Consider the following 57,671-nt stretch of genomic DNA (forward strand, 5'->3'; position numbering starts at 1 on the left):
AGATCATGAATGTGCTCCTCGTTCTGCTGATCGTCGGCGCGGTGATCGCCACGGTCGTCGCGCTGATCCGCGGCATCGTCGCCTTCCTGAAGGAGACGGAGGCCGATCTGAAGAATGGCGGGCCCAGCCCCTCGGGCCTGCGCCAGAACCGGATGATGATGGCGCGCGTGATGTTCCAGGCGATCGCCGTGCTGCTGGTGGCGGTGCTGCTGCTGCTCAACCGCTGACCACCAGCGCAGGTGGTCAAGCTCAACAAGATCTATACGCGTACGGGCGACGGCGGCACGACCGGGCTGGTCGATGGGTCGCGCGTTCCCAAGCATCATCTGCGCATGCAGACGATCGGTGATGTCGACGAAGCCAACAGCGCGATCGGTGTAGCCATTGCGGCGCTGGGCAAGGAGCGTGCGGCCGGCGGCCGGTTGCTGACCATCCAGAACGACCTGTTCGATCTTGGCGCCGATCTCGCCACCCCCGGCGAGGATTTCGCGCCCAGCGAGATGGCCCTGCGCATCGTGCCCGCGCAAGTCGCGCGGCTGGAGGCGGAAATCGACGTGATGAATGATGCGCTGGCACCGTTGCGCAGCTTCATCCTGCCCGGCGGATCGCCCGCGGTCGCCGCGGTCCACCTTGCCCGCGCTGTGGCACGGCGTGCCGAGCGGTCGGCAACCGCCGCCGCCCGGGAAATGCCGCTTAACCCGCAGGCGCTGACCTATCTCAACCGCCTGTCCGACCATCTTTTCGTCACCGCCCGCTGGCTGGCGGCGCAGAATGGCGGCGACATCTTGTGGGTGCCCGGCGCCTCTCGGTGAAGCGGACATACCTATTCCAAAGGAGGGGGTTTCCCTCGCACACTGTTCCCTCTATGTTCGCCGCCGCGGCGCAGGCCGGATGAACTTTGGCAGCACTCGCGCGTTTGTGGACGATTGAGGGGCAGCAGGGATGCCGGACAAGATGATGGCAACACGGCGCGACGCCGCGATCCTGTGCGATTCGCTCGCCCAGCTCTTCTGTCAGGTTCGCTCGCTCAGCACTGCATTGGTGGCCTCCTTGTCGGATGCGGATGCAACCGGGCAGGCGATGGACGATGCCTCTCCCGCCAAATGGCATCTCGCGCATACGACCTGGTTCTTCGAGACCTTCGTGCTGCGCGACCACGTGCCCGGCTATCGCCTGTATAACGAACGCTGGCCCTTCCTGTTCAACAGCTATTATGAGGCCGAGGGAGCGCGCCATGCGCGGCCGCGGCGCGGCATGCTGACCCGGCCGACGCTGGACGAAGTGCTCGACTGGCGGGCGCACGTCGATGCTGCAGTCGAGGCAGCCCTGGCCGGGCTTTCGTCGGAAGCGCGCGCACTGGTCACGCTCGGCTGCCATCATGAACAGCAGCATCAGGAATTGCTGCAGACAGACATCCTCGCCCTGTTCGCGCTCAACCCGCTGGCGCCTGCGGTGTGGGCGGAACCGCGCACGCCCCCTGCCCCCGCGCCCGCACCGATCCGATGGATCGAGGGCGCGCGCGGCATTGTCGAGATCGGCGATGACGGCATGGACGGCTTCGCGTTCGATTGCGAGGGGCCGCGCCATCCGGTGCTGCTTCACCCGCACGCCCTTGCCGACCGTCCGGTCACCAACAGCGAGTGGATCGCATTCATCGACGATGGCGGCTACCGGCGCCCCGAGCATTGGCTGTCCGATGGCTGGGCCTGGGTGAAGGCAGAGGGTATCGAGGCGCCGCTCTACTGGCACCGCGCAGCGGATCGCGATGGCGGCTGGGACGCTTTCGCGCTGGATGGCCTGCACCCGGTTCGCCCTGCCGCACCGGTCACGCATATCAGCTATTATGAGGCCGAGGCCTTCGCTCGCTGGGCGGGCGCGCGGCTGCCGACCGAGGCTGAATGGGAAAGCGCCGCCCAGCGCTTCGATCCCGATGGCGGTAACCAACTCGATCGCGCCGGGCCAGTCAGGCCCTGTGCGGCGCCGGCGGGCGACAGCCTTGGTCAGATGTTCGGCGATGTCTGGGAATGGACCGGCAGCGCCTATCTGCCCTACCCCGGCTTCAGGCCCGCCGCGGGCGCCGTCGGCGAGTATAATGGCAAGTTCATGAGCGGACAGTTCGTGCTGCGCGGTGGCAGTTGCGCCACCCCACGCGGCCATGCCCGCGCCAGCTACCGCAACTTCTTCTATCCCCACCAGCGCTGGCAGTTCACCGGCGTGCGTCTGGCAAAGGATCTGTAATGGCGACGATGCTCAACGTCGATCCGGCCTTCCGCGCCGATGTGCTTGCCGGCTTGTCGCTGCGCCCGCGCGCGATCCCTGCGCGCTGGTTCTATGATCGGCAAGGTTCCGAGCTGTTCGAGGCGATCACCCGGCTGCCCGAATATTATCCGACACGCGTCGAGACCGCGCTGCTGGAGCGGCATGCCGGCGAAATCGCCAAGCTGGTCGGCCCCGGCCGCGCCGTGGTGGAGTTCGGATCGGGATCGTCGACCAAGACTCCGCACATTCTGTCCGCGGTCGAACCGGCGGCCTATGTGCCGATCGACATTTCGGGCGAATTCCTACGCCAGTCGGCGGCGGCGCTCGCCGCCGACTTCCCCAAGCTGCGCATCGAGCCGCTGGAAGCCGATTTCACCCAGCCGATCCTGCCGCCGGACAGCATATCCGGGCTACCGCGGCTCGGCTTCTTCCCTGGCTCGACGATCGGCAATATGGTCGCGCGAACTGCGGTCAACCTCCTGCGCGCGATGGTGGAGACGCTGGGGATTGGCGCCAAATTGCTGATCGGCATGGATCGCCGCAAATCGCCGGACATATTGATCCCGGCTTATGACGATGCCGCCGGCATCACTGCGCGCTTCAACCTCAATCTGCTCGAACGGATCAACCGCGAACTCGACGCCGACGTGCCGGTCGACGCGTTCCGTCATCGCGCGCTGTGGAACGACAGCCATTCGCGGATCGAGATGCATTTGCAGGCGACTCGGGACCTGCGCTTCGAGATCGAGGGCCGCCCGTTCGAGATGAAGGCGGACGAGACGATCCATACCGAGAACAGCCACAAATACGGTCCGCACGACGCCCGGCTGCTGCTGCGCGCCGGCGCTTGGACGCCGATCGCCGAATGGACCGACCCGCAGGACCAGTTTGCGATCATCCTGTGCGAGGCGCAGGCGCCCGGCACGGCGCCCTGACCTTCTCCCCTCCCGCGAGCGGAAGGGGAACTCAAGCAGCAACCTCCTCACGGCCAGCGCGTTTTTCTTCATGCAGCGTGTGCCCACCGGCGCCGCGACAATTCGCGACATAAAAGCCGGCTTCAGACAAATGCGGGCGACACTCCGAGGCCAAATAGGTCTCGTGCAGTACGCACCAGGAGGTTCATATGAAGCGTCTTTCGATCCTCGCGGGTTTCGCCGCCATCGCCACCCTCGTCTCCCCGATCGCCGCGCAGGCGGCGCCGTGGCAGAATATCAACGCACGCCAGCAGCGGCTCGATGCGCGGATCGATCAGGGCGTGCGCAGCGGATCGCTCAACCGTGCCGAGGCCCAGCGTTTGCGCGGTCAGTTCAACGATCTCGTCCGCCTCGAGGCGAATTATCGCCGCAGCGGCGGTGGGCTCTCTGCCCGCGAACGCGCCGATCTCGACCGCCGTTTCGACGGGCTGAGCGCGCGCATCAAGGTTCAGAAGAACGATCGCCAAGGCCGGCGTTGGTGAGCGGATGAAGGGTCCCCGGGGAAGTGTGGGGCTTCCCCGGGGCGCCTTCGAAGCCGAACCCGTGGGGATGGGTCCGGCGACACTGGCCCAGGATCAAACGATCCTGATCCAGACAAGTTACGCCAGCCGATTGCTTTCAAGCAAGAAATTTACAGTCGTGACATTTTGGCACCCGACCTAACTCGCTGGCTCGCTCAATAGCGCAGATAGGCCCGCCGTTCGTCCGCCCATGCCGTCTCGTCCGGCAACGTCAGCGAGTCCAACTCCGCGGGCGCGGCGGCGGCATCGTCCACCCATTCGCGCAGCAGCGGGCTACCGTTGATGACGTCGATCGGCAGCTTGCCGAACGCATATTCATAAGGGAAGTCGCGCCACATCGGATAATCCGGGTGAAGCAGGCGGATCGCCTTGAACGCCAGCGCCTGCAACCGCCACGGCCGGAACGCTTCGTGGTCGTATCCCGGCGCCTCGGCATGGATGTGGACGCCGCTGCACAACTGGCTGACATGCTTGTGGAAGGTCGGCTCGAAGCTGCAGTCGCGCAGGATGCAGCCCTGCAGCCACTGCGGAGCAAGCTCACGCATCGTCGCCATCACCTGGCGCGCGTCGATGTCCGGCGCGCCGAACAGTTCCAGCGGGCGCGTGGTGCCGCGGCCTTCGGACAAGGTCGTCCCTTCCAGCATCACCGTGCCGGCATAGGCGCGTGCCATGAACAGGTTGGGCGCGTTTGGGCTGGGGTTGATCCAGATGCGTTCGCCCAGCGGCCAGCCGAAGCCGGGCGTCGCGTCAGGCGCCCAGCCTTCCATCTCGACGATGCGATAATCGAGATCGAGCTTCTGGCGATCGATGAACCACAGGCCAAGTTCACCCAATGTCATGCCGTGGCGCATCGGCATCGGTCCTGCGCCAACGAAGCTCTCCCACCCCGGCCGCAAGGTCAGCCCTTCGATCGGGCGGCCGGCGGGATTGGGGCGATCGAGCACCCAGACCGCCTTGCCATGCTCCGCCGCGGCTTCGAGGACATAGAGCAGGGTGGTGATGAAGGTGTAGATGCGGCAGCCGACATCCTGCATGTCGACCAGCAGCACATCGAACGTCTGCATCGACTGGCCGGTCGGCCGGCGCACCTCGCCATAGAGGCTGAACACCGGGATGCCATGGACGGGATCGTCGAAGTCCGGTGATTCGACCATATTGTCCTGCTTGTCGCCGCGTAGGCCGTGCTGCGGCCCGAAAGCCGCCGTCACATTCACACCGGCCGCGACCAGCGCGTCAAGCGAATGGGTCAGGTCGGCGGTGACCGAGGCAGGGTGCGCGAGCAGAGCGACGCGGCGCCCCTTGAGCGACTGGAGCAGCGCCGGGTCGGCGAGCAGGCGATCGATACCGAAGTGCATGGGGTCAGTCTGCTGCCGGGAGTTGCGCGACAAAGCAATCGCGATGATGGAAATCGGGCTTGTCGCCGGGATGGGCGAGCGCCCACCAGGATGTGCCGCCGCTGCGATCCTTGATCACCGCAGAAAGTCCGAGCGCAGTGACCTGTGCCAGCACCGGCAGCGGCGCCAGCCGAACCGTCAACAGCAGCCGTTCGGGCGGGGCTTCCAGCCGAATCTCCGGCGCGGGGAATGCCTCTGCCGGGGCCATGCCCATGCGATAATGATCGAAGCGATAGGCTGCCCAATGCTGCGACGGCGCGAAATTGGCCTCGAGATAGGCGGTGCCGCCAAGCGCGAAGAACGCTTCGAAACAGGTGTGCTGCCACAGCCCGTCACGCCGCTGCGGCGCCTCGGGCGCGGGCAGCAGGATGCTCGCGACGGGACCGGTGACTTCATAGGTGATCTCCAGCGCGCCTTCCGCCCAGCGCGTCAGTTTCACCTCGATCGCGAGGTCTGGTGCGACAGCGCCCGGAAACGGATGCAGGCGGAACCTCTCCAAAACTCTCCCCAAAACGCTCGCCCCATGCTAGGCGCGCCGCGCCATGACCGAATATCAGTCCGACCTCCTAAGCCTGCTCGCCTCGCGCGGCTACATCCATCAAGTCACCGATGCCGCGGCACTCGATGCGCTGGCAACCAAGCAGGTGGTGCCCGGCTATATCGGCTTCGATCCCACCGCGCCCTCGCTCCATGTGGGCAGCCTGGTGCAGATCATGATGCTGCGCCGGCTGCAGCAGGCCGGCCACAAGCCGCTGGTGCTGATGGGCGGTGGCACGGGCAAGATCGGCGATCCCAGCTTCAAGGATGAGGCGCGCAAGCTGCTGACCGACGAGACGATCGCGGCCAATGTCGCCTCGATCAAGCGCGTCTTCGCCCGCTTCCTGACCTTTGGCGACGGCCCCACCGACGCGGTGATGCTCGACAATGCCGAATGGCTGGACCGGCTCGAATATATCCCTTTCCTGCGCGAGGTCGGTCAGCATTTCTCGGTCAACCGGATGCTGAGCTTCGACTCGGTTAAGCTGCGGCTCGACCGTGAACAGTCGCTGAGCTTCCTCGAGTTCAACTACATGATCCTCCAGGCCTACGACTTCCGCGAGTTGTCGCAGCGCTATGCCTGCCGCCTTCAGATGGGCGGATCGGACCAGTGGGGCAATATCGTCAACGGCGTCGAACTGGCGCGGCGGATGGATGCCGCCGAGGTCTTCGGCCTCACCACGCCGCTGATCACCACAGCGGATGGCGGCAAGATGGGCAAGACGATGTCGGGGGCCATCTGGCTCAATGCCGACATGTGCAGCCCTTATGATTATTGGCAGTTCTGGCGGAACACGCAGGATGCCGATGTCGGTCGCTTCCTGCGCCTGTTCACCGATCTGCCGCTGGACGAGATCACCCGGTTGGAAGCGCTGGAAGGCGCCGGCATCAACGAAGCCAAGCGCGTGCTGGCGAACGAGGCGACCGCGATGGCGCATGGCGCCGAAGCGGCCGCCGAAGCCGCCGAAACCGCGCGCCGTACCTTCGAAGAGGGTGCCGCGGGGGACGCACTGCCGACCTTGACGGTCGAAGGCGGCACGATCTCGATCATCGACGCGTTGGTCGGCCTCGGCCTCGTCGCCTCCAAGGGAGAGGCGCGCCGCCTCATCAAGGGCGGCGGCGCCCGCGTGGATGGCGAGAAGGTCTCGGACGAAGCGCTGACGATCAGCGTCGGCAGCACGCCGGTGAAGATCTCGGCCGGCAAGAAAGCGCACGGAGTGCTGGCGGGGTAATCCCCCGCCCCAACCCTTCGGCTCTTATCCGTAAGTCTTCACGCAGGCATCGAGCACGCGGATCGGCGGCCCCAGCTTGGTCAGCGTCGCCATCGCCTTGTAGCGTGCCTCCTGCTGCGCCTCAGCGGCGGACTGGCCGCGTGCGCGCAGTTTCACCGCGATGCTGTCGTCGAGCTTGGCGCGCATGTCGTTATAGGCGGTGATCTGCTTGACCGCCGCCTCGTCGGTGGTCTGGATGCCGCGACCGATAAAGTCGGCGACGCCCGCGCAGCCCAGTTCGGCGGTCAGGGGATCCTTGGGAAGATCGATCGGGCCGCTCGCGACGGTCGCCGGGAAGGCCTGGTCGCAAGCTCCCACAGCATCCTTCCACTTGGAACCGGTGACCGGCTTTTCCAGCTCGGGCATGCGCTTGACCACCGCGGCTGCCTTGGAGGGTTCGAAGCGATCGCTCTCCGCGCCGGCGAGCATCGCATAATGGACGATCTTGCCTTGCGCATCGAGCGGCAGCGAACCCTGGATCGTCTTGCTCTTCTCGCGGGCGTTCACTGCGGCGACGACGCCGCAGGTCGCGGCCTTCTCGATGGGATCCGCGGGCAGCTCGAGCGCCCGCTCGCCGCACCCGGCAAGCACCAGCGCCGTCGCCCCCAACAGCATCACTCCACGCATATGTCCACTCCGCAACCGTAATGAGTGCAGGGTCTACGTATCGGTCGGGCATATGGTTCCGCGGGTGAAACCAGTCAGAAAGCCAAACGCCCGGCGAGCAGCGCTCGCCAGGCGTTGGTCAAACCGGTGCTGTCCCTCGGCCAAGGGCCAACGGACGCGGCATCAGACGTGGATGGGCTTGCCCAGCACGGCCATCGCCGCTTCCTTGATCGCCTCGGAGTGCGTCGGGTGGGCGTGGCAGGTGTAGGCGATGTCTTCGCTGGTCGCGCCGAATTCCATCGCCTGGGCAACCTGTGCGATCATCGTGCCGGCCACCGAGGTGATGATCCAGGTGCCGAGCACGCGGTCGGTCTTGGCATCGGCTATCACCTTCACGAAACCGGTGGTGTCGTGGATGGTCTTGGCGCGGCTGTTGCCTGCCATCGGGAACTTGCCGACCTTGATCTCGCCCTTCTCGCGCGCCTGCTCTTCGGTCAGGCCGACGCCAGCGATCTCGGGCAGCGTGTAGACCACGCTGGGGATCACGTCATGGTTCACGATGCCGGTCAGGCCGGCAATGTTCTCGGCGACCGCGATGCCTTCATCCTCAGCCTTGTGCGCGAGCATCGGGCCGGGGATCACGTCACCGATCGCCCAGATGCCATCGACCTTGGTCGCGAAGCTGTGGTCGGTTTCGATCTGGCCGCGCTTGTTGAGCTCGATGCCGGCCTTGTCGAGGCCGAGGCCCTCGGTGTTCGGACGACGGCCGATCGAGACCAGCACGACATCCGCGTCGATCGTCGAGGCCTCACCGCCGGCCGCGGGCTCGACCGTCAAGGTCACGCCCTTGTCGGTCTTGGTCGCGCCCGTCACCTTGGTGCCGGTTACGATCTCGATGCCCTGCTTCTTGAAGATCTTGGCGGCTTCCTTGCGGATCTCGCCGTCCATGCCGGGCAGGATCTGGTCGAGATACTCGACCACCGTCACCTTCGCGCCCAGGCGACGCCACACCGAACCCAGCTCGAGCCCGATCACGCCGCCGCCGATCACCACGAGATGCTCGGGAACCTTGGGCAGTTCGAGCGCGCTGGTCGAATCGATGATCGACTGATGATCGATCTCGACGCCGGGCAGCGGGGTAACGCTGGAGCCCGTGGCGATGACGATGTTCTTGGCGCGGTAGGTCTTGCCGTCAACCTCGACCGTGTCCTTGCCGGTGAAGGTCGCGAGGCCCTTCAGCCAATCGACCTTGTTCTTCTTGAACAGGAAAGCGACACCGCCGGTGAGGCCGGTCACGGCTTCCTTGCGGCTGGCATGCATCGCATCGAGGTCGAGGCTCGCGCCTTCGACTTTGACGCCCCAGCGCGCGAGCGCGCCCGAATGCGCTTCCTCATAGAGGTGCGAGGCGTGGAGGAGCGCCTTGGAGGGAATGCAGCCGACGTTGAGGCAGGTGCCGCCCAGCGTCTCGCGGCTCTCCGCGCACGCCGTGCGCAGGCCAAGCTGCGCGGCACGGATCGCGGCGACATAGCCGCCCGGGCCAGCGCCGATCACGAGGACGTCATAATCATACTCAGCCATGGTGTACTTCACCTTTCACGCCGATTGCATTCCGGCATTTCTCCCCTCCCGCCCTGCGGGAGGGGTCGGGGGAGGGCATGTCTGCGTTCGGGCGTTTCCGAACAGGCCCTCCCCTAACCCCTCCCGCGGCCGGGAGGGGGATATCATCAGAGGTCGATCAGGAGGCGCGTCGGATCCTCGATCGCGTTCTTGAGCGCGACCAGGAAGGTCACCGCCTCGCGGCCGTCGATCAGGCGGTGATCGTAGCTGAGCGCGAGATACATCATCGGGCGGGCGACGATCTGGCCGTCACGGACCACCGGACGCTCCTCGATGCGGTGCAGGCCGAGCACCGCCGACTGCGGCGGGTTGATGATCGGGGTCGACATCAGCGAACCGAACACGCCGCCGTTGGAGATGGTGAAGGTGCCGCCTTTCATCTCGTCCATCTTCAACGTGCCGTCCTTGGCGCGCTTGCCGAAGTCGCCAATGGTGCGCTCGATGCCGGCAACCGACAGCTCCTGCGCGTCGCGGATCACCGGCACGACCAGGCCGTTCGGCGCGGAGACCGCAACCGACACGTCGACATAGTCGCGATAGACGATCTCGTCGCCGTCGATCGAGGCGTTGACCGAAGGCACATCCTTCAGCGCCTGGCACGCGGCCTTCACGAAGAAGCCCATGAAGCCAAGGCGGACGCCATGCTTCTTCTCGAACAGATCCTTGTACTTGGCGCGCGCCTCCATCACCGCCGTCATGTCGACGTCGTTGAAGGTGGTCAGCATCGCTGCCGTATCCTGCGCCTCCTTGAGGCGACGGGCGATGGTCTGGCGCAGGCGGGTCATCCGCACGCGCTCTTCGCGGCGGTCGCCGGTGGCCGGCTGCGCGGCAGCCGCGGGCGATGCCGCGGTCAACGGGGCGGCCGGCTGCGCGGCGCCGGTCTTTACCGCCGCCATCACATCGTCCTTGGTCAGGCGGCCGTCCTTGCCGGAGCCCTTGATCGACGAGGGATCGAGGCCATGCTCCAGCACCAGGCGGCGCACCGCCGGCGAGAGCGTGAGCGGGCCCGATTCATCGTCGGCAGCTGGCGCCGGCGCGGGTGCTGGCGCCACGATCTGCGCGGGGGCTGCGGCCGGGGCCGGCTTGGCCGCGGCGGCCGGAGCGGAAGCGGCGGCGCCGCCTTCCTCGATCACCGCGATCACCGCGCCGACCTCGACCGTGTCGCCCGGCTTGGCGGCATGCGCGCCCATCACGCCGGCGACCGGCGAGGGCACTTCCACCGCGACCTTGTCGGTCTCCAGGCTGGCGATCGGCTCGTCAACCTTCACCGGATCGCCTGGCTGCTTCAACCATTCGCCGATCGTCGCTTCGGTGATCGATTCGCCCAGAACGGGCACCTTAACGTCTGTCGCCATGATGAAACTTAGCCCTTCTTGCGGCGCTTGATCTCGGCGCGAACGCTGAGGCCGAGCGCATCGGCCACAAGCGCGCCCTGTTCGGAAAGATGACGGCTCGCGAGGCCGGTCGCGGGGGAGGCAGAAGCCGCACGGCCCGCATAGCGCGCCCGCTTCGGCTTGGTGCCCGCCTTCTTCAGGCACTCCTCGATAAGCGGCTCGACGAAGAACCACGCACCGTTGTTCTTCGGCTCCTCCTGCGCCCAGACCACCTCCTGGAGGTTGGTCAGGCGCTCGAGGCGCGCGACCAGCGGTTCGGACGGGAATGGATAAAGCTGCTCGACGCGGACGATCTCCGTATCCTCGATCTCGGCGGCATCGCGCGCCTCGATCAGGTCGTAGGCGACCTTACCGGTGCAAAGCACCAGCCGCTTTACATTCTCGGCCTTGGGCGGCGTCGGATCCGACTTCAGCCGCTGGAAGTGCGAATTGCCGATGAAGTCCTCGGCGCTCGACACCGCCATCTTGTGGCGAAGCAGCGACTTGGGCGTCATCATCACCAGCGGCTTGCGGAAGCTGCGGTGCATCTGGCGGCGGAGGATGTGGAAATAGTTGGCTGGCGTCGTGACGTTCGCCACCTGCATATTGTCCTGCGCACAGAGCTGCAGATAGCGCTCCAGACGGGCGGACGAATGCTCCGGCCCCTGACCTTCGTAGCCGTGTGGCAGCAGCAGCACGATGCCGTTGGCGCGCAGCCACTTGGCTTCGGCCGCCGCCATATACTGGTCGATGATGATCTGCGCACCGTTGGCGAAGTCACCGAACTGCGCTTCCCACAGCACCAGCGTCTTCGGGTCGGTCATGGCATAGCCATATTCGAAACCGAGCACGCCATATTCGGACAGCGGGCTATCCAGCACCTCGAACCGGCCGTGCGGCACGGTCGACAGCGGAATATATTTGTCCTCGGTCTTCTGATCGACCCAGACGGCGTGACGCTGGCTGAACGTGCCGCGCCCCGAATCCTGGCCCGACAGACGGACGCCATAGCCCTCGGAGACGAGGCTGCCGAACGCCAGCGCTTCACCGGTCGCCCAGTCGAAACCCTGGCCGGACTTGAACATCTCACGCTTCGCATCGAGCACGCGGCCCAGCGTCTTGTGGATCTCATGTCCTTCGGGAACCGTCGTCAGGGTGCGACCGAGGCTGTCGAACAGCTTCTTGTCGATGCTGGTCTCGACGTTGCGCGGCGCGTTCTCGGGGTCCGCCGGACGATGCAGGCCCGACCAACGACCACTGAACCAGTCGGCCGCATTGGCCTTGTACCCCGCTGCCGCCTGGAACTCCTGCTCCAGCACGGCGACGAAGCGATCGGCATATTCGCCGGCATAATTGCCGTCGATCACGTTCTGCTCGCGCAGCTTCTTCGCGTAGATCTCGCTCACCGGCGGGTGCTGGCGGATCTTCGCGTACATCAGCGGCTGGGTGAAGCTCGGCTCGTCGCCCTCATTGTGACCGAAGCGGCGATAGCACCACATGTCGATCACGACGTCCTTGTCGAACTTCTGGCGGAACTCGATCGCCATCTTGCAGGCGAAGGTTACCGCTTCGGGATCGTCGCCGTTGACGTGGAAGATCGGCGCCTGGACGCCCTTCGCCACATCCGAAGGATAGGGCGAGTTGCGCGCGAACTGCGGGCTGGTGGTGAAACCGATCTGATTGTTGATGATGAAGTGGATGCAGCCGCCGGTGGCGTAGCCGCGGATGCCCTGGAAGCCCAAGGTCTCCCAGACGATGCCCTGGCCTGCGAACGCGGCGTCGCCGTGCAGCAGGATCGGCAGCACTTGGTCCATCTCTTCCAGATCGTCGCGCATCTGCAGGGTTGCGCGCGCCTTGCCGAGCACCACCGGATCCACGGTTTCGAGATGCGACGGGTTCGGCACCAGCGACATGTGCACCTTGATGCCGTCGAACTCACGATCGGTGGAGGTACCGAGGTGGTACTTCACGTCGCCCGAGCCGCCGACATCCTCGGGGTTCGAAGAACCGCCCGAGAATTCGTGGAAGATCACGCGATAGGGCTTGGCCATCACGTTCGCGAGCACGTTGAGGCGGCCGCGGTGGGCCATGCCGATCACGATCTCGCGGACGCCCATCTGGCCGCCATATTTGATCACCGCCTCGAACGCCGGGATCATCGATTCGCCGCCGTCGAGGCCGAAGCGCTTCGTGCCGACATATTTGCGGCCGAGGAACTTCTCGTACTGCTCGCCCTGGATGACCTTGGAGAGGATCGCGATCTTGCCCTCGGGCGAGAATTCGATGGCCTTGTCCTTGCCTTCCATCCGCTGCTGGAGGAACTGGCGCTCCTCCGTGTCGGCGATGTGCATATATTCGAGGCCGACATTGCCGCAGTAATTCGCGCGCAGGATTTCGACAAGTTCGCGAACGGTCGCGCGCTCCAGGCCCAGCGTACCGCCCAGATAGACCTGACGGTCGAGGTCGGCGCCGCTGAAACCGTGATACTCCGGCGTCAGGTCGGCCGGCAGTTCACGCTTGCTGAGGCCGAGCGGATCGAGGTTGGCGGCAAGGTGTCCGCGCACGCGATAGGTGCGGATCAGCATCTGCGCGCGGATCGCATCGCCCGCGGCGCGAGCGATCTCGTCGGCAGACACCGGCGCTGGCGCAGCAGCACGCTTCGGCGCCGCCTTCGGTTCCACCTGCATCTGGGTGGGGTCGAGCCCCGCCGTGAGCGGATCGGTGTCGCTGGGGGGCCAGTTCGGCCGCGCCCAGCTCGGAGCTGCGGTCGTCTGCTCGACGCCCTCGAACCAGTCGCGCCACGCCGGATCGATCGACTCCGGGCTGGCGACATAGCGACGATAGAGCGTCTCGACGAAACCCGGGCTCACGCCCTCGATACCGTCGAACTCCTGGCCTTCAAAACCCATCTTCACACTCCTGGGGCCTTCCTGTCCGCGGAAGGCCCACTCTTCTGCAGCGCCGACCGCGCCCCGCCGGCTGAGCGGGGCGCTTCGATCAGCCCTTCAGCACCTCGGCCAGCGTGGTGCCCAGCTCGGACGGGCTGGCTGCCACCTTGATGCCGGCCTCTTCCATCGCCGCGATCTTGTCTTCGGCGCCGCCCTTGCCGCCCGAAACGATCGCGCCCGCATGGCCCATGCGACGACCCGGAGGGGCCGTGCGGCCGGCGATGAAGCCAGCCATCGGCTTCTTGCGGCCGCGCTTCGCCTCATCCTTGAGGAACTGCGCCGCCTGCTCCTCGGCGTCGCCGCCGATTTCGCCGATCATGATGATCGACTGGGTCTCGTCGTCGGCCAGGAACAGCTCGAGCACGTCGATGAAGTTCGTGCCGTTGACAGGGTCGCCGCCGATGCCGACAGCGGTGGTCTGGCCGAGGCCGATCGCCGTCGTCTGGAACACGGCTTCATAGGTAAGCGTGCCGGAGCGCGAAACAACGCCCACCGAACCCTTCTTGAAGATCGAACCCGGCATGATGCCGATCTTGCATTCGTTCGGGGTCAGCACGCCCGGGCAGTTCGGCCCGATCAGGCGCGACTTGGAGCCGCTGAGCGCGCGCTTGACCTTGACCATGTCGAGCACCGGGATGCCCTCCGTGATGCAGACGATCAGCGGAACCTCGGCGTCGATCGCCTCGAGGATCGAGTCGGCCGCGAAGGGCGGCGGGACGTAGACGACGCTGGCATCGGCACCGGTCTTGGTGACCGCCTCGGCGACGGTATCGAACACCGGCAGGCCGATGTGCGTGCCGCCACCCTTGCCGGGCGTCACGCCGCCGACCATCTGGGTGCCATAGGCCAGGGCCTGTTCCGTGTGGAACGTGCCCGTGGCGCCGGTCATCCCCTGGGTGATGACCTTGGTGTTCTTGTTGACGAGAATGCTCATTCGGTCCCGCTTCCCTTCGCGTTTATTCTCTGCGCCATGAGACTGACGCCTACGACGTGCAATTTTTCGGCGACTTCGCTGCCCTGTGGCACGTACCCGATCTGGGTCTTGCTGTGTCCGCGGGCGACGACGCCCGGTTCCCAGATGTAACTCAGGAAGACTTCCGGAATATCGGTCTTCCTAAACCCTTCGCCGCCGAACCGCCGCACCGCCGAGTCGGACAGCGGCGCATCGGCCGTCATGTCGTAAACGCGGCAGCCGACGGTGACGCCCTCTTCGCCATTGTCGACCGCCGAGAGCGCAAGCTCCAGCGGGCGGCCGGAAACGGTGCGGCGATATTCGCTGCCCTCATGGCGCAGCGGCACCGTCTTGCCGAAGGCAACGAGTTCGCCGAACGGGCTGGCGGGGTCCGGCGTAAACCGTTCCCAGCCGGTCGCACGGATCGCAGCGTCAGCTTTTGCCGCGCTCTCCAGCGAGGTGCAGGCCCCCTTGAATGCCGCGAGTACGGCATCCTCGGGATAGGCGGGCGACGTTGCCGCCGCCTGGGCCTGCATCACCAGCAGGAGAGCGGGCAGCGGCATCACGCCAGGCTTTCGTCGATCCCCTTGCAGGCGACCAGCAGTTCCTTGACTGCGTCGACCGAGACGTTGAGATTGGCCTTCGCCTCCTCGTTGAGCTCGATCTCGATGACCTTCTCGACGCCCCCGGCGCCGATGATCACCGGCACGCCGACATAAAGGTCGTTCACGCCATATTCGCCGCTCAGATAGGCTGCGCAGGGCAGAACCCGCTTCTTGTCCTTCAAATAGGCCTCGGCCATCTCGATGCCCGCGGTCGCCGGCGCATAGAAGGCCGAACCGGTCTTGAGCAGCGCGACGATCTCGCCGCCGCCGCCGCGCGTGCGCTTGACGATCTCGTCGATACGCTCCTGCGTCGACCAGCCCATCTTGATGAGGTCGGGGATCGGGATGCCCGCGACGGTCGAATATTCGACGACGGGGACCATCGTATCGCCATGACCGCCGAGCACGAACGCCGTCACGTCCTGCACCGAGACCTTGAACTCCTCGGCAAGGAAGCTGCGGAAGCGCGCCGAATCGAGAACGCCGGCCATGCCGACGACCTTGTTGTGCGGCAGCCCCGAGAATTCGCGCAGCGCCCACACCATCGCGTCGAGCGGGTTGGTGATGCAGATCACGAACGCGTCGGGGGCGTTGGCCTTGATGCCCTCACCCACCGCCTTCATGACCTTCAGGTTGATGCCCAGCAGGTCGTCGCGGCTCATGCCCGGCTTGCGGGCGACACCGGCGGTAACGATGATCACGTCGGCACCGGCGATGTCGGCATAGTCGTTCGTGCCCTTGAGCGCGACGTCGAACCCTTCCACCGGCGCGCACTGCGACAGGTCGAGCGCCTTGCCCTGCGGCACGCCTTCGACGACGTCGAACAGCACGACGTCACCGAGTTCCTTCGAAGCTGCGAGGTGAGCGAGCGTACCGCCGATATTGCCTGCGCCGATGAGCGCGATCTTCTTCCGGGCCATCCAAATGGTCTCCCTAGCGATTCCAAATGCCCGGACTTGACACTTTGAGACCGGAGCGCGGCCCGCTTAGGCCTATCGGAACGCGGGGACAACCTGCAAAAAGCGCAGGCACCCGGAAATCTTTGCAATTACGAATTAGTTGCAATAAGCCATATCCGCGTGGCGATATCAAGCGCCGCCCGCCACATCCTGATACAACATCAGCGCATTGCCGTCAGGATCATAAAAGGTCAGCAGCCTTACCATCCCAGGTATGTCGCTGATCGGCCCATCCTGTTTCACGCCCGCCGCATCGAGCATGGCCTTCGCAGCCTCGATATCGACCACCCCGAAGGTTGGTGTAACTCCACCCGGAGTCGCTGCCTCGACCTGCGACAATCCCATGTTGACCCGGGCGACCGAGGTGGTGAGTTCGCACCATGCGATATCGTCCATGCGGTACAGCAGGGTCATGCCGAGCACCTCCTGATACCAGGGAATAGATCGGTCGAGGCTGGTCACGCCCAGCGCCATCGTCAACCCGCCATCGAATTCGATCGCCATCCTATCGCTCCCTGTTCGTCGAATCCCGTTCCATTTGTATATCAGCTATATTATTCGTCAATCGATGCTGACATTGTCCGACCTGCAGATATTGAGCGTCAATCGCTGGGCGATGCCGCTGATGGCGGCTCTGGACGCTGCCGGCGGAATCCGCTTCGCGGTGGCGGAGATGCGGCTGGCGGCGCCGCGCAACAGCCTTTCGCGCGCGTTCGACCATGTCATCGCCGCGGGCTGGGTGATCCGCAATCCGGGGCATGGGCATCCGCTGCGCCCCGAATATCTGTTGGCCGACGCGGGGCGCCCGATTGCCGGTGCCGCCGCTCGGGTGATGCATGAACGCGCCGCGCAGGGCCTCTCCCCCGCCGATCTCGGCCGATGGACCTTGCCGCTGGTGGTGGGCATCGCCGGTGAGGAGCGTCGGTTCGGCGATCTATTGACCCGGCTGGCACCGGTCACCCCGCGCGCGCTGTCGCTGGCGATCAAGCAGGGCATGGCGGTGTCGCTGATCGCGCGCGACCTACGACCCGCCAGCTTTCCGCCGCTGCCGCTCTACGTCCTCACCCGCCGCGGCGGCGCGCTCGCGGAAGCATTGATGGCGTGAGAAAATCGATGGCGCATAGCGAGTTGCCAGCATAGCCTGCGCGCAACAGATCATCAGGGGGACTTTTCATGCGCCGTTTCGCCGCCATTACCGCCGCCTTGCTCGCCGCCACGCCGCTTGCGGCGCAGACGGCGCCGGCGAAGCCCGAGCCGGTGACCGTGATCCATGCCGGCGCGCTGCTCGCCGAACCGGGCAAGCCACCGCGCGGGGCAAGCACGATCATCATCCGCGGCGGCAAGATCGCGGAAATCCGCGATGGCTTCGTCGCGCCTGAGGCCGGCGCGAAGCTGGTCGACCTCAAGGATCGTTTCGTGATGCCGGGACTGATCGACTTGCATGTCCACCTCTGGGGCATCGGCGGCGATCCGATGCGCGACCGCCTGACCGCGCTCAACCGCGACGATGCCGATGACATGATGTATGCGGTGAGCAATGCGCGGGTGACGCTTGACGCCGGCTTCACCACCGTCCGCGATCTCGGCGGCAATCCCCGCGGCATGCGCGCGCTGCGCGAAGGCGTGGAACGTGGCGACGTCGCGGGGCCGACGATCGTCAATGCCGGCGCGCCGATTTCGGTGTCGGGCGGCCATGGCGACTCCAGCAACGGGCTGGCGGAAACCTTCGCCGACGCCGTGCACCAGCACCAGATCAACACTTGCGATGGTCCCGACGATTGCCGCCGAGCGGTGCGTCAGCAGGTCGCGCTCGGTGCGCAGGTGATCAAATATATGTCGACCGGCGGCGTGCTCTCCAACGTTTCGGGCGGCCTCGGCCGGGCGATGACCGATGATGAGATGAAGGCGATCATCGAGACCTCGCACGGGCTCGGCCGCAAGGTCGCGACGCACAGCCATGCCGCCGCCGGCACCAAGGCGGCGATCGCGGCGGGCGTCGATACCGTCGACCATGGCTCCTTCCTCGATGATGAGGCGATCCGCCTGTTCAAGGCCAATGGCACCTGGCTGGTGCCGACGATGCTGGCGCCCAATGCCGCGGTTCAGCAGGCGCGCGCCGGCATGCTGCCGCCCGCGGTGATCCCCAAAGCGGAAGAAGCGGCAGCAGCCGCCTTCGCGAGCCATTCCAAGGCGATCGCGGCGGGCGTGAAGATCGCCTTCGGTACCGACACCGGCGTTTCGAAGCATGGCGACAATGCCCAGGAATTCGCACTGCTGGTGAAGGCGGGCCTGACCCCCGCCGCCGCGCTCAAGACCGCGACGGTCAACGCGTCGGAAGCGCTCGGCCGCGACGCGACGATCGGCACGATCGCGCCGGGCAAGGATGCGGACATCATCGCGATCGCCGGCAGCCCGCTGGAAGATGTGCGGCGGATGGAGCAGGTGGATTTCGTTATGCGCCACGGCGTGGTGCACAAGCTTGGCGGAAAGCGGCAGGGTTTTCCTGCGGAGTGAGAGCCGAAACTTTCCTCCCTGAGCTTCGCTCGGGGAGGAAAAGCACAGCCTACCCCGCGTGCCCATGCCCCAGCGCGAGATACGTCTCGGACCGCATCTCCAGCAGCCGGCTCACCGTCCGCTCGAACTCGAACGCGCCGTCGCCGGTCGGATAGAGCACGTCGGGTTCAGCATCGGCGCTGACCAGCAGCTTGACCTTATATTCGTAGAGCGCGTCGATCAGTGTTACGAAACGCGCCGCCTCGTTGCGGTTCTCCGGCCCCAGCACCGGCACGCCGACGATGATGACGGTGTGATAGCGCCGGGCGATCGCGAGATAATCGGGCGCGCCGCGTGCCTCGCCGCACAGCCGCTTGAAAGAGAAGACGGCGACGCCCTTCAAGCTCTTGGGCACATGCATCGTCCGCCCGCCCGGCACGGGAATATCTTCCGATGGCACGTGAATGCTATCTTCGGGCGGGAAGTCGGTGAGGCGGAAGAAGGCCTCCCGCATCGCCGCGGTCGCTTCGGGGCCGTTGGGCGAACGCCACAGGCTCATGTCGCCCAGACGGTCGCGGCGATAGTCGGTCGGGCCGTTCAGCGCCATCACGTCGAGCCGCTGCTCGACCAGCGCGATGAAGGGCAGGAAATGCTGGCGGTTGAGCCCGTCCTTGTAGAGATCCTTCGGCGCGCGGTTCGAGGTGGCGACGATGGTCACGCCCTTGTCGACGATCAGCGCGGTGAACAGCCGCGACAGGATCATGGCATCGGCGGTGTTGTTGACCACCATCTCGTCGAACGCCAGCAGCCGCGCCTCGTCGGCGAGCGCTGCGGCGACCGGCTGGATCGGATCACCCACTTCCTTGTCGCGCTCCACCCGGAGCCGGGCGTGAACATCGAGCATGAACTCGTGGAAATGAACGCGGCGCTTGCGGTCGATCTTCAGGCAATGGAAGAACAGGTCCATCAGCATCGATTTGCCGCGCCCGACGCCACCCCACATATAGAGGCCGCGCACGGGATCTGGCTTTCGGCCGATCACCCGCCACAGGATGGAGCCGCGCGTCGGCACCGCTTCCAGTTCCGCCTGCAAGCTCGTCAACCGCTCCGCTGCCGCACGCTGTTCCGGATCGGGGCGAAGCTGGCCCGATGCGATCAGCGCTTCGTAACGGTCGATGACGATGCTCAAGCCGGGGTTCCCGTGGAGGCGCGCCGAACCGTGCCGGCGAATGAAAGGATGTTGGCGCCATCCTGGCGGATCAGCCCGCGCAGGAAGATCAGCCGCCGCGTCGTGCGCAGGATTTCGACCTCCGCCTCCAGCGCGAGGCCGATGCGGCCGGCACCGATGAATTGCGCCGAAAGGTCGACGGTCACCGCGCCCTCCGCCGCCTCGACGCCCAATATCTGCGCCGCCGCGAACAGCGCGGTATCGGCGAAGGACATCAGCAGGCCGCCATGGACGGCACCGAGCACGTTGGAATGGCGATGCTCGGGCATCATCCTGACGATTGCGCGTCCGGATGCATCGGCCCGGACGTACATGTCACCCAGTACGGCGATGAAGCGGGTTGGATCGCCCGGCAACCAGTGCCGCCAGCCGTCCTTCCCGTCTACGGTCTCGCTTCTGTCCCCCAGCACCGTCGCGTCAGATCGCGCGTTCGGCCACCATCTTCTTGACCTCGGCGATCGCGCGTGCGGGGCTCAACCCCTTCGGGCAGACGTTCGAGCAGTTCATGATCGTGTGGCAGCGATAGAGACGGAACGGATCTTCGAGTTCATCGAGCCGCTCGCCGGTCATCTCGTCGCGGCTGTCGGCCAGCCAGCGATAGGCCTGCAGCAGGATCGCAGGGCCCAGGAACTTGTCGCTGTTCCACCAGTAGCTCGGGCAGGACGTCGAGCAGCAGGCGCAGAGAATGCACTCATAAAGGCCGTCCAGCTTGGCGCGGTCTTCCGGCGATTGGAGGCGCTCCTTACCCGAGGGCTGCGGCGTCACCGTCTTCAGCCAGGGCTGGATCGAGGCGTATTGCGCGTAAAAATGGGTGAAGTCCGGAACGAGATCCTTGATCACGTCCATGTGCGGCAGCGGCGTGATGCGGACGTCACCCTGGCAGTCCTCGATCGCAGTGGTGCAGGCGAGGCCGTTCTTGCCGTTGATGTTCATCGAGCAGGAACCGCAAATGCCTTCACGGCACGAGCGGCGGAACGTCAGGCTCGGATCCTGCTCGCTCTTCATCTTGATCAGCGCATCGAGCACCATCGGCCCGGTTTCATCCAGGTCGAGTTCGAACGTATCGTAATGCGGATTCTCACCGGCGTCGGGATCGTAGCGATAGACCTTGAACTTCTTGACGTTCGTCGCTTCCGGAGCGGCCTTGTGGGTCTTGCCGTCAGGCTTGATCTTGCTGTTTGCCGGAAGGGTGAATTCTGCCATCTGTTCGATCCGATCGCCACTGGAATGGACCCCCGATAGTCAATCGGGGCTCGCACCTCAACCGCCTATGAGGCGATCGTGCACAAGGCTCGTTTCGGCGATCCCTGCGACCAATTCGCATCAATTGTCTGTGGGCGTGGGCCGGCGGCCTGCAACCCACCAGAAGCGCCCTCCCTGCAGCAACGCGGCAACCAGCATCCCCCCGCCCGACGCCCAGACCAGCGCCGATGCGCCGAGGCCGCGATCGACGAGCAGCCAGCCCAGCCCGCCGGTGACCACGAAGAAGGCAAGGATACCGTTGACCCCCGCGGCAACCTGATCGCCGAACGACCGCAGCGCATAGACGAACACGACCTGCACGCCATCGAACAGGATGAAGGGTGCCCAGATCGTAAGCAGCGACGCCGCCAGCAGATGCACTGCATGGGTGCCGGGAAACAACATGACAACGGGCGTTGCTGTAAAGCCGAGGAGGATCGCGAGCAGGGCCGTGCCTACGAGAGCCATCGCCGCAGCGATCAGCGCGCGCGGGCCGGCCGTCGCTGGCCGCCCCTCCCCCACCGCATTGCCCACACGCACGCCCGCTGCGGAGCCCAGCCCCAGTGCCAGCGCAAAAGTGACGTTGTGGAGCGAGAAAACGATCTGAAAAGCGTGGGCGGACACCTCCCCCAGCCGCGTGGAAAGCGCGATGAGAAATGAAAAGCCCGCCAGCTCCAGCGCGGAGGCGATCGCCGGCACCAGCCCGAAGGTGATCAACCGCGGCACCAGCGCACCACCGCGCATCAGCGCCGCCCGCCCACGGTCGCGAACGCCGCGCGCAGTTGCATCAGGCAAGGTCCAGCAGGCAAGCAGCATGAAGACGCCACCGCCGAGCGACGCGGCGCCGGTCGCCATAGCCGCGCCCACAGCACCCATGGCCGGCATTCCGAGATGGCCGCCGGCGAGTGCCCAGGCACCCACGGCATTGGCGGGCAGCATCGCGAGGTTCACCACCATCACCCGCCGTGGCCGGCTCACGCCCTCGAGGAAATAGCTGGCGGCGACGAGGACGAACTGGCCGGGATAGGCAATCGCCATCACCCGCACCACGCGCGCCGCGTCCGGCACCAGCGTCGACTCGACGCCGATAAGCAAAAGCAATGATTCGGTTGCGAGCAACAGCATCAGCATCGCGGCGATGCCCAGCCCGAGCCCCATCGCGATACCGCCGCGCAGTGCATCGCCCGTTGCCGGCAGATCGCGCGCACCGTCGCTGCGCGAGGCGAACACCAGCACTCCGGACATCCAGGCGAGCCCGGCAACGATGCTGATGTAGGTGAGCGTGCGGCTGGCGCCGAGCGCCGCCGCCTCATGCGTGCTGACGGCGCCGACCACGACAATGTCGGTGACGTGCAGCAGCGTCCAGTTCAGGCTGGTCAGCACAACCGGCCAGGCGAGCCGTAGGATCTGCCGGGTCTCGGCGCCGAGGACGGTCGATCGGGTCCGCATCGCCGCGCGGTAGCCGCTCCGCCCGCGTGCGGCAATCGGCCGTTAGGCCAGCAGCTTGGGCGTTCTGCGGCCATCGAATTCGCCGCGCGTATTTTTTCCTGAAAGGGGCGTTGCCAGCCCCAAAACCCTTCGCTATAGGCACCCGCCTGCCAGCCACTGGGGCAACCGGTGGCAGTTCATCCTCGTGCGGTCGTGGCGGAACTGGTAGACGCGCAACGTTGAGGTCGTTGTGGGCGAAAGCCCGTGGAAGTTCGAGTCTTCTCGACCGCACCAGGGCCTTCCGGATGGGATCCGGAAGGCACCTTTCGAAGGATGAGCGGCGCTTTCGGGCGCCGCCGCCCCTCCCCGATCAGATCGATATCCTTCGAGCGCTTTTCGCGTTCGATGAGTTGCCCGGCAGACACCCGATGAGCGCGAGCACTCACCGGGCGTTCTCGATCAATCCTCCGCCGGGTCCTGATATTTGAACGGGTCGGTCGGCACGTTGCGGGTCGGCAGCGGCATGCGCGGCAGCGTCTTGGCGCTGTTCGCTGCCTGCAGCAGCATACCCGCCAGCACCACCGAACCCTGGCGCATATCCTCCGCCTTCAGATGGTCGAACGTGTCCATGCCGCTGTGGTGGATGCGCGTCGAATAATCGAGCGGATCCTGGATTAACTGGTAACCCGGCACGCCAACCGCCTGCATGAAGACATGGTCGGTGCCGCCGGTGGGGGCGGCGACCACGCTGGTCGCGCCCATGCTGGCAAAGGGGCTCAGCCACTCGCGCAGCATCGGCACCGCGGCGACATTGCCTTCGGCATGGATGCCACGCAGCTTGCCGGAGCCATTATCGATGTTGAAATAGGCCTTGAGATCCGCATAGCCGGGCTTGGGCGTGATCGGGAAACGGTAACGGTAGCGGAAGTACATCTGCTCGCGGCCCTCCTCGGCCGCCGGCCCCGGCGCACGCGTGGCGAGATATTTATCGACATAGGCCATCGATCCGAACAGCCCCTGCTCCTCGCCGGACCAGAGCGCGAAACGGATCGTGCGCTTCGGCTTCACGCCCAGTCGCGCAAGGATGCGCGCTGCCTCCATGATCATCGCACTGCCCGCGGCATTGTCCGCCGCACCATCGCCCGCCACCCAGCTATCGAGGTGCGCGCCGGCCATGACATAGCCGGCCTTGGGATCAGACCCCGGAATCTCTGCGATGATGTTGTAGGCGTTGATGTCGCTGTCATCGAAACGCACGTCGCTGTTGATCTCTAGCACCGGTGCGGGGCCTGTCTTGGCGAGCCGCGCGAGCCGGCGATAGTCCTCCGCCGCAATTTCGATGCCCGGCAGCGCGGGCGTGTCGCCGCGCTTGAAGTCATAACCCTCGCCATGCAGCAGCTTGCCATCGCGGTAGGCGATCCGCGCCCAGGCGAGCGCACCCTCGGCCTTGAGGAAGGCGTCGAGCTCGCGGCCGAAGCTCAGTTCCGCGATCGTCTTCTCGATGCCTTCAGGGTCATACTTCGGCTGGCGATAGGCATCGAGCTTCTCGATATCCTCCCCCTTCAGCCGCTTGAAGGGCGCCTCGCCCGGCTCGCTGCCCGTACCAGGCATCGAGACCAGCACGATCTTGCCCGCCAGCTTGCCACGCCACGCCGCGAAATCCCGCGCCTTCTTCATCGGCGCGACGACGATCGGCGCGCTGATCGTACCGTTGGTGGCGGGCGTCCATGCGACGGGGATCGAGGTGAGCATCAGCGGGCGCGGCGCGCTCATCCGCACGAACGAAGACGCGATCCACCATCCCCGCCCGAACGGGAAGCCTTCCTTGCGGACATTGGCGAGCCCCCATTCGCGGAAGCGTTCGGCGGTCCACGCTTCGGCCTGCCGCATCTGCGGGGAGTTGGTCATCCGGCCGCCGATATCGTCGGTCAGGTGCTGCGCGGTCTGCATCACCTCGCTGTGGTTCAACCCTTCGTCTATGATCCGGTTGAGCTCATCCGCCTCCTGAGCGGCGGCTGGCGCGGCGAGGGCGAGCAGTGGCAAAAGCAGAAAGGTGCGGCGCATCGATATCCTCGTTTTTCGGCCCGGGTTGGCACGTTCCAGCCTGCCTATCCTGCTTCGCGGGGCGAGGCCAGAAACACGGCGCTACCAGTCTCGATGCAATTGCCAAATCGAGATGGGCACGCAACGAGACACGAACTTGCCGGCCCTGATCGCGTTTAACGCCATTAGGCAGCGCCAGCCTGAGGCATAGCGCAGAGCTCGCCGCAAAAGGGGAAATCACCGCCGATGCGCTGCTGAGGGTCACCGAACGGCGCTGACTGGTGCAGACGCCGCCCGGCAAAACTTGGCTGCGGCGGCGCGACGGACTTTCGCGGGTCAGGACTGCGGATCTGGACCGCGCCTCTGGCGCAGACGCAGCCGCCTCTCCGCGAAATGATTTTACGGGCCAGATCGCGCCCACCGGATGGAGATTCAAATCGTTGCGCGTGCTCAGCGAAACGCCCCAAGCAAAGCGCCCGTCCGTGTGCTTGGGTCCGCATTCCCGCAGCCAGATCCTCCCCCTGAGAAAGCCGAATAGTCGGCGTGGCGTTCTTGCGTAGGCTTGCAACCTAGGCCGGGACCATCAGGCGATGTGCTTGAGCGCTGTACGGCACGGGGAAAGTTTTGACATGGCGACTTACGAGGGGACACCGGACGATGACGTCATCGTCGGCGATGCGCTGGGGGCGGAAGCGGATACGATCAATGGTCTGGCCGGCAACGACACGCTGTCGGGCGGCGAAGACAATGACGTACTGAATGGCGGTGAAGGCAATGACACGCTCTCGGGTGGGACCGGGCTGGACATCGTCAACGGCGACGTGGGCGACGATATCCTCGTGGTCGCCGCAGCGAGCGAGATCGTGGCGGGCGAGATCTACGACGGCGGCGAAGGTGCCGACGTGCTGCGCATCGATGCCGCCGATGCAGTCGACCTTTCGGGCGTAACGCTGGCCGGCATCGAAGCCATCGTCCAGACCGGCCCCTATGACGTTGCCCTCGCCGCGGCGCAGCTCGACGCGCTCGACGCGATCACCGCCGGCAGCGTCACGCTGACCACCGGCGGCACCGTCGCGTTGGCAGGTGCCACGGTCGGCGCGTTCAACCTTTCCGCCGACGGCAATACGCTCGACCTTACCGGATCGGCCGGCGACCAGGTTGTCAACGGCGATGCCGGCATCGATATCGTCACCGGCTCTGCTGGCAACGATACGCTGCGCGGTGCCGGCGGTGCCGACACGCTGTCTGGCGGTGACGGCAATGACACGCTTTATGGCGGCGCCGGCGCGGACACGCTGAGCGGCGGCGCGGGCGATGATGCCTTTCACGTCGAAATTGTCGCCGATCTCGAGGCCGGCGAAAACTATGACGGCGGCGACGGCACCGACACGCTCTATCTCAATTTCGCCGCCGGTGCCGATCTTTCGGGCATCACGCTGGCCGGCGTCGAGGCGATTGTCCAGGCAGGTGCGTTCGACGTTGCGCTCACCGCCGCGCAGCTCGATGCGCTCGACGCGATCACCGCCGGCAGCGTCACGCTGACCACCGGCGGCACGGTGGCGCTGGCCGGCGGCACCGTCGGCGCGTTCAACCTTTCGGTGGACGGCAATACGCTCGACCTGACCGGCGCCGTCGGCGACCAGGTCGTCAACGGCAATGCCGGTGCCGACATCGTCACCGGTTCGACCGGCAATGATATTCTGCACGGTGCCGGCGGTGCCGACACACTGTCCGGCGGCGACGGCAACGATCTGCTCTATGGCGGTGCCGGTGCGGATACGCTGGTCGGCGGCGCGGGCGACGATGCCTTCCATGTCGAGGGTGTCGGGGACATCGAGGTCGGCGAAAGCTATGACGGCGGCACCGGCACCGAAACGCTCTATCTGGACTTCGCCGCGGACGTCGATCTCTCCGGCGTGGCGCTGACCGATGTCGAGCGCATCGTCCAGGCGGGCGCTGCCAACACGATCGCGTTCACCGCAGCCCAGCTCGATGCGCTCAGCCATGTCTCGGCGCAGCAGGTGGTGTTGACGACCGGTGGCACGGTGGTGCTCGACGGTTTCGAAAATGGCGTGAGCCAGTTCACGCTCGCCAACCAGGCGACCATCTTCGATGCGAGCGGCGCGAGCAGCGGCGTGACCGTGGTCGGCGGCGCGGCGGCGGATCGTATCACTGGCTCAGTGAGCGCCGACAGCCTTTCGGGCGGCGCGGGAAATGATGTGCTCGAAGGCGGCGCGGGCGATGACCTGATCGCCGGCGGCGACGGCATCGACACCACCGCCTATACGGGCTCGGCGGCCGCCGTCACCGTCGACCTCGCGGCGGGCACCGCCACCGGCGGCGCGGGCAGCGACACGCTGACCGGCATCGAGAACATCACCGGCTCCGCGTTCGACGACGCGCTCTATGGCGATGGAAGCGCCAACATCATCGAGGGCGGCGCGGGCAACGACCTGATCGACGGCCGCGGCGGCATCGATACCGCGAGCTACACGTCTGCCACGGCAGGCGTTACCGTAAACCTTGCGCTCACCACCGCACAGAATACCGGCGGCGCGGGCACGGATCGCCTCGTAAGCATCGAGAATCTGATCGGCTCGGCGTTCAACGACGTGCTGATCGGCAACAACCTGGCCAACATGCTGGAAGGCGGGCTAGGCGACGACATGATCGATGGCGGGTCCGGAATCGACACCGTCAGCTACGCGTCGGCGGGAGCCGGCGTCTCCGTCAACCTCGCGCTCACCACGGCGCAGAACACCGGCGGTGCGGGAACCGACACGATCGTGCGCGTCGAGAACCTGATCGGTTCGGCGTTCGATGATGTGCTGACCGGCTACAGTGCGGGCAACATCCGCAACGTCATCGATGGCGGCGCTGGCAATGACCTGATCGACGGCGGCGCCGGCGCTGGCGCGGATACGCTGATCGGCGGCGATGGCATCGACACGGTCAGCTATGCGAGCGCGGTTGCGCGCGTCAGCGTCCGGCTCGACCTCACCACGGCGCAGAATACGCTGGGCGCCGGCGCGGACACGCTTTCCGGGTTCGAACACCTGATCGGCAGCGCGTTCAACGATAAGCTTACGGGTGCAGCGGGCGCCAACCGCATCGAGGGCGGCGCCGGCAATGACGAGATCGACGGGCTTGCCGGCGACGACGTGCTACTGGGCGGGGACGGCAATGACCTGATCCGCGGCGGGCTGGGTGACGACTTCATCGACGGCGGCGCGGGCGCCGACGTGGCGAGCTATGCCGACGCGGCATCCGGCGTGACGGTGAGCCTGCTCGTTGCGGGGCCGCAGAACACCGGCGGTGGCGGCGTCGATACGCTCACCAACGTCGAGGGGCTGATCGGTACCAATTTTGCCGATGTGCTGACCGGTGATGCCGGCGACAACAGCCTATCTGGCGGTGGTGGCAACGATCTGATCGCGGGCGATCTCGGCAACGATGTCATCGACGGGGGCACAGGCAACGACACGCTTGATTATTCGCTGGTGGGCGCCGGCGTGACGGTCAACCTGATCGCGACCTGGGGACAGAACACAGGAGGTGCCGGGATCGACACGATCCGCAGCATCGAGAATGTCATCGGCACTGCGTTCAACGATGTGCTGACCGGCAACATCTATTCGAACATCCTTTCCGGCGGCGATGGCAATGACATTCTGACCGGCAGCAGCGGCAACGACACGCTCGACGGTGGGGCCGGAATCGACACGGCGAGCTATGCGACGGCCAACGGCGCGGTCATCGTCAATCTCTCCGCCACCAGCGCGCAGGCGCGGCTCGGCGCCGGCACCGACACGCTGATCAGCATCGAGAATGTCACGGGTTCGGCCTATAACGACACCCTGACCGGTGATGCCGGCGACAATGTGCTGATCGGCAATGCCGGAGACGACACGCTGACTGGCGGCCTCGGCAACGATGTGCTGAACGGTGGCGCCGGCCGCGACACCGCCAGCTATTTCGGTGCGACCGCGGGTGTAACCGTCAGCCTGCTGACCACCGCCGCGCAGAACACGATCGGTGCGGGCATCGATACGCTGCTCTCGATCGAGAATATCGTCGGTTCCAGCTTCGATGACGTGCTGACCGGCAACGCCCAGTTCAACAACCTGTTCGGCGGCCTCGGCAACGACATATTGAGCGGCGGCAGCGGCGACGACGTGCTCGACGGTGGCAATGGCGACGACCGGCTGTTTGGCGGCAATGGTGACGACATCCTCTTCGGCCGTGCCGGCAACGACTATCTGGATGGCGGCGCCGGCAACGACATCGTCAGCTATGAGACCTCGTCAGCTGGTGTCCATGTCAATCTGGGCCTGACCACGCCGCAGGCGATCGGCGGCGGGCACGGCACCGACACGCTGATCGGCATCGAAAGCGTTCTTGGGTCCAATTTCACCGACGTGCTGATCGGATCAAGTGTGGCGAACGCCCTGACCGGCGGCGGCGGCGCGGATACGCTGACCGGCGGCGGCGGCAACGATACGTTCTTCTATATGGATGCTGCAGAAAGCACTTTGGCTGCCCCCGATCTGATCACCGACTTTTCGTCCGGTGACATGCTCGACCTGTGGCAGATCGATGCCGATGTCGGAACGCCGGACATCAACGATGCGTTTCGATTTGTCGAAAGCTTCAGCGGATCTGCGGGTGAACTGACGTTGGCCTTTGACGCGGGAACCAATCGGACGACGTTGCTCGCCGACAATAATGGAGACGGGATTGCCGATTTTTCGATCCTGTTCACCGGCGACGTCACCGCGTTCACCGGCACCTGGGTGCTTTGACGCGGTGCCCGGCAACCGAACCCGTGCCCTCTCATGACCAGATCCGTGCCACATCGCGGTCCCGGCGGCAAAACCGCCGGGGCCCGCCCTGCCGAGCGGAGGCTGCTCCGCTATCGGAGATGGGTTGATAGCGCTCGCAATGGCTTGAAGATGCGGTTCGCATTGCCGACCATCGCGTCATCGACCTCCCTGGTCAGCGCGGCACCTCGGCAGCGCGCGTGGCCGGTGGGAGCGGCATTTGCCGGGAAGCCCCGGCGGACGCCCTATTTTGTACGACGCGGTCCGAGGCCAAAAGCCGCTCTGGGAATCATGGATTGCACTCAACGCAATCCATGTTATCCTTTTTGATCAGGGCAGATATTCGCCCGTCTGGTGGGGTTTAGCCAAGTGGTAGAATCGAGCGCTCTTATGTGCGCTGGCGCCGCTTATGGTTGCGAGATGAAGGCCTCGCGCATGGAACGTACTGTTGTTGCTTCCCTCGTCGTCAAGAATGCTCTCGCCCGTGAGGGTTTGAGACGGATTTTGACAGACGGTGGCTATAATGTCGCTCAGTCGATTGAAGATATCGATGAACTCGCCGACAGTGATAGCCATATCATTATCGTGGATCAGGCAATTATGGAACATGACGGCGTTGACCGGATCTCCGAGCTGATCGGACGGTTCGATCGCGCCAAGCTGGTCGTGCTGACTGAGAGCTTTGATTTCGATACGATGAGCCGCATTTTTGCCGCCGGCGCATATGGCTATGTGCTCAATGACGTGCCTTATCAGGCTTTTCTCGCGAAGATGCAGCTCGTGTCGATGGGCGAAAAAGTTGCGCCCGCGGATCTGATCGACACGCTGCGCGATCTTCACCCGGCGGACAATCGCGACGACCATAGCGCGGACCTGGCACGGTTCGACCTGACAGCGCGTGAGCAGGATATCCTGCGCGGTCTTGTGATGGGGCTACCAAACAAGTTGATCTCACGGGAACTGGGGGTCAGCGAGGCAACGGTAAAGCTTGCCGTCAAAACGATTTTTCGCAAGCTTTCGGTGCGCAACCGCACGCAGGCCGCGATCCTCGCGAAGGAATTGGGCCTGTTTGCCGACCGCAGCCCGCCGCGCACGACCAGTCGTGCGGCCTTGATCCTGTTCCTCGCAAGCGCTGCGCTCGTCCAGTCGATGATCTCCTGGCCGGGGATGATCTGAAGACAGCGCATAGCGCGGGCCTGCGACCGCCGGATTTCAATCTCACAACCCCTGCATTCAGCCAGCGCTACTCTGGCTCGCCCGTAGCGGGATATCCGTGCGCAAATAGGTGAGCGAGCGCCACACCCACTCGATTGGACCGTATCGAAAGTGCGCAAACCATTGCCGCGCTGTGATCAACTGCGCTGCGATGCCGCATAGTCCGGCCATCAGGCGCGTTTTGCTATCCCAATCATCGTAAACGCCCAACCCAAAAGGGTAGAACAGCGGCACGAAAATCAATGACTGGAGAATGTAGAGGCTGAGGGTCGCCCTTCCGACCGAGGCAAGCGGCGTAAGCAAAAAGGCGGCACTGCTCAGCCACAGCTCGCACAATAGCAGCACCCACATTGCCGTGACCGCGAGGTCGAACCATCCGCCCACCACGACACCCAAAAGGCGATGCCCATCTTCCGAGAGAAATTGGTGCAGCGCGGCGTGATTCATCGCAGCGACTGCGAAGTGAGTCATGAGCGCGATCACGACCGCGACGACGAGCGAGACACGACGGGCTCTGACATTTTCGGCAAGACGACCGAAAAAATCGACGCGGCCCAGCACCATCCCGACGAGATAGAGCCCGGCGATCTGCAGGATGCGGCCCGAATGAAGCAGGAAGGTCCATTTGGCGATCTGCCCATCGACCAGATTTTCGCGCAACACGGCGCTGAAATCGCCGTGGAGGTAGATGGGCATCGCCGGATCGCCCCCGGCCAATGCGGCACCGGCAGCGCCGCCAGGTCCATCCCCGAAGAACATCAGGGCGAACTGTATCAACAATACCGGCTGGAGGAGAAAGGCCGCGGCGATCGCGACGATCAGCTTGTTGCTCTTTATCCGGTGGAACAGCGGCAGCATCAGCCCCAGCATCGCGAGCAACTGGATGATGTCGCCGCGGTAGATCAGGGCATGCAGCGACCCGATCGCGGCCAGCACGATCAACCGCCAGACGAAACGCCCCGAAAAGTCCACGCCGCGTGCCGCTGCACCACGCATCAGCGCGAAGAAGCCGAAGCCGAAGCAGAGCGCCAGCAACGAAAAGCTCTTGCCCATGAACAGCAGGAAGATGCCGTGGACGACGGCATCTTCTTTCGGCGCCGCCCAATAGAGCTCATAGCTCTCCATCATGTGGACCAGGAACAACGCCATCAGCGCGAATCCGCGGATGGCGTCCACCACGATTAACCGATCACCCCGCACCACACTCATTCCCCGCCCTGATGAGTCAGTCCCTTGGTAGCCCATTGCAACGAAAATGGACAAGATTCATGCTGTAAATTCCCAAGGCGTTCTTCCCTTCCCCCAATTGGGGGATTATAGACTGTGACGGAGATCACGCTCGTGCTGCGATGCTGCACTGCGTCAATATGGGTTTTAATCCGTTTTAACATTTATATCCATTTGATCCTCCGGCGGCATTTATGGACCGCTCCCACTATCCCTTGACCGCCTGCCCTTATCCGAAAGCGCGCGAGACTCCGTGCCTTCCCCGGACCTATGAATGCGGCACCCGGAAGGGTCTCAAGTAAATCAAGTGGGGGGGTTTTCATGCCGAGAACTACCGAGGATCTAATCCAACTTACCGATCGTGAATATGAAGTGCTGCGGCTCGTGGCGCTGGGACTGTCGGCCAAGGAGGCCGCACTGGAACTGGCAATCGCGCCCTGCACTGTCGAACGTCACGTTGAAAACGTTCGCCTCAAGACCAGGACGCGTAATCGTGCGCATATGATTGCGCACGTGATCCGGGAAGGCTTGTTGCCGACCGAGCGCGGCGTTGCGAACATGCGTCTCGCCTGACGGGCAGTCAGCGTACGCGGTTCGTAATCAAAGGGTTTGAGCCCAAGCAATGACAAGGTCGCCTGGAGCTTGAATGGCGGCGGTGCGAAGACCAGACTTTCCAATTCGCACTGTCGTCATTCGAGACTGCAGCCCAATTTCAACTTCGGTCAATGGAATGGCCAGCCCTTTGCCAAGGGCTTTCACGCAGGCTTCCTTGCGGACCCAGATCGCAAGGAAGGCGTGATCGATGGCCTTCCCGGCCTGCGTCAGCGCACGCAGTGCGGCTCGCTCAGCGGGCGTATAATGTAGTTCCATGAGCTCCGCCGCATCATCGATCGGCCGGAGATTTTCTGCGTCCACGCCGATTGCAGATCCTTCTGAGATACCGATCAGCGCCTGGTCAGCGGCATAGCTGATGCTGCATTGCGCGTTCACGCCGCAGCGCAATTGAAGCTTGCCGCGCGCATCGCGCACCACCTGCTCAGCCCCCGCTGCACCGCCAAAACAACGGGCGGCTAGCAGGCGCAATCCGGCATGCGCGGCAATATAGCGTTGGCGCAGCGCCGCGGTGCGAAAGCGATCGGCGCGCTGCCGCTCTTCGATGCTAAGCAGCTGCAACAATGTCGGGGACGGTGCGACCGGGAGCGATACCAGCCACATCGGAAACGGTGCCCCGCTCTCGTTCAACGGATACACCAACAGGCCATCGAGCACCGGCACGCTCGGTGCCGGCGACGTCATGGGCCATGATAGCATCGATCTATCCCCGGCGCTGACGCGGCATCAGCGCAGAATGGTGGACGAAATCCGCAAGCAGCCGCGGTGGATCCGCGCTGTCCGACCGCTGCACTGCCTGCTTGGCGCGATCGAAGAGATGTGCGCCGATCCAGGCTGCATCCGCAAGCATTCCGTAAAAGCGCCCGTGATTCTTGACGAAATAGCGCCGCCGCGAGTCGAACCAGTAAGAAGGCATGCGGCGCACCACCGCCTGCTTGCCCGTCACCCCGGTGCTCTGCCCCGCGATGTGCAGCACTTCAGCCTCGGCCACGTACCAGCACTCCCAGCCAGCGCGCTTCGCCTGCAAGCAGAGATCGGTCTCCTCATAATAGAGGAAATAATCCTCGTCGAAGCGCAGCCCTGCCTCCAGCAGTTCGCGGCGCACCACGAAGCTGGCACCGGATACCCAGTCGACCCGCGCAGTGCCTTCCTCCATCCGCCGTGCGGTCGCCTGCTTGCGCAGCAGGCGCGAGGTGAGCCCCCAGCGCGCGCCGCGCTCGATCTCGCCGAGCACGTTCGGGAAGCGGAAGGCATATGGCCACAAGGTGCCATCGCCCTCGCGCAGCGCGCTGCCGGCGATGCCGGCGCGGGGATGCGCGGCCATGAAGCGCACCAGCGCAGCAGCGGCGCCCGGCATCACGCGCGTATCCGGGTTGAGCATCCAGATCAGGTCGGCCGAGTCGGGCTCCGCCAGCGCATGCGCGATGCCGACATTATTGCCCGCACCGAAGCCGCCATTGCGCCCCGCTTCGAGCGCGGTCGCCCATGACCAGCCACGCGCCTCGATCGCCGCCGCGATCCGCGCCGCCGATCCGTCTCCCGACTCATTGTCGACCACGATCGCCCGCAGCGACGGGATCTCCCTCCGTTCAGCCACGAGCGATTCGAGGCAGGTGATCGCGAGATCGGCCGTGCGGTAGTTGACGATGACGACGTCGATCGACGGCTGTCCGGCCACTCCCGCTCTTCCCGGCATCATCATTCGGCCGCCACTGCCATCATCGACTCGTCGGCCGGGTCGAGGTCGGCAATTACCTGCAGGCCGGCGCGGTCCGCGGCGCTGTCTACCGCATCCTGGAACCAGCGTGCCAGGGTGCCGACATGCGGTTCCTGCAGCACGCTGCTGTGGCCGCCGGGCACCGAAACCACCATCACCTCGTCCATCACCCGCCGGCCCCAGCCGAGCGCATAATCGGCATAGACGAGCTGATAGGGCAGATCGTCGATCTGGCCATTGCCCTGCGTCGCCTTGAACAGCGCCACCGAGCCGCCGGCGAACAGTCCCTCGGGCCGGTGCAGCTTATGCGCGACCTCATAGAGCTTGAGGAAGCTGATCGCATCCTGATGCATCGCCGTCTCCGCGCCCGCGGTGTTGGCGTCGCGGATCTGCTGGACGGTGCGGCGGTCGCGTGCCTGGCGGAGGCGCGAGCCGATTTCCCAGCGCAGCGCGTTGACCGTCTTGCGCGCCAGCGACGGCAGGAAGGTGAACAGCCCCTGCTCGCCGATCAGCGCGCGGATGCGTTCGAGGCGCGAGCGGGTGATGTAGAAGGGCCGCTTCGCCGCGCCGACATCGGCCGCGTCGATGATGCCGACGAAGGCGACGCGCTGGCCGACATCCTGAAGCTGCCGCGCCATTTCGAACGCGATCACACCGCCGGCGCACAGCCCTGCGAGCATATAGGGCCCCTCGGGCTGAACCGTGCGGATCCGCTCGACATAGTTGGTCGCCATTTCCTGGATGCGGGTGTGGGCATAGCCGCCCGCCGCGTTGCGCAGCGGCTCCACGCCGTAGATCGGCCGCGCCGGATCGAGGCGCAGCGCGAGGCCGCGATAGAGCAGGGTCTCGCCCAAGCCGTCATGCACGAAGAAGATCGGCGTCTGCGAACCGCCGGAGCGGATCGTCACCACGTCATGGCTGGCCACCTGGAGCACAGGCACGTCGATCACTGCCCCCTCGCCCGCCGCCGCGGCATCGGCCGCTGCCGATCCTTCCGGATCGATGACGCGCGCGAGATGCGCCACGGTGGGCGTGTCGAGCAACGCGGCCAGCGGCAGGTTCCGCCCGGTCTTCTTGCGCAGCCGGTTGGTGAACTGCACCGCGAGCAGCGAATGGCCCCCGAGATCGAAGAAATTGTCGTGGCGGCCAATGGGAGAGACACCGAGCAGTTCGGACCAGAGATCGGCAATGACCTGTTCGGTAGCGGTCGCCGGCAGATCGGCATCTGCTGCGCCATCATCATTCGCCGCCACCCGTCGCGCGGCGCGCTTGGGCGCCCGCAATCGAGCCAGCGCCGGATCGAGATCATAGGGCGAAAGAATGACATGCGGCCGCGCCGGACCGGCAAGCAGCAGATCGATCGCACGCAGGCCTTCTTCGGGCAGAATGGCTTCCATCCGCTCGGCCGGGGCGACCGGCTCCGCATTGCCCGCGGCGCGCTCCGGCTCGGCGACGCGTGCAAGGCTGCCGGCATCGCGCACCCGCATCATCGTGAAGTCGCTGATCTCGGCGAGCACCGTGCCGGCCGTGTCGGCGATGGTCACGTCGAACATCGCGGTCAGGCCGGCGACCTCGCCGTTCGAGCGATAGCGGATATGGCTGACCACCTTAGGCGGTAGCGGCGCGTGCAGCACCATCCGGCGATAGGCGAAGGGGGCAAAGAAATCGCGGGCGGGATCATAGCCGTGGATCAGCCGCTGCGCCCCGGCGGTGGCGAAATCGAGCAACGCCGGGTGGAGCAGCACGCGGTCGAATTCGCCATGGAAGGCGGCATCGACCTCGAGCGTCAGCAATGCCTCTTCATTGCCCAGTCCGACGCTCTTAACATTGTCCCAGCGCGGGCCGAAGCGCAGCACCGGGCTGTCCTCGGCGCCCCCCTGCATGCCGCAGCGCCCGGCGATCTGCGTCAGGTTGAGCCGGCCGGCAACCTCGGCCACGCCATCGGCGGAAACCAAACCGGTGGCATGTTCCACCCAGGCGCCACTGCCGCCGGCGGGGCGGCCGAGCACGACGAAGCGCCAGTCGGCACCGACGCGGCGGCGCAGATGGACGCGCAGGTCGCGCGCCGCGCCGTCGCTCACCGCGAAGGGCGAAAGAAAGGTCACGTCGGACAGTACCGCCGGCCCGGGGCTGACCAGCGCGTGCGCCGCGCGGGCAAGTTCGAGATAGCCGGTGCCGGGGATCAGCGCGCCGGCATTGACGATGCGATGCTCGTCGAGCAGCCAGTGGGTTTCCGGCGACAGCGTCGCCGCGGCGACCAGTTCGTCGTCCGAAAGCGCATGCAGCCGTTCGAGCACCGGATGATCGATCACGCTGCCGTCGCCGAGATCGTCGGGCAGCCCGGCACCGCCTTCGCCGACACCATTGAGCCCGGCGGCCATGCCGACCTCGGCCCACTGGCTCCAGCCCACCGACAGAACCTGCGTAACCGGATCGTCATGCCGCGCCTGCGCATAGGCATCGAGGAAGGCATTGGCCGCGGCATAATCCGCCTGCCCCGCCAGCCCGGCGAAGGCGCTGATCGACGAGAAGAGCATGATGAAGTCAACCGGCCGGTTGGCCAGCGCATAGTCGAGCGCCAAGGTGCCGGCCAGCTTGGGCTTGAGCACCGCTTCTATCGAGGCGCGGGTCTTGGTTTCGATCAGCCCGTCGTCGAGCGTGCCGGCGGTGTGGAACACGCCGGCGATCGGCCCCAGCCGCTGCGCGATGCCGCGGATCGCGGTGCGCATCGCGTGGGGGTCGCCGACGTCGGCGACCACGAGATCGACGGTGGCACCCGCCGCTTCCATCGCCAGGACCTTGCGGATGCGGTCCTCGATCGTCGGATCGGCGGTGCGCGCCGCGATCAGTTCCGCCCAGTCCTCACGCGGCGGCAGGCCGGTGCGCGCGATCAGCGCGACGCGCGCCTGATGCTTTTCCGCCAGATGCCGTGCGATGGTGAGGCCAAGGCCGCCGAGGCCGCCGGTGATGACATAGGTGCCGTCCGCGCGGATCCGCGGCGCGGGCGCCGGCGCATCGGCCGGCTCGGCGCCGACCGCCTTATGCTCCTGCACCCAGCGTTCGCCGGCGCGGTAGCAGATCGGGCCGCCCGACCAGCCGTGCGCCAGCTCGCCGATCAACGCATCCGCCAGCGCATCCCATGCACGGGTCGCACCCGCGGCGGGCAGCGCCACATCGATGCTGCGGACATGGAGGCTGGGATATTCGGTGGGTATCACCTGCGCCGCGCCCAGCGCGGTCGCCTTTGCCGGCATCAGGCCATGATCGTCGCCCAGCCGCTGGAGATGATCGGTGACGAGGCAGATCTCCACCGACGCTTCGCCGAGCTGCCGCGCCAGTTCGGGCGCGATCGCGACGAGGCTGTGGAAACCGCGCTGGAGCAGTTTGGTGGTGCCGTTTGGCCGCCAGCCCGATCCGGTGACCAGCCAGCAATGATAGATCTGCGTCGGCAGCCGGCCTTCGGCGGCGAGGCAGTCGAAGAGCTGCGCATAATCCGCGGTGCTTGCCGGATCGACGGTGAAGCGATCACTGCCGCGCCGGCGGAAACGATCGCTGGCGCGCACCAGCACGACCTCGCGGCCGGCAGCACGCAGCCGGTCCACGATCCGGCGCGACAGGCCCGAACGATCCTCGAGCACCATCGCCGGACCCTGAGCGACCGCTGCGGCGGGCGTCGCGGAGCGCGTCCAGACCGGCTCGTAGCGCCACGCGGCGACATTTTCGTGCCGGTCAAGCGCGGCATCGGGATCTTCCTGCGCGGTCGGCGCGAAGGTGCCGGCATCGAACCAGTGGCGCTGCCGATCGAACTGATAGGTCGGCAGCGGCAGTTTCAGCCGCTGTTCGCCCGCGAAGAAGGCATCCCAATCCACCGGGACGCCGAGTGCCCAGAGCTGGCCGATCGTGTCGAAGACGAACGCGTCATCTTCAATGGCCTGGTCGGGATGGCGCAGCGAACTCAGCACCGGCTGCTGCTTCTGGCGGCCGGGGTTCTGGCGCGCGAGGCTGGCCATGCCGCGGCCGGGTCCGACTTCGAGCAGCGCGCAATCGGGATCAGCGAGCAGGCGTTGCAGGCCATCGGTGAAGCGCACCGTCTCGCGCAGGTGGCGCACCCAATATTCGGGGTCGGTCACGTCGCGCGCCTGCACCCAGTCGCCGGTCAGGTTGGAGGCGAAGGGGATCTGCGGCGCCTTGAGCGCGATCGTCCGCATCAGCGCGCGGAATTCGGGCAGGATCGGATCGAGCATCGGCGAGTGCGCGGCAACCGAGATGCGCACCACCTGCGCCTCGATCTCCTGCGCCTCCAGCTCGGCATGGAAGCGCGCGATGGCGGCGGCCGGCCCCGAGACGACACACAGCCGCGGCGCATTGATCGTCGCGATCGAGAGATCGGCGGGGAGCAGCGGCAGCAGGTCCGCCTCCGCCATCGGCACGCTCAGCATGCCGCCGTCACGGATGGTTTCGAACAGCCGGCCGCGCGCGCTGACGATGCGCAGCCCGGCTTCGAGGTCGATCACGCCCGATATGTGCGCGGCGGCATATTCGCCCGAGCTGTGGCCGATCATCCCGCTCGGCTGCACGCCGATCGCCATCCAGAAGCGCGCGAGCGCGGTCTGGATGATGAACAAAGCCGGCAACGCGACCGAGGGACGCTCCAGTTCGAGCACGGCCTGCGCACGATCGGCATCGGCCGGGAACATCCAGCGCTTGATGCCGGTCACGCCGATGCGGTCGCAAATGGCGAGCGTCTTATCCACTTCGGCACGGAACGACGGTTCGGCGTCGTAGAGCCCGCGCGCCATGTCGACATGCTGCGGGCCGGCGCCGCAGAACAGGAAGGAGACCGGGCGATCGGCGAGCGCCGCCACCGCGGCACGCTCCGGCGTCGCGCGCAGTCGTTCGGCCGCCTCGGCCGCGCTGGTCGCCACCGCGAAGCGGCGATAGGGCAGATGCTGCCGGCCGATCGCCAGCGTGTAGGCGGCGTCGGCGAGGTTGATCGCCGGCTGCGCATCGAGATGGTCGGCGAGCGCCGCGCCGTTCGCTGCGGCAACAGTGTCGGAACGCGCCGAGGTCAGCAGGATCTGGCGGTTGCGGCCGCGGCCGCTGGCGCGGCGTGCGGGGGCTTCCTCGATCACGACATGCGCGTTGGTGCCGCCGACGCCGAGCGAGCTGATGCCGGCGCGGCGCGGCTGGCCGCCGGTGGTCAGCCAGGGCGCACGGGCGGCCTGCACGCGGAACGGGCTACCCTCGAACGCGCAGCCCGGATTGGGCGCGGTGAAGTTGAGCGAGGCGGGCAGTTCGCGATTGTGCAGTGACAGCGCGACCTTGATCAGGCCGGCGGCACCCGCCGCGGTGTCGGTATGGCCGATATTGGCCTTCACCGATCCGATCGCGCAGTGGCCGACGCGGTCGGTCGACTGGCGGAAAGCCTGGGTGAGCGCGGCAATCTCGATCGGGTCACCCACCGGCGTGCCGGTGCCATGCGCCTCGACATAGCTGATCGAGCCTGCATCGACATCCGCCATCGCCAGCGCCTCGGCGATCACCTTGGCCTGGCCATCAACGCTGGGGGCGAGATAGCCGACCTTGCCGGCGCCATCATTGTTGATCGCGGAGCCGCGCAGCACCGCATAGATATGGTCGCCGGCCTCGATCGCATCGGCCAGCCGCCGCAGCGCGACCACCGCGACGCCGCTGCCGAACACGGTGCCTTGCGATTCTGCGTCGAACGGGCGGCAATGGCCGTCGGGCGACAGGATCTCACCCTCCTCGAACACATAGCCCTGGCGGTGCGGCAGCTCGATCGAAGTGCCACCGGCGATCGCCATATCGCATTCGCCGCTGATCAGGCTCTGCGCCGCCATGTGGATCGAGACGAGCGAGGTCGAACACGCTGTCTGCACATTGATGCTCGGCCCCTTGAGATCGAACAGATAGGAGACGCGGGTGGTGAGGAAATCCTTGTCGTTGCTGGTGTGGCGCAGCAGGAACAGGCCGACGTCGCGGACCAGCTTTGGGTTGGTCAGCAGATTGTAGGGCATGTAGGCGTTGTGGCCCGAGCCCGCGAACACGCCGATCGTGCCGTCGAAACGCTGCGGTGTGTGGCCGGCATTCTCCAGCGCTTCCCACGCGCATTCCAGAAAATGGCGATGCTGCGGGTCCATGATCGCCGCGTCGCGCGGCGAGAGGCCGAACAGCGACGCATCGAAACATTCCATGTCGGCGAGCGGCGCGCCGCGACGGACATAGTTGCGGTTGCGCAGCATCGCCGGGCTCACGCCCGCCGCGAGCAGTTCCTCGTCGCTATAGGTTTCGACGCCCTCCCGGCCCTCGCTGAGCAGCGACCAGTAAGCATCGAGCCCGCGCGCATTGGCGAAGCGGCACGACATGCCGACGATGGCGATCGCGGTGTCCGAAACCGCATCGTCATTGGGATCGAAAGCGTTGGGATCCTGATACATGGGCTCAATTCCGTGCGAGAGCGCGGGCGGCGCCGCGGCGTTGCAGGGCGGCGCGGCGGTTGCGGGCGCGATCCAGCCCCTCCTGTGCGGACGCCGGCTGGTCGTCCGACTGGGAGAGATGCGCACCCAGCGCAGCGATGGTGGGGAAGCGGAAGATGTCGGTCAGCGGCAGCGGCCGTTCGGCGATCGCGGCGAGCCGGCGATGCACCTGCACCGCGAGCAGCGAATGGCCGCCGAGATCAAAGAAATTGTCGCGCAGGCCAACGCGCGGCAGCCTGAGCACGTCGCACCAGATTGCCTGGATCTGCGCTTCGAGCGGGCTCTGCACCTCCGCTTCGACCTCGCCGTCGACCTCGGCGACCGCCATCTGCTGAACCGGTTCGGGCAGCGCGTTCCGATCGGTCTTGCCGTTGGGCGTGCGCGGCAGCGCATCGAGCAGCATGAAGTGCGCCGGCACCATGAATTCCGGCAAGCCGACACGGAGATGCTCGCGCAGCTCCTCGCTCGTCGGCGCCGTGCCGGGGCGGGCCACCGCATAGGCGATCAGCCGTGCTTCGGCGCCGCTGCCGCGCGCCACCACCACCACTTCGGCGATGCCGGGATGCGCGGCGAGCCGCGCCTCAATCTCGCCCAGTTCGATACGATAGCCGCGAATCTTCACCTGATGATCGAGGCGGCCAAGGAACTCCAGCGTGCCATCGGCACGCTGGCGGGCAAGGTCACCCGTGCGATAGGCGCGGGCGCCGGCCAGGAAGGGATCAGCCACGAAGCGTTCGGCGGTCAGCTCCGCGCGGTTGTGATAGCCGCGCACCACGCCGTTGCCCGCGATCACCAGTTCACCCGGCGTGCCCGGACGGACCGGTTCGAAGCGGCAGTCGAGGATGTAGATCTGCTGGTTGACCAGCGGCCGGCCGAGCGGCGGCACCGCATCCTCGGTGGTGAGGTTGTGCACCGCCGACCAGATCGTGGTTTCGGTAGGGCCATACATGTTCATCACGCTGCCGCCGACCAAGCCGGTCATGTCGCGGGCGAGGTGCGGCGGGAAGGCTTCGCCGCCCACCATCAGCCGGCGGAGCGCGGCAAGCTGCGGCCGCGCGGCGGGATCGCTCGCCAGCATCTGCACCAGCGACGGGGTGCACTGCAGATGGGTGACGCCGTGGCGCGCCATCAGGTCGGGCAGTGCTTCGCCGCCCTCGCCCGCGGTCGGGTTGGCGAGCTGCCGCAGCCGGTTGAGCGCGGGCAGATGCTCCAGCACGGTCGTCACGGGGATGCCGAAGTCGATCAGGCAACCAATCTCGTTGACGCCGATCGCGCGCAGCCGCTGGATGAGATCCATGCAGCCCTCGGGCGTGCCGAACAGGCCGCTGGTCTCGAAATAGCGGTCGAACGCGTGTTCGAGCAGCGCCTCGGTCTCTTCGTCGCTGAGCTCCGAGAGCTCGATCTGGTCGCCGGGCTCCGCACCCTCAGGGCGGCGGAAGGTCGGGAAGGACCAGGCATATTGCTGGAGCAGGTTGGTCGAGGTGCGCAGATAATCGATCAGCGGCTGACGCGCGATCTCGCGGATCTGCGCCACATCGTCACCCACGAAGCTGTGCAGCATCAGCGTGACATGGCCTTCACCCGGATGCCCCGCCTCGCGCCAGGCGGCGCGGTAGACAGCGACCTTCTCGGCGACCTCCTCCACCTTCTGCCCCAGCAGGTGCGTGAGCACATAGGCACCGGTGCGGCCGGCGGCGGCGAAAGTCGCCGCGTTGCCGGCGGACGTTATCCAGACCGGCAATTCGGGCTGGACAGGCCGGGGGTAGACCTGAACCGCCACGTCATGGCCGAGTGCACCGGGGAAGCTTCGCTTCTCTCCGCGCCACAACGCCCGCACATCCTCCATGCTGCGCGCCAGCGCGCCGCTGCGGTCGCTGAAGTTCGCGGGATTCAGCACGAAATCGTTCGGCTGCCAGCCCGAGGCGAAGGCGATGCCGACGCGACCATTGGAAAGATTGTCGACCAGCGCCCATTCCTCCGCGATGCGGATCGGATGGTGCAGCGGCGCGACCACGCTGCCCGCGCGGATCTTGATCCGCGAGGTCGCCGCCGCGATCGCCGCCGAGGTGACGGAAGGGTTGGGATAGAGGCCGCCAAAGGCATGGAAATGCCGTTCCGGCGTCCACACCGCCTCGAAGCCGTTGGCGTCCCCGAAGCGGGCGCCTTCCAGCAGCAGCCGATATTGCTGGGCGATGCTGCCGCTGCCGACGCTGCCAAAGTAGAACAGGCTGAAATCGAGCGGCTGGGCCGAGACGCCGACCGCAGGCACGTCGCCGCGCACTTCGCGCTCGGTGGCGATCACGACATGATAGCCGCGGGTCAGCGGCCAGCTCAGTTCGAGCACCGAGATGTCGAAGCTGAGGCTGGTCACCGCCAGCCAGGTGCCGTCCGCCTCCAGCTTCGCATCCATGCCGGCGAAGAAGTTGAGCACGTTGCGATGCTCGACCATCACGCCCTTGGGCAGCCCGGTGGAGCCCGACGTGTAGATCACATAGGCAAGGTTCTCCGGCCGCACGCCACCATCGAAAGGCGCGGGCGAGAGCGTGGCGATCGCGGCGCCCGAGTCATCGAGATTGACGATCCGCGCATCGGTATCGGGCAGGTCGGCGAGCAGCGAGGCCTGGGTGACGACCACTGCAAGCCCGGAATCGCTGATCATGTGCGCCAGCCGATCACGCGGATAAGCGGGATCGAGCGGCACATAGGCGCCGCCGGCCTTGTGGATACCGAGCATCGCGACGACCATCTCGACCGAGCGTTCGAGGTTGAGGCCGACGAGCACGTCCGGCCCAACACCCAGATCGGCGAGATAGCGCGCCATCCGGTTGGAACGGGCATCGAGCTCGGCATAGGTCAGCGAAACGCCGCGCGAGGTTATCGCGGTGCGGTCAGGCGTGCGCGCGGCCTGCGCGACGAACAGTTGGTGCGTGCCGGCGGCGGCGGAGGCCGGAGCGGTGCTGGCATTCCATTCGCGCACGACGCGGACATATTCAGTGGGATCGAGCAGCGACAGCCGCGCGATCGGCGCTTCGGGCGCGGCGGCGGCTGCCGCCAGCATCGCCTCGAACCCCTGCCACAAATCGGCGACAGTCGCGGCATCAATCCGTGCCGGATCGAAGGACCAGCGACAGGTGCCGCCGTCGGCGGCGATGGCGATGTGCAGCACTGTTTCCGCCGCTGGCGCGGCCTGATCGAGGCTGTCGACCATCTGCACCGTCACCGGATGCGCGAAGCTGGCGCGGCCGCGCAGTTCGGGAGTGCGCGCGATCAGGTCGGCCGAGATGGCGACGCGCTTGTGCATGTTGCCGGTCTCTTGCGCTACCGCATCGGCCAGCACGTCGAGCGACGCATTCCAGTCGAGCGTCACGCGCAGCGGCAGTTCCGACGCGAACCAGCGCGAAACACCATCCAGCCGCGAGGTGTGGACCTGATCGGTATAGCCGATATCGACCTGATCACGATCGGCGACGCGGCCGAGATAGGCGATGGTCGCCGCCAGCAGCGCCTGCGCCGAGCCCGCCGCGACGGCGCGATCGAGCGTGGCGCGACCGGCGCGCGGGGAGGCGTTGGCGGCGGTGAACTGCGGCAGTTGCAGCGCTTCGCGCGCAGCGAGGCGGCGCTGCCACCAGCCCTCATAGCGGCCAGCCGCGCCATCTAACGCGTGGAGCGCGGCGCGGACGTCGTCGTCGAGCGTCGCCAGCTGGTCCCCAACGGCCGTCGCCGGCAATCCGGTCGTTCGGCCGTCGAGGTCCGCCAAGCGCAGGATGCGCAGATCATTGCTGCCGGTGGCGATCACCGGCGCGTCGCCGCCTTCCAGGATCGTGCCGGGCGTCGCGCCCGAGGCGCTTTCGAGCAGCGCGACTTCCTGGACGAGCAGCAGCGCATCGCCGAACAGTGCCTTGGGCGCGCCCAGCGGGTTGCGATAGGTGCCGAAATCGAGCGCCGATACCAGTCGGGCGATCTCAGCGGCGGGCGCCTGCCAGTCGATCGTCGCGGCCGCCTGGGGGCGGTCGGCGCGGCCGAACAGGCGCAGCGGCGCGCTCGGCTGCGGCTGGCGGCGCATCGTGCCGGCATCCAGTTCCTTCACCAGCAGCGCGAAGCTGCGGATGCCGGCCTCGAAACATTTGGTGTTGAGCGAGAGTGCGCTTTCGCCTTCGTCGATGTCGACCGGCTCGGCGACGAGGATGTCACCGGCGTCGACCGCATCGGTCATCAGGTGCCAGGTCACGCCATGCTGGCGCTCGCCGCCGAGCAGCGCCCACACCGGCGTGTTGAGCCCCGCATAAGCGGGCAGCGGGCCATCGTGGAAGTTGATCGCGGCGCGGCGCGGCAGCGCCAGCACCGGTGCGGGCACCAGCGACAGATTGGTGATGCTGAACAGATAGTCGATGGGGCCGAGGCCGGCGGTAAGCAGCTCGGCCGCCTGGCCGAACAGCGGCAGCCCGGCGCGGCGCGCCCAATCGGCGGCAGCGCCCTGCCCCGCGACCACGGCCATGATCTCGTGGCCGTTGCGCTGAAGCATGTCCGCGCATTCGACGAGCAGCGTCTCGTTGCCGATCAGCACCGAGCGCAGTTTTGCCGTGGGTTCGACGCTGATCCTGTCCTCGTTCATGGCCGAGACAAACCGGTCGATATTCCCCGGAACCGTCAATCCATCCATGGAGATCTCCCTCTTGATCTCATGGTAGGCAGCGGCCGCGCCCGCAGCTATTTCAACAACCCCGTAGGCAAAATCGGTAGGATTTTTCCGCGCTGGTAATTTTCTGGACCGGTTCGTCCCATTGACGAAAACATCAGGCGCCGCGGCTCGATCGACCGCGACGCCTGGCTGATCCAACCGGATAAAAAGGAGATAGAAAATCGCGCCGGCGATCGACTTTCGGATTACTTATATTCGATCAACCGGCTGCGGCGTTTGCGCCAATAGTCGATCTGCCCCTGCAAATGGGGCAGTTTGCCGAGCGTGATGAAGCTGGCGAACACCGGGCCGCCCTTCATGCACACGCGCAGCCACAGCAAGGGCCACAGCGGCCAGGCGATCGGCAGCGACCAGAAGGTGTTGCTGACCACGCGGTGCCACAGCCGCGGGTTTTCGCGCCCGCGCCGCACCACCGCCTCCGCCATCGCATAGCCGCTGCGGCGGTTGCGCTGCCACCATTGGCGAAAGCGCGTCATCGCCGCATCATGCACCGTCATCTCGCCCGCGATCCGGCGGATGCGCCAGCCGTTGCGGCGGATGCGGTGGCACAGATCGGGCTCCTCACCCGCGATCAGATCCGGCGAGAACCCGCCGACCTGGCGGAACGCCTCTGTACGGAACAGCGCGTCGCCGCCGCAGGTATCCGCGATGCCGACCGGCGTGTTCCATTCGCGGTCGCACAGCCAGTTATAGGGGCTGATGCCGGGATGGCGTTCGCGACGGCGCCCGCAGACGGAAGCCAGATCGGGCTCCGCCCTGATCGCGTCGAGCGCGGCTTCCAGCCAGCCATCGACCAGTTCGCAATCACCGTCGACAAAGTGGATGAAGGGCAGATCGGGCACCTGCTCCATCATCCAGGCGGCCCCGGCATTGCGCGCGCGCGCCGCGGTGAACGGGATCGAGGTGTCGAGCTCGATCACCGGAATGCCATGGCTGCGCGCCAGCGCGACACTGCCATCCTTCGAACCGGAGTCGACATAGACGACGAGGCGCGCCTTGGGCAGGATGCTGGCGAGCGACAGGCGCAGCCTTTCCCCTTCGTTGCGGCCGATGATGACGAATCCGACTTCAGGGCCGACATCGGGCGCGCCGGCCTCGATACCGTCGAATTTCCTCATGGACATATCGTTCATGGCTTTCGTTCCGTCCGGATCCATTGCTTCTGCCGGCGGGTGGCGAACTGGGCGATGATCGGCAGCTTCCACACCAGATAGGCGGGCAATTGAGCGAGGCTGCGGGCCGGCAGCAGCGCCCGGCCATGCGCGTGCCAGGCACCGACCAGGCCGATGGCGAGCAAGAGTTCGAGCCCGATCAGCAGCAGAACCGGCGTCGACAGACCGCCGAGCAGCAGTGCAACCAACGTCACGAGACCGGCGACGCCGATCAGCAGCACGGTGGGCGGCACCATCAGGTCGAGCGCAACCATCAGCAGACCGCTGCGCAGCAGGCGCGGCACATAGACCGTCATCGAATGGAGCATGCCATGTTCCCAGCGGCGGCGCTGCCCCTCGGTGCCGCGCTGCGAACTGGCGGCGCTGGTGAAGCGCGCACTTTCCTCGAACAACACCTGTTCGCCCTGGAGCAGCAGGTCCAGCCCCATGTCGAGATCTTCGACCAGCGAGTCGGGCCGCCATTCGATGCGGCGGAACAGTTCGCGCGGAAAGGCCATGCCGCTGCCCTGCAGCAGCGCAGCGCCGGCGAGCGCACTGAGGGCGCGTTGCCGCACGAGATTCTTGATGAGGAAGGCGAAACAGGAGACGCGAACGATCGCGGTCGCGTCGTCCGGCGGCAGCATCAGATAGGCGCCCTGCACCACCGCATGTTGGCGCCCCGCAGTGGCCGCAAGACGCGGCAGCGCGTACGGTTCGGGCTCGCAATCGGCATCGACGATAATCACAACCGTATCGACGCCTGCGGACAGATGGGCGCGGCCGAATTCCAGCGCATAGCCCTTGCCGCGCCGATCCGGATCGGTCCGCTCGAACACCGTGGCGCCCAGTCCGCGCGCGATCGCGGCGGTCTCGTCAGTGCAATTGTCGGCGATCACGATCAGCCGGTCACGCGGGCGAAGCTGCGCGAGCACCGCCCGCACCGGTGCGGCGATACCCGCCGCCTCGTTGTGCGCCGGCATCAGCACGGTGAAGGCGGGCGCGTCTGCGGCGGGTGCCGCGGCGCGTGCCCGCGTCCAGGCGCCGGTGACGCACTCGACCGCAAGCACCGCCACGGGCAGCCCCACGACGAGGCAGAGCAGCCAGACGAAGACCGTGATCATCGATCGCCCCCTCAGGCGCTCCGGCGGCGCTGCAGCGCCGGCGGGATCCAGTCCGCCTTCAGGTGCTGCATCATGATCCGCCAATCACGCTTGTCGGCGGTGCCAGGGCGGCGGCGGAAATCGGTGGTCCGCTCGATCCCGGTCTCCACCTTGCGGGCGGTGTAATAATAGGTCGCAATCGAGCGCCGCGACCGATCCGGCGGGCAGGTCAGCGGATCGGGATGGCCGTGGAAGGTGTCATGATCGGTGTTGAACACCACCGCTCGGTTGAGCAGCGGCAGCACCTTGTGCTCGGCCGCCTTCATCTTGCGATCCCACAGCTCCAGCGCGCCGCCATAGTCCGGCGCCCAATCGTCATTCAGATAGATCAGCAGGTTGAGCCGCCGGTCGACATTCATGTCGTTGTGGTGCGGGAAATCGGCATGGATGCCGAGATGGCCGCCGCGCCGCGTTTCGTGCAGGCCGGCGCCGGCATGATAGGGATCGGCGATCAGCCCCTCGATCCCCGTCATCGCCGAGAGAAAGGCGAGGAAGGCGCGCGAGTTGAGCTCGGCGAACAGCATCCGCGTGGCCGGACCGGGGCACTCGTCCGGCCGGAATTGGAACTTGTAGCGTTCCTGATCGCGCAGGAAGCAATCCTGCCCGCTGCTGTCGGGAAACTCGGCGACCACCTGCCGCAGCAGATCGCGATCGAGGAAATCGTCCATCACGATGTGCGGATAGGGCGCGTTGGCCCGATAGGCCTTCGACAGCCCTTCACCGGCGACCTGGCACTGGTCGAAGTCGAAGCACCGGTAACCACCGAGATCGGTTAAGCTGAGCAGTGGCATTCCCACCCCTTTTCAGGATCGACGCACGAGATGATGCGCGCGACGATCGGCGCGCTTCAGATGCTCTAAATTAAGCGCTTCCAGCCGCTTCGGAACAAGCCGTCAAAACACCTACGGATTTCTCATGATCGACAGTGTTCGGGGTGGACGAATAGAAACGGCCACCATCGGATTGGAGGCTTTTGCCGGTGCATATCGGGCTTTGTTCCCCCCATTGGCCGCCGTCTGGCGCGGCGAACGGCATCGTCAGCTATGTGGCGGCGGTGCGGAATCACTTCATCGCCAGCGGGCATGACGCCTCGGTGATCGCCGACGGCAAGCTGTTCCTGAGCGATGGCCGCGCGGTGCCGCTGAGTGACGCGAACGGCGGCGGCGGCGGCCTGTTCGCGAAGCTCGGCCGCATGGCGATACACAAGATCGATTCGCTCAACGACGGTGCGATGCCCGAGGTCGGCCGCATCATCGCCCGGCAGATCAATGCCGCGCGCGCAATCGCGCCGATCGACATCGTCGAGATGGAAGAAAGCTTCGGCTGGTCGGATACGGTGCGCAAACGGACTGCGGTGCCGATCGTCACCCGGCTGCACGGCCCGCATTTCCTGAAGCCGCCGCGCCCGCGCACGCCCGACGAGCAGCGCGCCGACCGCCAGCGCATGGGCGCCGAGGGCCGCGCGGTGCGCGGCGCACGCACGCTCACCGCGCCGACCCGCGCGGTGATGGACGCGACCTGCAAGCAATATGACCGGGCGACCAGCGCCGCGAGCAGCGTGATCCCCAACCCGATCGCGCTCGCGCCGCCCGCCATCCGCTGGCGCGCCGACGGTTGCGAGCCAGAGCATATCCTGGCGGTCGGTCGCTTCGATTACTGGAAGGGCGCGGATACGATGCTGCGCGCGTTCGATACGCTGCTGCGCACCCGCCCCAATGCCCGCCTGACATTGGTCGGCCCCGACATGGGGCTGGAGGTCGCGGCGGGCAAGCTGGTCAATTACAACGAATTCGTCGCCGAGCACCTCTCACCCGAGGGGCGTGCCCGCACGCGCTATCTGGGCAAGCAGACGCCGGACGAGATCACAGCGCTGCGCCACACCGCACAGGTCACCGTCTGCGCCTCGCGCTGGGAGAATTTTCCCTACGCTCTTCTCGAAGGCTTCGCCGCGGGCTGCCCGATGATCTGCACCGACTGGCCGGGCGGCCAGGAAATCATCGTCGATGGCGAGAGCGGGCTGCTGACCCCCGTCGGCGATGCCGATGCGCTGGCGGCACGGCTGGACATGCTGCTGGGCAACCCGGCGCTGATGGCGAAAATCGCAGAGGGCGGCTTCATCCGGTGCCGCGATCATTTCTCGGTGGAGGCGGTCGGGGCGCAATTGCTCGACTGCTACGGCGCCGCACTGGAAGGCACATCATGAATCACGGACAGGTCCAGAAGCTGGCGGTGCCGGCGTTCGACGCGCGCGCATTGATCCGCAAGCTGCTGGAGATCGCGCAGCGCGACACCAATGTCGTCGTCATCTTCGTGGTGATCAACAATCTGCTGCGCGCAGTCAGCAGCGTGATCCTCACCCGGCTGCTCGTGCCCGAGGTGTTCGGCATCGCCGGCGTGATCGGATCGATCTCCTTCACCGTCGCGATGGCGTCGGACCTCGGCTTCCAGGCCTTCGTAGTGCGCCATGCCGAGGGCGACAATCGCCGCTTCCTCGATACGGTGTGGACGATCTCGCTGATCCGTTCCGCCTTCCTCACCGTGCTGCTGATGGCGCTCGCCGAACCGATCGCGGTGCTGTTCGACAAGCCGGAGCTGGCGCCGATCATCTTCGTCTCGTCGCTGACCTTCATCATCGAGGGGCTGGCCTCACTGACCTTGCTGACCGCGCTGCGCAACCGCCAGATCCTGCGGCTTTCATTGCTGGAGGCCGCGGTGGTGGTCATCCAGATCATCTTCGCCGCCACGCTGGCCTATTTCTGGCGCAATTACTGGGCGATCCTCGTCGCGATGCTGGTGAGCAGCAGCTTCAAGACGTTGCTCAGCTATACGATGTTCTCCAACTCGGCGCGGCGTTTTGCCTGGGAACCGGCGTTTGCCAAGGATTTGTGGAAGTTCGCGCGGTTTGTGACCGGATCGAGCCTGATCTCACTGGTGCTGGCGCAGTCGGACAAGTTGCTGCTCGCCCGGCTGATGCCGCTCGACGATTTCGGTCTCTATATCCTTGCGGGCAACCTCGCCTCGGCTCCCCTCGCCTTCACCGGCGCCTATGCCAGCCGCGTGCTTTACCCGACCTATTCGCAGCTCTTCCGCGAAGGCGTCTCCGATCTGCGCGCGCAATTCTATGCCAAGCGCTGGATGCCCTCGCTGCTGTTCACCTTCGCGGCCGGCGGGCTGATCGGATCGGCGCCGCTGGTGATCACCATCCTCTACGACCCGCGCTATGCCAATGCCGCGATCTACCTGCAGATCCTGGCGATCGCGCCGATGCTGGCGCTCGCCTCCAACGCCGCGAACGAGGCGCTGACCGCTACCGGCCGCATCCGCGCCACCTTCGAGGCGAGCGTCGCGAAGCTGGTCTGGCTGGTGATCGCGGCACCGGTTGGCTTCTATTATGGCGGCCCGATCGGCCTCGTCCTCGCGGTGGCGATGATGGAAGTCGCCGCGCTCGCGCTCAAATGGACGCAGATGTACCGCGCCAGCCTGCTCGACATCCGCCAGGAGATGATCTTCCTTGCGGCAGGGGGCGCGGGCATATTGGTGGGGACGATCGGTGACCAGATCATCCGGCGGTTGTTCATCTGAGACCCGGCCTGACATGAACTGAGGGGTGGACCCGATCGGATCAGCGATGGTCCGATCGCGTTTATCGTTTTGAGCACTTGAGTGGCTGGTGAACACCCTAGGTTCAGCCATCCAGGTGGCTAGGAATCTAAAGCAGCGGCAAACAACCTTAGCAGCCATTCACCGTTTGATCGAACGGCTCGATTGTCGCCGAAATAGTGGTAGCAGCGATTTTCCCCTCTATCCCGTAGATCCCGGCGAGATGCAGAACGTGTCCTTGGTCAGTGCTTTCAATCCACGAAGCAGATAGCACGTTCTAATGATTCCAATCTTCCAACCTTAAAGATTGGATGTCGACAATCTTGATTGTCACCAAAGCATGGCGATCCAAGATAAAATGGCCGGCTTCATCGATCTCACTTGTCGTTCTCCACGCATGAATGCGGATCGCGGATGGGTGGGGGGCGCGCGCGAGATCAACAGACAAGACTTCGGCATCGTGAAAGTTGGGAGAATAGCCAAACCAATCAACTAAGCCGGTCCAACCCGGAATAGACACGAGTTCGCTCATTCGACGTTGATATCTCAGAGGGAGCCCTCGTCAAACGACCTTGCGACTGAAACACCATATGCGCCTACGGGCCCGTCAATGCAGCGCCTCCGCTGGGCGAAAGTGACAAAGGTGACAGTGAATTCGGGGCGGTTCGCGGCGTCCGCTTTACGACGCCAGCGCCTTGAACCCAACCAGCGGCACGACTTCCGGCGCGGGCTGCGCCGCCGGCGCCTCATCCGCCAAGGCCCAGCGGCGTACGCCGAGCAAGGCGGCGGAGAAGCCGAAGATGCCGAACAGGTAGAAGGCCGGGCGGCCGCCGAAGGAGGTGAAGATCAGCATCTCAGCCACCATCAGCAGGCAGCCGAAGGCGAAGGCGGTCGGCGCGATCAGGCGGGGGACCTGTGCGGGGCGCGAGGTGGCGAGCGCTGTCAGGAAGACGGCGAAGCCGCCGACGAACATGACTATGCCGAGGCTGCCCCCGATCAGCATGATCCAGATATAGGTGTTGACGAAGTCGATGATGCCCTCGCCCTGGCGCAAGTCCTCGAGCCGCTCGAGGATCTGCGGCGTCGAATAGCCGTAGATCGGGCTGCGCCAGAATTCCTCCATGCCGCGCTCGAACAGCATCCGGCGATATTCGGACGTGTCGCTGGAATTGCCCGACATTCCGAGCGATTCGGACAGGTGCGGCGAGAATTGGGCGGCGGTGAACAGCGCCATCGCGCCGCCGCCGATCACCATCATCTTGCCCATCAGCGGCACGAAGCGGCCGCGGATCGCATCGCTGGCGAGTATGGCGATGCACAGCCCGATCCACGCGCCGCGCGATTGGGGCGCATAGAGGCCGAAGATCGCGATCGACAGCACCGCCAGATGATAGATCCACGATCGGAAATGATCGCGGCACACCCACAAAGCGAGCGTGAACATCGCCAGCACCATCGCCGCCGAAGTCGGTTCCATGAACGGCCCACCCGCGCGCAGCATGCCGGCGCGCGCCTTGACGATCAGCATCATCGGCACGCCATATTTGGCGTACAGATCATTATACATCGGCCAGGTGCGCAGCGCCTCATAGCCGAGGATCGCGCCGAACACGACCGCGCCGCAGGCCAGCCACAAGGTGGTGCGCTCGACATCCTGCACATTCCGGATGCCTCGGCTGACGACATAATAAGGCAGCCCGAGATCGATCATCACGTTCATCGAGGCGCGCAGGAAATTGGAGAAGCTGGTGTCACGCGAGAGTGCCGCGGCGATCATGATCACGATCCCCAGCGCAACCGCATCCCATTGCGCGCCCGGCCGTCCCTTCTGCGGACTGAGCATGATCGCGGCGCCCGCGCCGAAGCCGAGCGCATCGAGCATACCGAATTCGAACAGCTTGAGCGATCCGACCGCCACGCTCATGTCGAGCGGCGGCAGCAGCAGCATCGAAAAGAGATAGACCGGCACCATCCGTTCGAAGGCGCCGCGCGCGATCAGCGGCACCCAGAGCAGCATCACCATCTGCAGCAGGAACAGCTTGGGCAGCGAGAAGACGATCAACGGCATCGCGACGGCGACGCCCAGCGCGACATTGCCGACCACGTCGCGATGCTCGGGCTTCAGGCAGTAACGGAACAGCCAGGCCGCGCCGCCGCAGACGATCGCGAGGTGCAGCGCGGTCTTGAGATAGCCGAGGCCGCCGAACGGCACCCCCAGCACGATCGAAACCAGCGCAACCGCAATGAGGCCGACAGGCATCAGCGTCGTCGCAACAGGAACTGCTGCACGGCGCGCAGCTTGGGCGCCTCTTCCACCGGCTGGCCGGCATATTCGCGCAGGCCCCACGAGCCATAGTCGGCGATCGGCGCGGTCGACGCATAGAGCATCAGGGTGCTGTGAATGCGCTTGTCCCATTGTTCGAGGTAGCGCTGGTAGACATCGGCCATCCGGGGATCCCGCTGAATCGCCTGCGCCAGCGCCATGTCGTTGGTCACGAGGTGCTGGCCGCCTTCATAGGCGATGAACCGCTTGCCGAAGCGCGCGGCGAGCGCGCGATTCTGTTCGGCGAAGCCCATGGTCTCGTCGATCGCCTTGGGCATGTGCGCGAACACGCGGTCAACCGAGCCGGCGTTGATCCCGTCCAGCTCCATCCAGATATAGGGCGCGGTCGACAGCGCATCGATCCAGCGCGGCATGTCCTCATAGCCCAGGATCAGTTCGCCCAGATAGGGATTGACGTGCTGGTAGGAGGCGACGCGGACGAGCTTGTCGGGCCGGTCGGCGAACACCTCCGTCCATATCTTCATCGCGGTGCGCACCTTCTGCGCATAGCGCAATGTCTGCGCCGTGGTGCCGTCACCATCGCCCAGCTTCAGCGCCCGCCCCTCGCGCTCGGCCTGTTCGGAAACGTCGAAGATCGCGTTCCAAACCTCATTGCCAAGCTCGACATAGACGGTGTGTTCGGGGTCGAGCCGGTCATGCACCAGCTTCGCGAAGTTGCGGATATAGGCCTCATCCGCCTTGTAGGGCATCAGCAGCCAGGGATCGGCGCCGGTCTGGTTGACCAGATCCACCATGTCCTCGATCGAAGCGCCGGCGGCGGCGCCTTGCGATCCATGGCTCGGCAAGGTCCGGTCGGACCAGCGGACCGCTGCATTGTCGTTGATCCGCTGCCAGTCGAGGAAGCGGACCAGCCTGAACTGCTTCACATAGGCCATGAATTCGGGGTGGAAACGCTCATTGGCCGGGCGGCCGGTTTCGCGGCAATCGATCGCACGCACCGGATCGCCGGGATCGGTACGCATCAGTTCCACCCACGCCCCCTCATCAGGATTGCCGGATACGGTAAGGTCGAAGGTCAACGAATTGGCGCCACGATCGCGCACGCGCGCCGCGCCGTTGGCGTCAAGTTCCCCGCTGCCCTGCCACGTGCAGCGCACCAGCGTCGTGCCGAACGGCGCGGGCGGCAAGGTCAGCGGGCGCGGCGCGGTCTGACCGGGCTTCAGCGAACGCACCCAACCCTCGCGGTCGATCTGGTTGGCCGGCAAGGCCGTCCAACCATCGCCTTCGTTGGAGAACCATTCGCTCTGCGCGATCAGGTTGGTGAACACCTGCTGGCGGTTGTGCACCGGCAGGCCGAACAGGTTGATGCCGACGGCCGTGGTCGTCACAGGCGCGGGCAGCGCGGCGGCCGCAGGGGTAGAGACGGCGGTGGCGCCGGTCAGACGTTCGATGCGCCCGGGAAAGGCATAGGCCGCAACCGCAGTGGCGACGCCGACCAGCCCGAGGGCGCCGACGATCCGGACATAAAGCTTCCGCCGCTGCCGGCGCTTGAACGAACCGGGATAGGGCAACGCAACGCCTCCACACCATGCCATGCCCCGACCGATCTAGCGGTGGGGGGCGACGAACGGCATTGGCAGATTTAAGACCGGCTGATTGCCCGCCGCCTATCAGCGTGCGGAAATCGCCACCGGCGCGAAGGGATTGCGCCGCGAACGGCTGCGCAGATCGCGCGCCCAGACGATCGAGAAGCGCACATATTTCACCCGCGCCGTCCAGGTGCCCTGGCTTTCGCGCCAGCCATAATCGCGCGCATAGCCAAGATAGGCGGGCACATAGTCGCGGGCGAGCATGGTGCCGCAATCGGCAGGCGCCGGCGGCCCCGTGCGCCAGCGCCGCATGAAACCCGTGACGAAGCCCTGCAGCGCCTGCGCCGTGCGCGGATCGACCGCATCCGGCGCCCATGGTCGTTCGGGCAACGCGCCATTGATCGCGGCATGCGCGACCAGCGCGACGAACCAGGTGCCGGTTTCGGTCAGGTGAACATCGTCGGTAAACAGGCGCGCGATCGCGTCGCGCGGCGCGGCGCCCGAGAGCCCGTCGATGCCGCGGGGCGAGACCGCCTCGGCGACCAGTTCGGCCAGCGCCTCCGCGGCGGGGATCAGCGCGACGCGATGGGGGTTGTTCTCTGCCGCGAGCCGCCGGTTGAGCTCCGCCGCCGTGCAATGCCATGCCACCGCGGCGGACCGTTCATAATCGATCCAGCGGCCGGGCGTGTCGGCGCCCGAATGGCCCAGCCAGCTCGTATAGAGGAAGGTTCGGCTGCCCGGATTGGCCGCCTCGAAGCGGCGGATGAAATCCAGCGCATTGCCGATCGTATCATCCCACATCAGGCTTTCGAGCAGCGAATCCCGTTCGGTGATGATCAGCGTGTCATAGCGACCGGCCGGGTGCGCCGATGCGATCTCGTGCAGCACGTCCACCCGCGCGCCGCCGCGGTCGAGCCCCTCATGATAGCCGGCATCGCCGCCGCGCCCACGCGTACGCATCTCGATCGTCGAGCCGTAGAGATGCTGCATGTTCCAGTCGAACGGCCTGCCATCCGCCTCGGCGATCGCGGCGAGATGATCGGGCAAGGGCCGCGCGGTCAGGCTGTGGCCGGAGACGAACAGCCGCCGCGGCGGGCCGGCCGCGGGCTGGCGTTCGGGCACAGGCGCGTGCGCATCGGGGCCGGAAACGGGCTCCTGCTCGATCCGCGCGCTGCCCGCGAGACCGCCCATCACCACCAGCGCAACCAGCCCCGCTGCCCGCATCCTATTGCTGCATGCGGCCGCGCCGCCAGCTCCGCTCGATCTGGAAGATCTCGGGCCCCTCCACCAGATAGCGGCGCCACATCCGCTTGGGGTTGGACCCCAGCCGATAGAGCCATTCCAGCGACATGCGCTGCATGAGCGGCGGCGCGCGATCCTGCACGCCGGTGAGGAAATCGAGGCTGGCACCCACGCAGAAGCCGATGCCGGTGACGCCGCCGGCGCGCTTCGCACGATAGGCGAGAATCTCCTGCTGCGGCGATCCGACCGCGAGGAAGATATAGCGCGCACGCGCGTTCATCAGGAAACGCACCGCGTCTGCCACGGCGATGGGGTTCTTGATGAAGCCCATCGGCGGATCATGATGCACGACATTGGTCAGCCCATATTTCTCGGCAAGCTGCGCGATCACCGCGGGCCGGCCGCCGACGATCGCCACACGATCATCGGGCTTGATGACATGCTCGAACAGCTCGGCTGTCAAGTCGCTGCCCGGAACCACCGGTAGCGCGAACCCAACCTTCTTCGCCAGACGCGCGAGAATGCGGCTGTCGCACAACGTCATCCACGCCGATCGATAGGCCGGCCACAGATCGGATCGGCTGCGCTGCAGGCGCACGACATGATCGACGTTCGGCGTGACGATATAGGCGAAGGGCGCGGTCGCTGGGCGATCGCGCACCCGTTCGATCACCGAATCCGTGCCCTGCATGGTGAAGGCCACGTCGATGAACTGGACCGTCGATAGCGCCAGCGCGCCACCGACGCCTGGAGGTGCGGCCATGCGGGCCGCTGGAAGTTCAGCGCCAAGGGACATCCGGGGAAGCCTCTCTCTAGCCCGCCTTGACGAAACCGCCGGCAAGGCGACATGCCAGGCGAAGTCGGTTCCGGGTCGGGTCTGGGTTGGTCCTCAAAAACTGGTCCGCGTCGCCGCCGGGCCGGCTGCCGGTTTCGCGCCACCGGTCCGACCCGACGATCGGAGGAACCGAGAATGAGCTCCGACGCGGGCCCCCATTATGGAAGATCGCCCGCGCATTTCTGCTTGGCGAACACAGCCCCCTTTTTTGACTAGGAAAAATGGGCGGCGACGATGCGCGCGATTGCAGCGACGGACCGACTGGCATTTCTCCCAACTGCCAAGGGAGGAAGGCAATCGACGAATTTCGACGCCCCCTTCAGACGACTAGCCTGCGATCAGTTGTTTTTCGGGAGCAATGCTCGTGTCCACCACCTGGTTACTGTCCAATCGCCACGGCCTCTCGACGGGCCTGAGGGCGATCGCGCTGATTGGTGCGATGGCCGCTACGGCGCCGGCGATCGCCGAACCGCTGCCCGAACCCACGCCGCGGGTGACCGCCACGGTGCCTCCGGTCAGCCAGTATCGCGTCAATCCCGGGGACGATCTCGACGTGTTCGTGTGGGGGGAGGA

The 57,671-nt window shown here is 65.9% G+C and carries 42 protein-coding genes and 1 tRNA gene (2 of these 43 running past the window's edge); 15 read left to right on the top strand and 28 right to left on the bottom strand.

All coding sequences use genetic code 11. From position 1 onward, the window contains the following. From FHS96_RS13340 to FHS96_RS13360, 5 genes are all read left to right on the top strand, one after another. Positions 1-227, top strand: the 3' portion of a protein-coding gene (locus FHS96_RS13340) for a twin transmembrane helix small protein (RefSeq protein ID WP_429592079.1). The gene continues 4 nt to the left of window position 1, outside the view; the window shows 227 of its 231 coding nt (coding positions 5-231); the start codon falls outside the window, past its left edge; it ends in the stop codon at positions 225-227. Positions 228-239: 12 nt separating this feature from the next. Beyond that, entirely contained in the window at positions 240-812 is a 573-nt protein-coding gene (locus tag FHS96_RS13345; RefSeq protein WP_429592081.1) for a cob(I)yrinic acid a,c-diamide adenosyltransferase, read from the top strand. Between the two features lie 145 nt (positions 813-957). After that, positions 958-2,238 carry an ergothioneine biosynthesis protein EgtB gene (gene egtB / locus FHS96_RS13350; protein WP_429593059.1) on the top strand — a complete coding sequence of 427 codons (1,281 nt, stop codon included), beginning with the start codon at positions 958-960 and terminating at the stop codon, positions 2,236-2,238. Next, on the top strand, positions 2,238-3,194 hold the full coding sequence (gene egtD, locus FHS96_RS13355; protein WP_429592084.1) for an L-histidine N(alpha)-methyltransferase: 957 nt from the start codon (positions 2,238-2,240) through the stop codon (positions 3,192-3,194). The genes egtB and egtD overlap by 1 nt, the downstream gene beginning before the upstream one ends. A 188-nt stretch (positions 3,195-3,382) precedes the next feature. Further along, positions 3,383-3,715: a hypothetical protein gene (locus tag FHS96_RS13360; RefSeq protein ID WP_429592087.1), complete on the top strand. Its 333-nt coding sequence runs from the start codon at positions 3,383-3,385 to the stop codon at positions 3,713-3,715. A gap of 194 nt (positions 3,716-3,909) precedes the next feature. Here FHS96_RS13360 and FHS96_RS13365 read toward each other — a convergent pair whose 3' ends face one another. Both FHS96_RS13365 and FHS96_RS13370 read right to left on the bottom strand, forming a co-directional pair. Beyond that, positions 3,910-5,109: an exo-beta-N-acetylmuramidase NamZ family protein gene (locus FHS96_RS13365; RefSeq protein WP_429592090.1), complete on the bottom strand. Its 1,200-nt coding sequence runs from the start codon at positions 5,107-5,109 to the stop codon at positions 3,910-3,912. 4 nt (positions 5,110-5,113) lie between these two features. Next, positions 5,114-5,647 carry a DOMON-like domain-containing protein gene (locus FHS96_RS13370; RefSeq protein WP_429592094.1) on the bottom strand — a complete coding sequence of 178 codons (534 nt, stop codon included), beginning with the start codon at positions 5,645-5,647 and terminating at the stop codon, positions 5,114-5,116. A 43-nt stretch (positions 5,648-5,690) separates the two neighbouring features. Between FHS96_RS13370 and tyrS the strand changes: the two genes are divergently transcribed. Then, positions 5,691-6,917, top strand: a complete 1,227-nt coding sequence (gene tyrS, locus FHS96_RS13375; protein ID WP_429592097.1) for a tyrosine--tRNA ligase — start codon at positions 5,691-5,693, stop codon at positions 6,915-6,917. Positions 6,918-6,941: 24 nt separating this feature from the next. Here tyrS and FHS96_RS13380 read toward each other — a convergent pair whose 3' ends face one another. The 8 genes from FHS96_RS13380 to FHS96_RS13415 form a co-directional block, all read right to left on the bottom strand. After that, on the bottom strand, positions 6,942-7,583 hold the full coding sequence (locus tag FHS96_RS13380; RefSeq protein ID WP_429592099.1) for a hypothetical protein: 642 nt from the start codon (positions 7,581-7,583) through the stop codon (positions 6,942-6,944). A gap of 162 nt (positions 7,584-7,745) precedes the next feature. Then, positions 7,746-9,140: a dihydrolipoyl dehydrogenase gene (lpdA, locus tag FHS96_RS13385; RefSeq protein ID WP_429592101.1), complete on the bottom strand. Its 1,395-nt coding sequence runs from the start codon at positions 9,138-9,140 to the stop codon at positions 7,746-7,748. 146 nt (positions 9,141-9,286) lie between these two features. Then, the gene (gene odhB / locus FHS96_RS13390) at positions 9,287-10,534 is read right to left on the bottom strand and encodes a 2-oxoglutarate dehydrogenase complex dihydrolipoyllysine-residue succinyltransferase (protein WP_429592104.1); all 1,248 of its coding nucleotides are present in this window, start codon (positions 10,532-10,534) and stop codon (positions 9,287-9,289) included. 8 nt (positions 10,535-10,542) lie between these two features. After that, complete coding sequence (locus FHS96_RS13395; protein WP_429592106.1) at positions 10,543-13,461, bottom strand: 2-oxoglutarate dehydrogenase E1 component; 2,919 nt, start codon at positions 13,459-13,461, stop codon at positions 10,543-10,545. An 88-nt stretch (positions 13,462-13,549) separates the two neighbouring features. Beyond that, positions 13,550-14,434 (bottom strand): succinate--CoA ligase subunit alpha, encoded by an 885-nt coding sequence (gene sucD, locus FHS96_RS13400; protein WP_429592109.1) that lies wholly within the window; start codon positions 14,432-14,434, stop codon positions 13,550-13,552. Then, positions 14,431-15,015, bottom strand: a complete 585-nt coding sequence (locus tag FHS96_RS13405; protein WP_429592112.1) for a hypothetical protein — start codon at positions 15,013-15,015, stop codon at positions 14,431-14,433. Before FHS96_RS13405 ends, sucD begins: the two co-directional genes overlap by 4 nt. After that, on the bottom strand, positions 15,015-15,977 hold the full coding sequence (mdh, locus tag FHS96_RS13410) for a malate dehydrogenase (RefSeq protein ID WP_429592115.1): 963 nt from the start codon (positions 15,975-15,977) through the stop codon (positions 15,015-15,017). The genes FHS96_RS13405 and mdh overlap by 1 nt, the downstream gene beginning before the upstream one ends. Positions 15,978-16,145: 168 nt before the next feature. Beyond that, positions 16,146-16,520, bottom strand: coding sequence for a VOC family protein (locus tag FHS96_RS13415; protein ID WP_429592117.1), 375 nt, complete (start codon positions 16,518-16,520; stop codon positions 16,146-16,148). Between the two features lie 73 nt (positions 16,521-16,593). Here FHS96_RS13415 and FHS96_RS13420 point away from each other — a divergent pair, with 73 nt between their 5' ends. Both FHS96_RS13420 and FHS96_RS13425 read left to right on the top strand, forming a co-directional pair. After that, positions 16,594-17,121 (top strand): winged helix-turn-helix transcriptional regulator, encoded by a 528-nt coding sequence (locus FHS96_RS13420; RefSeq protein ID WP_429592120.1) that lies wholly within the window; start codon positions 16,594-16,596, stop codon positions 17,119-17,121. A gap of 68 nt (positions 17,122-17,189) precedes the next feature. After that, positions 17,190-18,530 (top strand): metal-dependent hydrolase family protein, encoded by a 1,341-nt coding sequence (locus tag FHS96_RS13425; protein WP_429592123.1) that lies wholly within the window; start codon positions 17,190-17,192, stop codon positions 18,528-18,530. 49 nt (positions 18,531-18,579) lie between these two features. Here the strand turns inward: FHS96_RS13425 and zapE are convergent, their stop codons facing one another. The 4 genes from zapE to FHS96_RS13445 all read right to left on the bottom strand — a co-directional run bounded on the left by zapE (position 18,580) and on the right by FHS96_RS13445 (position 22,428). Next, positions 18,580-19,698: a cell division protein ZapE gene (gene zapE, locus FHS96_RS13430; RefSeq protein ID WP_429592125.1), complete on the bottom strand. Its 1,119-nt coding sequence runs from the start codon at positions 19,696-19,698 to the stop codon at positions 18,580-18,582. Beyond that, the gene (locus FHS96_RS13435) at positions 19,695-20,093 is read right to left on the bottom strand and encodes a PaaI family thioesterase (RefSeq protein ID WP_429592128.1); all 399 of its coding nucleotides are present in this window, start codon (positions 20,091-20,093) and stop codon (positions 19,695-19,697) included. The genes zapE and FHS96_RS13435 overlap by 4 nt, the downstream gene beginning before the upstream one ends. 61 nt (positions 20,094-20,154) lie before the next feature. Continuing rightward, complete coding sequence (locus tag FHS96_RS13440) at positions 20,155-20,940, bottom strand: succinate dehydrogenase iron-sulfur subunit (protein ID WP_429592131.1); 786 nt, start codon at positions 20,938-20,940, stop codon at positions 20,155-20,157. Positions 20,941-21,060: 120 nt separating this feature from the next. Next, positions 21,061-22,428 (bottom strand): MATE family efflux transporter, encoded by a 1,368-nt coding sequence (locus FHS96_RS13445; RefSeq protein WP_429592134.1) that lies wholly within the window; start codon positions 22,426-22,428, stop codon positions 21,061-21,063. A 186-nt stretch (positions 22,429-22,614) separates the two neighbouring features. On the opposite strand from FHS96_RS13445, the gene FHS96_RS13450 reads away from it, so the two are divergent. Beyond that, positions 22,615-22,701: transfer RNA gene (locus FHS96_RS13450), tRNA-Leu, on the top strand. 165 nt (positions 22,702-22,866) lie between these two features. On the opposite strand, the gene FHS96_RS13455 is transcribed toward FHS96_RS13450, so the two are convergent. Beyond that, positions 22,867-24,471 carry a M20/M25/M40 family metallo-hydrolase gene (locus FHS96_RS13455; RefSeq protein ID WP_429592137.1) on the bottom strand — a complete coding sequence of 535 codons (1,605 nt, stop codon included), beginning with the start codon at positions 24,469-24,471 and terminating at the stop codon, positions 22,867-22,869. Positions 24,472-25,079: 608 nt separating this feature from the next. Between FHS96_RS13455 and FHS96_RS13460 the strand changes: the two genes are divergently transcribed. Both FHS96_RS13460 and FHS96_RS13465 read left to right on the top strand, forming a co-directional pair. Then, positions 25,080-29,252, top strand: a complete 4,173-nt coding sequence (locus FHS96_RS13460) for a beta strand repeat-containing protein (protein WP_429592140.1) — start codon at positions 25,080-25,082, stop codon at positions 29,250-29,252. A 453-nt stretch (positions 29,253-29,705) separates the two neighbouring features. Then, positions 29,706-30,446: a LuxR C-terminal-related transcriptional regulator gene (locus FHS96_RS13465; protein ID WP_429592143.1), complete on the top strand. Its 741-nt coding sequence runs from the start codon at positions 29,706-29,708 to the stop codon at positions 30,444-30,446. Positions 30,447-30,503: 57 nt separating this feature from the next. Here the strand turns inward: FHS96_RS13465 and FHS96_RS13470 are convergent, their stop codons facing one another. Next, entirely contained in the window at positions 30,504-31,694 is a 1,191-nt protein-coding gene (locus tag FHS96_RS13470; protein WP_429592146.1) for a DUF418 domain-containing protein, read from the bottom strand. 339 nt (positions 31,695-32,033) lie between these two features. Here FHS96_RS13470 and FHS96_RS13475 point away from each other — a divergent pair, with 339 nt between their 5' ends. Further along, the gene (locus FHS96_RS13475; protein WP_429592148.1) at positions 32,034-32,285 is read left to right on the top strand and encodes a response regulator transcription factor; all 252 of its coding nucleotides are present in this window, start codon (positions 32,034-32,036) and stop codon (positions 32,283-32,285) included. Between the two features lie 27 nt (positions 32,286-32,312). Here FHS96_RS13475 and FHS96_RS13480 read toward each other — a convergent pair whose 3' ends face one another. The 7 genes from FHS96_RS13480 to FHS96_RS13510 form a co-directional block, all read right to left on the bottom strand. Beyond that, a complete protein-coding gene (locus FHS96_RS13480; RefSeq protein ID WP_429592151.1) occupies positions 32,313-32,981 on the bottom strand; it encodes a 4'-phosphopantetheinyl transferase family protein in 669 nt (222 codons plus the stop codon). A 46-nt stretch (positions 32,982-33,027) separates the two neighbouring features. Further along, a complete protein-coding gene (locus FHS96_RS13485) occupies positions 33,028-34,002 on the bottom strand; it encodes a glycosyltransferase family 2 protein (RefSeq protein WP_429592153.1) in 975 nt (324 codons plus the stop codon). Between the two features lie 20 nt (positions 34,003-34,022). Then, positions 34,023-40,499, bottom strand: a complete 6,477-nt coding sequence (locus FHS96_RS13490) for a type I polyketide synthase (RefSeq protein WP_429592156.1) — start codon at positions 40,497-40,499, stop codon at positions 34,023-34,025. Positions 40,500-40,503: 4 nt separating this feature from the next. Then, positions 40,504-45,198: a MupA/Atu3671 family FMN-dependent luciferase-like monooxygenase gene (locus FHS96_RS13495; RefSeq protein ID WP_429592159.1), complete on the bottom strand. Its 4,695-nt coding sequence runs from the start codon at positions 45,196-45,198 to the stop codon at positions 40,504-40,506. Positions 45,199-45,422: 224 nt separating this feature from the next. Beyond that, entirely contained in the window at positions 45,423-46,355 is a 933-nt protein-coding gene (locus FHS96_RS13500; protein WP_429592162.1) for a glycosyltransferase family 2 protein, read from the bottom strand. Positions 46,356-46,366: 11 nt separating this feature from the next. Further along, positions 46,367-47,509, bottom strand: a complete 1,143-nt coding sequence (locus FHS96_RS13505; RefSeq protein WP_429592165.1) for a glycosyltransferase family 2 protein — start codon at positions 47,507-47,509, stop codon at positions 46,367-46,369. Between the two features lie 11 nt (positions 47,510-47,520). Continuing rightward, positions 47,521-48,339 (bottom strand): 2OG-Fe(II) oxygenase, encoded by an 819-nt coding sequence (locus FHS96_RS13510; RefSeq protein WP_429592168.1) that lies wholly within the window; start codon positions 48,337-48,339, stop codon positions 47,521-47,523. A gap of 188 nt (positions 48,340-48,527) precedes the next feature. On the opposite strand from FHS96_RS13510, the gene FHS96_RS13515 reads away from it, so the two are divergent. After that, entirely contained in the window at positions 48,528-49,751 is a 1,224-nt protein-coding gene (locus tag FHS96_RS13515; protein WP_429592171.1) for a glycosyltransferase family 4 protein, read from the top strand. Continuing rightward, complete coding sequence (locus tag FHS96_RS13520) at positions 49,748-51,130, top strand: oligosaccharide flippase family protein (RefSeq protein ID WP_429592173.1); 1,383 nt, start codon at positions 49,748-49,750, stop codon at positions 51,128-51,130. Before FHS96_RS13515 ends, FHS96_RS13520 begins: the two co-directional genes overlap by 4 nt. Before the next feature lie 295 nt (positions 51,131-51,425). On the opposite strand, the gene FHS96_RS13525 is transcribed toward FHS96_RS13520, so the two are convergent. The 5 genes from FHS96_RS13525 to FHS96_RS13545 all read right to left on the bottom strand — a co-directional run bounded on the left by FHS96_RS13525 (position 51,426) and on the right by FHS96_RS13545 (position 57,026). Next, on the bottom strand, positions 51,426-51,680 hold the full coding sequence (locus tag FHS96_RS13525) for a hypothetical protein (protein WP_429592176.1): 255 nt from the start codon (positions 51,678-51,680) through the stop codon (positions 51,426-51,428). 147 nt (positions 51,681-51,827) lie between these two features. Next, entirely contained in the window at positions 51,828-53,408 is a 1,581-nt protein-coding gene (locus tag FHS96_RS13530) for an O-antigen ligase family protein (protein ID WP_429592178.1), read from the bottom strand. Next, positions 53,408-55,003 carry a hypothetical protein gene (locus tag FHS96_RS13535; protein WP_429592180.1) on the bottom strand — a complete coding sequence of 532 codons (1,596 nt, stop codon included), beginning with the start codon at positions 55,001-55,003 and terminating at the stop codon, positions 53,408-53,410. The genes FHS96_RS13530 and FHS96_RS13535 overlap by 1 nt, the downstream gene beginning before the upstream one ends. Positions 55,004-55,102: 99 nt before the next feature. Beyond that, positions 55,103-56,245 (bottom strand): hypothetical protein, encoded by a 1,143-nt coding sequence (locus FHS96_RS13540; protein WP_429592183.1) that lies wholly within the window; start codon positions 56,243-56,245, stop codon positions 55,103-55,105. A 1-nt stretch (position 56,246) separates the two neighbouring features. Next, positions 56,247-57,026 carry a WecB/TagA/CpsF family glycosyltransferase gene (locus FHS96_RS13545; protein WP_429592185.1) on the bottom strand — a complete coding sequence of 260 codons (780 nt, stop codon included), beginning with the start codon at positions 57,024-57,026 and terminating at the stop codon, positions 56,247-56,249. A gap of 436 nt (positions 57,027-57,462) precedes the next feature. Between FHS96_RS13545 and FHS96_RS13550 the strand changes: the two genes are divergently transcribed. Then, positions 57,463-57,671: the start of a polysaccharide biosynthesis/export family protein gene (locus FHS96_RS13550; protein WP_429592187.1), read on the top strand. 454 nt of this gene lie beyond the right edge of the window; only the first 209 of its 663 coding nucleotides appear in the window; the start codon lies at positions 57,463-57,465; its stop codon lies off the right edge, out of view.

The organism is Sphingomonas zeicaulis (assembly GCF_050433225.1).
Lineage (GTDB): Bacteria > Pseudomonadota > Alphaproteobacteria > Sphingomonadales > Sphingomonadaceae > Sphingomonas_D > Sphingomonas_D zeicaulis.

Bases quoted from the DNA above. Each gene is read 5' to 3' on its own strand.
- FHS96_RS13455 (WP_429592137.1), bottom strand. From the start codon at position 24,471: ATGCGCCGCACCTTTCTGCTTTTGCCACTGCTCGCCCTCGCCGCGCCA.
- odhB (WP_429592104.1), bottom strand. From the start codon at position 10,534: ATGGCGACAGACGTTAAGGTGCCCGTTCTGGGCGAATCGATCACCGAA.
- FHS96_RS13360 (WP_429592087.1), top strand. From the start codon at position 3,383: ATGAAGCGTCTTTCGATCCTCGCGGGTTTCGCCGCCATCGCCACCCTC.
- FHS96_RS13545 (WP_429592185.1), bottom strand. From the start codon at position 57,026: ATGGCCGCACCTCCAGGCGTCGGTGGCGCGCTGGCGCTATCGACGGTC.
- FHS96_RS13425 (WP_429592123.1), top strand. From the start codon at position 17,190: ATGCGCCGTTTCGCCGCCATTACCGCCGCCTTGCTCGCCGCCACGCCG.
- FHS96_RS13495 (WP_429592159.1), bottom strand. From the start codon at position 45,198: ATGGATGGATTGACGGTTCCGGGGAATATCGACCGGTTTGTCTCGGCC.
- FHS96_RS13475 (WP_429592148.1), top strand. From the start codon at position 32,034: ATGCCGAGAACTACCGAGGATCTAATCCAACTTACCGATCGTGAATAT.
- FHS96_RS13505 (WP_429592165.1), bottom strand. From the start codon at position 47,509: ATGATCACGGTCTTCGTCTGGCTGCTCTGCCTCGTCGTGGGGCTGCCC.
- egtD (WP_429592084.1), top strand. From the start codon at position 2,238: ATGGCGACGATGCTCAACGTCGATCCGGCCTTCCGCGCCGATGTGCTT.
- FHS96_RS13380 (WP_429592099.1), bottom strand. From the start codon at position 7,583: ATGCGTGGAGTGATGCTGTTGGGGGCGACGGCGCTGGTGCTTGCCGGG.
- mdh (WP_429592115.1), bottom strand. From the start codon at position 15,977: ATGGCCCGGAAGAAGATCGCGCTCATCGGCGCAGGCAATATCGGCGGT.
- FHS96_RS13415 (WP_429592117.1), bottom strand. From the start codon at position 16,520: ATGGCGATCGAATTCGATGGCGGGTTGACGATGGCGCTGGGCGTGACC.
- FHS96_RS13445 (WP_429592134.1), bottom strand. From the start codon at position 22,428: ATGCGGACCCGATCGACCGTCCTCGGCGCCGAGACCCGGCAGATCCTA.
- FHS96_RS13460 (WP_429592140.1), top strand. From the start codon at position 25,080: ATGGCGACTTACGAGGGGACACCGGACGATGACGTCATCGTCGGCGAT.
- sucD (WP_429592109.1), bottom strand. From the start codon at position 14,434: ATGAGCATTCTCGTCAACAAGAACACCAAGGTCATCACCCAGGGGATG.
- FHS96_RS13500 (WP_429592162.1), bottom strand. From the start codon at position 46,355: ATGAGGAAATTCGACGGTATCGAGGCCGGCGCGCCCGATGTCGGCCCT.
- lpdA (WP_429592101.1), bottom strand. From the start codon at position 9,140: ATGGCTGAGTATGATTATGACGTCCTCGTGATCGGCGCTGGCCCGGGC.
- FHS96_RS13365 (WP_429592090.1), bottom strand. From the start codon at position 5,109: ATGCACTTCGGTATCGATCGCCTGCTCGCCGACCCGGCGCTGCTCCAG.
- FHS96_RS13395 (WP_429592106.1), bottom strand. From the start codon at position 13,461: ATGGGTTTTGAAGGCCAGGAGTTCGACGGTATCGAGGGCGTGAGCCCG.
- FHS96_RS13470 (WP_429592146.1), bottom strand. From the start codon at position 31,694: ATGAGTGTGGTGCGGGGTGATCGGTTAATCGTGGTGGACGCCATCCGC.
- FHS96_RS13540 (WP_429592183.1), bottom strand. From the start codon at position 56,245: ATGCGGGCAGCGGGGCTGGTTGCGCTGGTGGTGATGGGCGGTCTCGCG.
- FHS96_RS13490 (WP_429592156.1), bottom strand. From the start codon at position 40,499: ATGTATCAGGATCCCAACGCTTTCGATCCCAATGACGATGCGGTTTCG.
- FHS96_RS13525 (WP_429592176.1), bottom strand. From the start codon at position 51,680: ATGAGCGAACTCGTGTCTATTCCGGGTTGGACCGGCTTAGTTGATTGG.
- FHS96_RS13520 (WP_429592173.1), top strand. From the start codon at position 49,748: ATGAATCACGGACAGGTCCAGAAGCTGGCGGTGCCGGCGTTCGACGCG.
- FHS96_RS13440 (WP_429592131.1), bottom strand. From the start codon at position 20,940: ATGGCAGAATTCACCCTTCCGGCAAACAGCAAGATCAAGCCTGACGGC.
- tyrS (WP_429592097.1), top strand. From the start codon at position 5,691: ATGACCGAATATCAGTCCGACCTCCTAAGCCTGCTCGCCTCGCGCGGC.
- egtB (WP_429593059.1), top strand. From the start codon at position 958: ATGGCAACACGGCGCGACGCCGCGATCCTGTGCGATTCGCTCGCCCAG.
- FHS96_RS13405 (WP_429592112.1), bottom strand. From the start codon at position 15,015: ATGCCGCTGCCCGCTCTCCTGCTGGTGATGCAGGCCCAGGCGGCGGCA.
- FHS96_RS13465 (WP_429592143.1), top strand. From the start codon at position 29,706: ATGGAACGTACTGTTGTTGCTTCCCTCGTCGTCAAGAATGCTCTCGCC.
- FHS96_RS13530 (WP_429592178.1), bottom strand. From the start codon at position 53,408: ATGCCTGTCGGCCTCATTGCGGTTGCGCTGGTTTCGATCGTGCTGGGG.
- FHS96_RS13510 (WP_429592168.1), bottom strand. From the start codon at position 48,339: ATGCCACTGCTCAGCTTAACCGATCTCGGTGGTTACCGGTGCTTCGAC.